Raw genomic sequence first — 57671 nt, 5'->3', positions numbered from 1 at the left:
CAGTACAGCAAATTAATAGGTTTTTTGAATTAGGAAATCAACTACTTCACCAATATATTTATACCCACCTACAAACCGCAGGACTTCACCCAGATTATGGTATTTTACACAAAGATACTGACCACGAACTGCCTTTAGCATGGGACTTGAGTGCAGAATTTCACGCAGCTATTGTAGATGATTTGGTGTTGCATTTTGTTCGCAATCTGACTAAAAATAGTAACGGTAATTGCAAAAGAAACGGGAAGAAATATCATAACCACTTGAAACAGTTTCTACAATCTTGGGAAGGAAAGTTAAAATCTTTGGTACTACATCCTTACATTGGAGAAGTTTCTTACCGTCAGTGTATCGACTTCCAGGTTAAAGAATATATTGCGTCGTTACTTGGTAATGTTGATTATTACCGTCCCCTAGCGCTGAAACTTATTCGCGATCGCAACAATTTTAGCAATACAGTTGAAAGTCAAAAACCAGCATTAACCTTAGTGAAGTAGTGATGTTTTATCTTGTTTGCTATGACATTGTTAGCGATACTCGTCGTAATAAAGTGTCAAAATTGCTGGAAAGTTATGGGTTACGAGTCCAAAAGTCAGTTTTTGAATGCGTCTTAGATGAGCAACAATACAAAAGTATTTCAAAACTCTTAATGCGACTGGTGAATAAGCGGGAAGACCAAGTTCGATTCTATCCCATGTCTGCACACCACCGCTGTAAAGTCGCAGTAGTCGGAACCCAACCCGAACTCAACATCGATGATGCTGCGTTTATAGTTTAACCGCAGTGTGGCAATCTCTCTAAATATTTTTCAACTCAAGTGAAGTGAATATTATGAAAAAAGCACGCGCTCCACCGTAGCTTATAGAAGTAAAAAATTAAAAGTAAAAAGTAAAAAGAGAATTTCTACAACTAATTTACAGGCTGTTATTGATTGGGAGGATAAATATTACATCAATTCTTTCTTTTACTTTTTAACTTTTTACTTTTGACTTAAAAATGGTCAAGTTTTATTTGATTTTTACGAACAAAGTCCAAAAACAACTTGATGCATTACCAAGAAAAGACCGGAAGCAATATGATAAAGCTTTTGAAATCTTAGCGGAATCAGGACCAGGCTACCGCAGTTTAAGAACTCATAGATATTATACGAAAGAAAATGATATCTGGAGTTCTTCTGCATCAATGGCTAAACGATTTTATTGGCGTTACGGGGAGGAAGAAATTATTGAAATCATATATATAGATTCACATTAGTTAATTGACATACTCCCACGGTTGCACAACATTCGCACTGTGGGATTGTGGATTCAAGGTTGCAGGTATATACAGCGCGTATCTTTGATTAATAAATTCGTGATTCGCACCAGATATATTGATTTATTTATCATTCACTGTTATGGAAAATAATCTTAAAAAAAATTGCTACAAACTGAAAAATAACTAAAGTTTATTCTTGACATTTTCGCAAAACCAAATTACTATTAATTTAACGAGACAAGCTCAAAGAAAATCAAGTTTAAAAAGAAAAGTAAACCTTTAGTATCATTGATGTTTTGTTTGAGTAGTTAAGAGTTTGATTTGAAATTAAATAGTTGGTTGACATAAATTAAGACTAGAAAGCTATCTCCTTATTTTTCAACTTTCGGCAAGTTAGGCGGGCTAATAACTATGTTTGATGAGTAAATTATAATAAAATTGTAGTAATTAAACGATTGTTTTGGCTATCCTTTAGGACTTTCTTTATACTTTCATCACAATTTCTTAAATACTTTATGCCAGAAACTCAGAAATGTTTTGCTCGCGCTCTTTACGTTCCAATTAGCGATGCAATTGATAGAGTTTTGATATTTGTGCAAAAATTCAGCAGATTAGCTTAGGAGTTAGGCAACTGACATAGTTTACTTGTAGGGTGCTGTGACACTTTGCTTGATTTATAACGCAATAATAAGGCTTTAGGTGTCACGCACCACCCGATTTTTGTGACAATTGCGTAAGTCCTGTAGGTAATGACGAGGTAAGCGTCTTCGGGAGCTAGAAAGTAATCTCCTCAGAACTTAGAATGAACTGCACCTGACAGTAATTTTTTTACTGACGCATTTTCCTAACCCTGTGCGTCTTCTCATACGATACATCGCAGATATACAAAAAGGAGTTTTAACTATGACTAATAAATCCAAAAATGAAGCGAAAAATAAGTCTTATGAGCTTGTAAACCAAGGAAAAGACCGGAGTTTTGGATTTGTGAGGGATATAAAAGATTCTATTTTGGGCAATTCAAAGGACTATTACGGCGAATATTATGCTACTGAAGAGGTGAAAAAATCTGCTCGGATTACCTGTGGTACAGTTATTATATCCAACGTAATTGATGGTACTAGTGTCTTCCCATTATTATCTATTAGTTTTGGCGGTAACGTACCTTTAGCTCTAATTACTTCCGTAGGTCTTACGATAGTTTCTAACTATCTTGGTGCAGCGGCTACAAGCAAAAAAAAAGGTAATGAAAGTTGGTCTTTTTACAGCCTAATGAGCTTGATAGCCATTAATACTATCATGTCTGCAACTGCCTTAGTTGCACCTGAGCTAACACTCAACAAATCAGGAATAGCAGAAGTGCGAGCTGATGAGTTGATAGAGATTCAACAAAAAAGGGTAGATAGTATTGTTCCTGCTAAAGCACTGCAAGAAAAATTAAATATAGCGAAATCTAAATGCAAGGAATTAGAGGAAGAACTCAAAAAGTATCCTAAAGGCAGCGTGCAAAGAGACGATGCTTATGTTAAGGCTCATGGTAAGTGGGGGCAACGCGATTTGAACAAAATCCCTGAAGAAATACAGCCTTGGTGTATTAGAGTTAACACTATACAGGAGGAAGCAGATGAAATACGCGAACAAGCTCAAACTGAATGGAATGAGAAAAAAGCAAGAATCGCTGCTGCTGCTAGTCCCCTTACAGGAATAAAAATTGTCTTACCGGAATTATACTCCCAGAATTTCGACGAATCCGGTGAGGTTCGCTCTGGTACTGAAACTGCAAGAATTGCAATTGAAATAACCTATTCTAAACTCATGAAAGGAGAATTGATGCAGTTAGGATTTAGTTTATTTATTTTCAGTATCTCTGTCCTTACTTCTGCTGCTTCCGTTTTAATGGTTGTAAGCCACAATAAAAGAGAGGATGTACAAATGTCCTTTGACGAACAATTATCGATACTAGAAGAAGAGTATCAGCGGGGAAACATTGAGGATTAAAACTTTGGAATAAATCTTTCACAGTCATAATTTCGATAAATCTTAATTAGGTATTTACCATGCTTGAAAACAAATTGGATCGTAATGTTATTGATTTCTCTCCTTCTTCAAATACCTCTGAAATTTCTACACCAGAAAAAGAAAATGTTAATCAATTTGAAAACCCTGCCAGAAAAGAAAGATGCTTACTATATGCAAAGGGAAAAAATTTAATTCATGAAAAACTCGCACGTCAATATATATTAAAAATTTTAATAATCATAGAAGAAAATAAAGATATTGCCAGAGATATGCATGAAAGAATCAATGGGATAGAATCTTATCTTCAAGAAAAAGACGTGTCTAAATCAGAAATTCTTGAACAAGATAGGAGAATAAAAGATGATATTGATAAGCTGAATCAGGATATTAGTTTTGTAAAAAATATTATCCAAAAGTATAAAATTTCTCCCAAAGATGAGTTAGGCGAAGATGTTTTATATCGCTTGTCTTATATTTTACGTTATCTAGCTATGAATCTAAGGCTTGATTATATCATATCTGAAAATAGTGAGTTTCTGTCAGAGCATTTATTAAGAATTACATACTACATACATGAACTAATGGTTTCATCTCGAAAACTTTGCGAAATAGTAATAGCTGAAATTAACAGCCGTGTTCCGGGACGTGGAGGTGATAATTTATCATTAGATAGACATAGAGATAAAAATAAGTATTAGTTGAATTAATTAAAACATAAATAATCAATATAAAATCAAAAAACATATTTAAAAACTATTATTTAATAAGGACAATAAAATGGATTGGTTAACCAAATTATTCTCTCAAGAAAATCAACAAAAAAACGAGACACCAAAACCAGCTGCGCCGATAAAAAGTTTAACTCATAAAGAATTTAAAAATAAATATGATAATGGAGAAAGACAATTCAAAAATTATATACTAGATAATATTAATTTAAAAAAAATTAACCTTTACGGGGTGAGTTTTGAGAACTGCACTTTTCAACTAATAGATTTGCGGGATGTTTCTTTAAGAGATGCTAATTTGAAACAAGCCAATTTTGACGGAATGAAACTGAAAGGTATTGATCTTAGTAATGCTGCTTTACATCAAGCTAGTTTTGTGGCTACAGACTTACGCGCTAGTAATTTCACTGGTGCGACGTTAACTAAAGTTGATTTTCACTATACTAATCTATATTATGCTTGCTTAAGAGGGAGTAATCTGTCAGAAGCTAATTTACAAAATGCTGAATTAACTCACGCTAATTTTAAAGAAGCAAATCTCAGTAATGCAAACTTAAATAATAGTAATTTAGCTTGGGCTGATTTTACCAGGAGCAACCTATGTGGGGCTAACTTATTAAATACAAATTCCTTTGATGCCGATTTCTACAATGCTGAAATGCGTAACTGTCTGATGAATAAAATGTCCTATACACATAAGAACTTTTCTAAAAGTTGAACACAAATCAAAAGTATAGAGAATTATAGCAATCCTAAATGATTTGTAATAAATTGATAAATCAACTGGCGGTTAAAACCGCTACTACACAAACTAAGTCCCTTCGGGTTCGCTAGTTTTGGGGACGGAAACGGACACCCCAAACTAGACTCACCACCTGCGTGGACTTAATAAAATAACCCGCGCAGGCGGGTTTTGCCTGTATAGCCGCGACTTATAGTCGCCAGGTATGAATAAAAATTTACTTACTATTTCAATCCTACATCTATGTGTTTCTCACATTCAAATTCGGATTGCTATAGCATCTGTCAATTTATTCTAGCATTAAGCTAGCTTGGGTTTCATCTCATACCTTACTCCGCAGTAAAGTATGAGATTTTTTCACGAGAAATGGAAGATTTAATTCTCAGATTTTGACTTTTGCAAACCATCTTCAATTAACTGACTTACTACCCAGTTACGAACAAAAGAATATATATAATGATTTGCTTCTTTTCCGACAAAGGTATTTACATTTTCATTGCCTAAGTTAATCAGGTTGTTTTTCAGAATATTAGCCATTAAAGGTAAAATTTCATCCGGTTTACAGGGTTGAACATCCCCAGGTTCAGGAGAATAGTTATTATATAATTCCTGCATTAACTCCCATGAAAGCCCCTTTGCAGAATGAATTAAATCATTGCGTTTATCTATCCAGAAATCTAGTTGCTGTAGAATTAAGGATAATTGATTCCAAGCTTGAATTTCCTGCTTCTGATTGCGGTATTTAACTATAGATTCAGCAAAATTACGTTTGTTATAGCGATTTCCTAGTTTATAAAATCCTATATATCTATCTCCAAAATTTTGTGTATACTCATTTTGTCTTTGTAAAGTGACAAAATTATTCCAAAGTTCTAACTTTTTCTCCTTTAGTGCAGGCACATTTAATTCAAATTTAGCCGATTCAGGTTTTTCTTGCCAATAGTTAGCATTTCCATCCCATTTTAAAATTAATCCATGTAAAACTTCCTCACAAAATGAAGATAGCAGCGTGAGAAATAGAGCATTCTGTTCAAGTTGTCTGTAAATTCTATTCAGCGTATACAAATTTAGTAGACGATATTTAAAGTCCCTATAATAAGCATCTGTAAAATTCTTGAATGTTGAAAAGTCTTTTTGGATGTTATCTGAATAATCTACTGCTAAATCTACTGCTAATTTTATTCCATCCTGGGCTATATTTGTTGCTGTTTTAAAATCAAGGTTAGAACAAGAACGAGAAAATTTTAATGCCGAAGAGATGAGATTACTAAACTCTCGGCTTTGTTCTACATTCTTTTGGTCAATGATTCCTTGAGTCTTCAAATAATCGAGATAATCTTGCCAATCCTTGAAAACCTGAATTGCTCCATCAAAGTCCCAACGTTCTAAAAGTAATCTTACTGTTTGATATTTCTGAGTACGCATATAGCGCCAATAAGATTCTAATTGACATTCTGAAGATAATCCTAACAATACATTTTTAATTGACAACTGTGGGTTAACAAATAGTAGCCTATTAATAGCAGAAACAGATATTCCCTGAAGCTGTAGTGCAGTTTTCATTTGATTAGTTCCTCCTTTGATACTAATCAACATTATTTCCTCCTGTATTTTTAAATTCTCGGATGACATAACATCGTTAATACGTTGAAAAACATCTTGAGAATTCGTTATCATTTCTCCCGGATTTGCTTCGAGTTCTTTTGTTGAAAATTTAAGCTTCTTACCATTACGTTTGATGAGTTTAGCCCATAGCCAATCGCTTTTTTTAAATATGCTTTTTAATTGATCAGGAAATATATCATTTTGCGATACATTGCTAATATTTATAAAACCTTGTAATCCAGTTTGAGTTTCTACACGTACACCATCATCTGAGTTTGAACCTAATTGTAAATCAGTTACTTGACATAAAACATTATCATTGACTTTAAGATAGCGCTCTTGACGCTTTTCTATTTCTTTTTTGGCATGAATATGATTAAAAAAACCAGAGTAATAATCGAATAATAAATCAGAATTATTTAAAGGAATATTAGCAGGTATATATTCACAAATTAAATCAAAATCTATTTCGACTTTATCAATATATAACTTAAGAATATCGTATAAAAATACTGTATCTTTGGGATGTCCAGGATTTTCATTAGAAAGAACCTCAGAAACTTGATTGCTGACAAAGATATATCCTTGATTAATATTCATTTCGATAGCTTTTTTGATTACACCTAAAATACGTGGTAAGCAAATACGATAATGCCAATCATCTGGCTTATTTTTATATGCTTGAAGAAGATTTTCTGTTAACTCTCTACTTGTAGGTTTAGCATCATCCGTAAATCCTAATTCTGCATATAAACCGCTACTTTTGAAATAAGTTTGGGGATTTTGATAAATCTCTTCTTCTTCTGAACTTAAAGCTGTTTTATCTTGATTGGGTTCCCATAATGTATCAATGGGGAGATAATATTTTTGTCCATGAATGCTAAATTCGGGATTATTAATGTTAATTTGAATTGCTAAATCTGATGTTCCAATGTTGGTGATGAGGATAGACATATTATTTAATTACCTATGTATGGGATGAATTACAATAATGTTACACAATCGAGATAGTAAGTTATCTTGGTTTTATGCGAATGAGGAAATTGTTATGGGATGCTGTTATACAATAAATTTCAATTCACCACTCAGGATTCAAAAGGAAAAATCTGAGCATATTGTTCTTGGGAAGTACCAGAACTTAACTTTTCAATGTACTGCTGACGTTTGTTTTGATTCGCTCCAAAAACTGTGACAACCTGATAATCTCCTAAATCTGCGATTATTACAGGAGATGGCTTTTCAGATTTACCACATAATATTTCGTCGTAAACTGTTTGATTATTTCTATTGATTTTGAATTCCTGACTATGTAATACTGTTAATGCATAGGGTTTATTAAAATCTTTTTTTCCAGTACATACAATAATTTGACAATTTCTATCTACTGCTTCTTTCAAATCAACATCACGAGGTTTTTCATGATTAATAGTATTTCCCGTGAGTTCTTGTAATGCGGTATAAAATGCTTGTAATCTTTTGCGAAATAATTGCTTAAATTCTTTTACTTCTGATGGAATTTGCCAAAAATCATCTTTACTTTTCGGAATTAATGTAGAACCACGCCATTTTGGGGGTTTTGCTTCAGGGTTACGTCCTTGCCGAGAATAACATGGTCTTCTCGCACCTTGTCCAACTCCTCCTAAATGAAACATCATCCAGGTTAAGTTAGTAAATAATTTATTAATCGCGTTTAAATGTTCTTGAGGTGCTTCTGAAGAGTAATTTAAAATTAGAATTCCTGATTGTTCACCCGGATCGTTTTTTTCAGTTTTTGCCTCCGCTTGTACTAGTTTTCCGTCTGTAACTTGGAACTGTACCCATCCTCTTGCTTGGGGTGTAATGGAACCAAAAAGAATAGCTTCTAATGCTTTAACTTCAGCAGGAGGTCTAGTATTTCTTCCTTCAACAAATTCTTTTAAATAAGTTTCTGTTGTTTTACCAATAGGTAATACACCTAATGATAATACACGGAACCAGTATCGCAGCATTGATTTGAATGCAATAGTTTTAACTTCTGTATCGCTTGATGTGTTTGGTTTAAGGTTATTATTTCTATCTCTTACTAAGTTATTTCTATCTTCTTTGTAAGGTTGATGGAGATTTACGAATTTCTGTTTACCGTGAATGAGTTGACCTTGAATGGTAAATGGAACTTGAAAAAAATGTTGATACTCTGTACTATTCGGCGAAATTAATCTTCCATAACCAGTATTTACTTGAGAACCTATACCGGATTGTAATCCAGCAATTAACCATTTTTTTACTTTTTCTAAAATTTCAGAACTGCAACTACTTGTAGGACGAATTCCAATTACAAAAGTAGATTGTTTAAGCGATAAAAATGTTTGTGGGTTGGGTTTATAATTCAGATTATTATTTTCCCAACTCCAAATATTATTCGCGATATCAACAGATAAACCACCCGATTTATTAACTGAAACTGGTTTAGGATATGCATCTAAGAAAATAACTTTACCCATGCTATCTTCTTTCTTCTCTGTATCTAATCCACCAAAGTATCTCATTACTTCAGTTTCAGCTTGTTGCTGAGTCATTCCTTCTGCAATAAACTGCTGTATTGCTTGATTTCTTGCTACTCCCCGCAAAGTACTAGAAAGAATACAGGGCATTCCCAAAGCATCAAATGCAGGTAGTAAAATACTTTCAGGTCCCCTGTGTCCCCCAACGCGAATTCTCCAAGGACAAGTTACCTCAAAACAATTACTCTCACCCGCAATTAGTTCGGTACGTTTATTGAGTTCGGATAAACGTTGCTTGTAGTCAGCATTTTCCTCTACTAACTGGAGTATTTGTAGTTTTGCAGTGTCCTTATAATCTTCATAATTATATTCTGGGTCATCTTTGTAATCATCGTGCGATCGCATCCACCTTAGATACTCTACAAACCCAGCATTAGCATCTGGATTCGGTGTAGAATTCGGTTCTAGAGGATGCTTTAACCAAATTGGAGGCAATTTTTCAGCATTTTGATTATGTTGGTTATTGTTATTTGGCTTATTATTAGGATGAAAACGTCGAGTTGCTGGATTTGAAGAATTTGATGGTTGAGGTTTATTTGGATTCTTTGGTCGTTCAAATACCATTAGTTTGCTCCTGTGATATCGTGATAAACTGCTTCTGCCCAAAAACTGAATTCTTGTGCTAGAGATAAACCCAAACCTGTTAAACCAAGATATTCTTCAGAATTAAGAGATTTAAGTTTACTTAAACCTTTATCTCCTGCTAAATCTCGAATGTTTGAGAGTTCGTCTAAAGCCAAACATTCAAAAAATTTAATCACAACTTCTTTTTTCCCTTCTTTCTTGAGTGCTTTCTCTTCTGCTTTTAGTCGCATTAATCCCCAGGTTGCAAGATAAGTATATAATTCCACAGCTTGATTTTTTTGTTCTTTCAAGCGGTCTTTATTTGTTTCATTTTTAGTTCTCAACTCGTTCAAAGCGTTATGCACTGGAATTGACATTGCACGGGGTTCAAAGACTTGCATAGATTCTCCTTAATTTCAGGTAAATTTACTTTTAAATTTTAAATATTTACTTTTTACTTATTCAGTCCAAGTTTGTACAAACCCTCTTCCCAAACCTTCTTGTCCGCCAATTTGCATTAGAGAATTTGCTTTTATTAAAGCTTGAAAGTCTTCAGTAGAACTGTTAGTACGACCATTTGTTTGAGATGTGATTCCCCAAGGAAAGTACATAACTGTATCGGGAGGAATCGCTTCTTCATAACGAAATCCACCATCAACTGTTTTATGAATATCTAGTTTTATTTTTACTTGTCGCCATAAACTCATCTGAATTAAAGTTATACAGTACGGGTCGGGTAAAATTAAAATTTTATGGATACTATTGGTTTGTTGTGATTGCGGTACAAATTTCTTCCATTCATCTTTGTTATTCCATTTTTTTAAGTAATTAGCGCTAATCACTGCGTCTTTTAAATACACGGGTTTCCCAACATCTAAATTGGTTTTATATTCTAGATTATTCAATTCCTCAGCAGAAATATGATTATTCATATTGCGAAATCTTGCCCATCTTTCTAGAAGTATTGGACAGCTAATCCAAATAACACCATGACTTAAAGAAGGTACTGGCAACCATAATATAGAAGCATCACCAATCCAGATATCACCTTGTTCGAGTTGGGTTAACTTCTTTCCCGTTGCTTGTTCGTATTCTTGGACAAACTCCGAGTTTTTAATATCTTCTAACTGAGGTCCAAAAAGCTTGACTCGCTTAACATTGTTTGTTTCAGAAACTCTCAATTTACCTCTATTTGTGCTAGAAGGTGCGTATGGTAAATTTGTGTGGGATTCCCGTGCAATACCTAATAAATTTCCTTCTTGAGTTGTACCACCCGTGTGTAAAGGTGCTATTAAATACAAATAAACAAGATTACAAGTCATATTATTTCTCACTCCAAAGTAAAAGTCCGTAATTCAAACTCGATAGCGTTTCCAACCATTTCAACTCACGATTCAGGTTGGGCAAATTTTTCCCCCATTCTTCTATCTCCGATTGAAAATAATGATTCGGTAAAACCCGACGACTATCATTAACTTCCTGCTTAAAGATATACACGCTTCCTGGCGCTACAAATGCTCGTTGTGGTAACATCGGTTTCTCGGAAAATACTGATTTACCACCCCACAAAACAGCGCGATCGCTAACGCAACTTTTCAAGCAATCAGCCCAAGCATGGGGATAAACACCGTAAATATAATCTTGTGGGTGACTTTGAGCCAGTCCAGGAGTCAAAAGGTATGCTTTAGTACTTCCGTTTTCTGCTGGCTTAGTAAATTTATCAAGATTATCCCAATCGGGTAAACTATCTAGAGGAGAAATCAAAGCTCGATGTCCTTCCCCACCCAAACGGACGACTGACTGCTCAATTTCTACGTCAGATTCAACAACTAAAGACCAATTCGGACGCAAGCGTATGGAAACTTCGGTAAAATAACCATCCTCATCCTTTACTTGACGCTTATCTGCTTGCATTTGAATATGCGGTAAAATCTGGACTTCCCAAGGATCATCATGAAAAAAATCCTCTGGTTTATTTGATTGTTTTTCTTGAGATGTTGATTTATTACGGGGATTTAAGGGATTCTTTAAACTTTCTCCCTTTAAATAGCGAACTAATGCTGAAGCTTTAATCCAGGGTTTAGGAGAACCACTAACACGTTGTTTTTTACCTTTCGGCGGTGGATTATCGCACAAATCTTCATCTGGAGAAGGGGGAACCATCGGTAATAACTGATTATTGGTAAAGCTACCACAACCGTGAGTTATATATTCCCATTCCGGAATATTTTCTCCTAATGGTTGCAAGCATGTCAAACACAACCAATCATTAGAATCTTCAGATTTATCAGAGTCTTGTTCATTGTCGGAGTTCTCATTACATTCTTTTACGCAAAGCAAATCTTTAGGAGTTGGTAGCCACAAAACTTGTCCCGCAGATGTATCTTGTAATAAAAATGGACCCTTGAATTTTAGTTTAACATTATATTTACTCTGTGTATCTGACTCATTTTGATTATTATCTATAGGGCAAATAATCGCAGAACGAAATGCTTGAAAAATAGTAATTGGCATCGGAGGGAATATACTCTTAGCCCAAGCACCTTCTCCCGGCGAAAATGGTTTAGATTCCCGGAATAATAAAACATCGAGTGGTTCAACTTTGTACCATTTCATAGATTAAATAAAAAGTGAAAATTCCAAAATACATCTCGTAAGATCCCCCTTATGAAGGGGGACTTTAAATCAAATCCTCCCCTTTTTAAGGGGGGTTAGGGGGGATCTAAACGCTGTGAAACAAATCTACAAAACCTGTGTATACACCGTAGCCATATTAGAGAGACTGAGAGTGAGGTTTTATATTTAATTTGACCCACTTACTTATTCCCGGCATTTTTGATAATCATGCAAGATGTGAATCTTAACGGTAATCCCCGACGGTTAAAAAAAATTCAAATAATTGCATTGATTTAGAACTTAGGACTTATAACTTTGAACTTTTAATTTTTAACTCACCACTTATTCTGTGATACCCAAAAAGCAGTAAATTTTAACAAAATTGCCATATCTTCCGGTCTTGCTCCTAATGCTTGTACCTTATCTTTTTTATCTGGGTCTATTTCTCTACGTCGAGCTTCATTCATAGCAGCCCAAGCCCATTTTTCCCAGTCATTTAACCATTCTAAAAGTGAATTTCGGACTGGTTCGGGAAGTTCTATATTTCTACTATCTAAAACTACGTCAGCAACTGTTTTAAATAATCCATCACTTTCGGTAACTTCAGCATGACGGGGTAGTTCTTCGGCTAAACGATATAGTACTGGACTTAAATCGAAGTTTTCACATTCTTGACTTTCTTTAATAAAATTCCACCATCCCTCTAATAAATGACCTTTCATAAATGCTTCTAAGGTGTTACCAGAACCGTAAATTACTCGGAAGCATAAACCATCTTTATCTGGTATCGATTTATCATCAGAAGTTTTTCCACCAATTAATTTTTTTGCACCATTTTTTTCTGCATCCCAGATTTTTTCTAACACAGTTGGTAAGGGAACGCTTTTGTGTGCGATGACAATTCCCAAACTCATTGTTGCTTCTTCACCCATTGTGAATAATGGACGCAGTGGAATATCATTTGGACGAGGTGTTTGATTGGTGTTTTCAGTATTCCATTGCCAATAACCACCATTACTATTAAACTCACCTTCAGGATCTATTCCTCCACACCATGCAGAACGTAATGAAATCAGATATTTTGGTAAATCGGCTAAAGATAATGCAGCCATTACATCGTCACCTCCGCTATAAATTACTTTTCCACAACAGCGTTGTTCGGTGATGTAATTAACTATGCGATTAGAAAAATCAAGTAATGCGCGATTGAGTCCGACGTGAGTTGCTGGTCCCATACGCTTCTTAGTTTTTTCTAATAATAAACGCCATGTTTCTTCATCAATTCCTTCTTTATTAACTAACTCTTCTATGATGTAATGTTGATAAGTCTTTAGCTTGCGTCCGTTTACGTAATTCCCCATACCGTCACCGTCACCGAGTACCAATACCCACCAGTCAGCAGGATTGTTATCCCCAAAATGTTTTTTCTGCGTTTTGTCGATAACAGCGCGTAATAAAGCTTTTTCCGATTGATTTTTCAAGTTCATGTCATCAGCAAGCCATTTACTCGAAAGCATCACACCGTTATAACCTTTACCGTAATTTGTACTTGCTTTCAAAGCAGTATCAGCACGTTTTACATGAAAGGGACGACGGGTACGAGAAGAAAATATGTCATGGCTTTTGGAATCAAATTCGTTTTCGATTTCCCTATCTAAATCATTCCAATATTCTTGAATTTTTTTAGGATTATGAGTTGCACAATGTGCAGCAGCGATAGAACAAAGATTTGGGAAACGAATTAATCCTTCATAGTCATCATCATCTGAGTTTAATGTAATTCCTAGAGATATTACATTTTCATTTTCTTGATTTCCGTCTTGTTGGAATGCAATTCCCCCAGATTTCCAAGCCATACGCTTAGTTAATTCAATTGCGTTTAACTTTTCCGAACCATTAAACAATCCTGGAAATGCTACTCCCATTACCTGCCAAAATAAACGTAATGATTCCGATGGAACTCCTAAACCATTTTGAAATTTCTGATAGGCAAATTGGGGATATACTGCACTATAATAACCGGATAAAGTGGAGCGTTCCCCTGGTGCTACAGGAATTTGCCAACCACGAGTATTTTTAATTGCTTGAATAGCACTACCAAGATGCCCTTGTAAGCTTCCCCACCAAGTCCCAACATTTAAGTTTGTGTAAGCTTCTCGTTCCGCATTAGTTGGTAGTTCTTTAATTGCTCTTACTATTTTATTTTGCTGATCTATCCATTCATGTTGATTTTTCTCTAAATTTGTAATATCAATTTCTAAAGATTCTTTAGGATGTCCGAATGGAACACCGACGAAATAAGTTTCCCATGTACTGTGAATCTGAGCTTCCCATAATTCATTCCATTCCCAGCATCCTCTCTCACCAAATTGCTTCAGTTCTTTTCTCAAGTCTTCCCTTGGATAATTAGGAAAGTCTTTCGATATCTCTTCTAATATTTGAGATTGCTTTTCTTCATTCTTAAGTAAATCTCTGACTTTCTCTTTAATAGCCTGTCGTACTTTTTTACTACTTTCTAACCAGCGTTCTTTAATAATCTTATCAAGATGCTTACCTAATTCTGTGGCTTTTTCTTGACTGGGAACCAAAACAGTAATTACGTTAGGAAAACCTGCCGTAGTTAGTGCTGTATTGAAAGTTTGGTTTTGAGGATTATTGTTAAAGTTATGCGCGGGATTATTATATTGTGATTTTAATGCTGAAATTATTAACTCTTCATCTTGGAATATAAATGCATCAATTATTTCTTGGTTCCATAATGAAGGAGTAATAATTGCGTCGGGACCGTAAATTTTTGCAGTTTCAAAACAAAGTAATGCACTGTAATAATGCAACAAATAAGAACCAGCCCAAAAATCGAGAAACTTCCGCGAAGCTTTGATAAATTCCTGTACCGGGGAGAAAGTAAATAAAAATAAATAAGGACTTGAAGATTTATCGGAAACTTCACCTTGTCGGTGAGGTTCTGCGGAATCATGAAAAATTGCCCCAGTTAAAGCAGAAACAGTACTTTGATAACCATATAGCGGACAATCCGGTAAAATTCTATGGGTAGGAATCAAAAAAGCATTATGTGGGTCTTGCTTTGCTAATTTTTCGGGAAAATAGCGCCAAAACCACCAAAATACTTTCGTTTCATCTTCCTCTGCTGCTATTTCGGAAATATCTATTGGTTGATTAAATACTGAAACAGTAATATTTCGCTGCTGTCCGCTAATAGGATGACGAATCGCAATGTCATTTATTTGTTCTAGCGGTGCAGTGGAACTAAGGTTAATTCTGTCAGAAGAACTGCCAATACTAGCAACTAACTTACCTCCGCCATTTTCCCACCAGTCGCCTAATTCTTGTAAATGAGGCTGCAAACACTTTAATTCATTGTAAATATAAGATAAATCGACATCGAGCCAATCTATACATTCAACCGAGCGCAAAAATGCGTACAGTTTGCGGTGATACACGTTCATTCTGAATACCAGTGACCTAATTGCAATTTATAACACTGGTTTGTTGCTTGTGTCTTTTTTTATGCGAATGAGGAATAAATATATATTACTCTATCGATAAATGGTTTTTTAGTTATATATTATGTGGATAGTAAAAATAGTTTGATTTTTTGTCAATATTTGAGATTCGTAGAAGCGGAATTAAAGTAGCAAGTCTTTTTTTAATTATTTAACTATATTTTGATAAAAAAATGGGCTTTTTGTTAATTACTCGACGCATAAATAATATTTTCATGAGTCAAAGTCCGGTTTATTTGAGTGATGTTTATAATTCGATTCGACTTACAAAAAGTCAAAGAAAAGATTTACCAGAATCTGCTAAAAAAGCAATCATATTTCCATTTTAATTCTACTTACAAAAAGTCAAAGAAGGTACCAGAAGGCACAAAACCTAATCCTTCAAGTTTCCATCTTAATCTGACCGGAATGCACCAGTTGCGATAACCGCCTTGGAATAAATTCCCAGTTAAAATGTCAAAAGCACAAATGAAGTCCATTGAACCAGTTGCGATAACCGCCTTGGAATAAATTCCCAGGCTTATAAGCGAAGTCGTCTAAAGACGACTGAATAAAGCTTTAAGTACGTTTTCAACGTACTTCGTATATTAGCCTTGAAATTCATTTCGAGGCGGGTTTGGGGCTTAACGACAATGGTGCAAGATGTCAGTTTTAATTCGACTTACAAAAAGTCAAATATCTGGGAGTTTTTCTCCCGAGGAGAACGAATTCTCACGTTTCCATTTTAATTCGACTTACAAAAAGTCAAAGAACAAATTGATATTGTTTTTTGGGAAGCATTTCAAAGTTTCCATTTTAATTCGACTTACAAAAAGTCAAAGAAAGATTTGAGGCATTGAGAAATGCCACTAGACAAGTTTCCATTTTAATTCGACTTACAAAAAGTCAAAGAAGCAACGGAGATGGCCGTAGACATGACCTCTTGGTGTTTCCATTTTAATTCGACTTACAAAAAGTCAAAGAAGTTCCTCAAATGCCTGTTGAAACCCCAGTCGTTGTTTCCATTTTAATTCGACTTACAAAAAGTCAAAGAAATAACAATCTTAGTTGTGTTTAGAGAATTCAGGGTGTTTCGTTTCCATTTTAATTCGACTTACAAAAAGTCAAAGACTAGGCTCATAGAACCCTTTCCCTGAACCAATTCTACACCCCTAATTCTGAGGGGGTCAATATTTACTACAAATATTTGATACTTCTTATTACTAAACAACATTTCTAACACCTTAAAACCCTTATCCAACAATATATCCCAGGGGGTTAACGAAATAATCGGGATTCTAGCTGATATCATACCCCCTCAGATGCTTATTAAAGAATCATAAATCAATAAGTTTTGATAATCAATCGCCACTAAATTCTTTTTGACTTTCAACTTAATTTACTTCTTACTTTCATAATTCCCCACAATTCCCTCACCGATTACCTTAACTTTTTCTATTAATTCTTGTGGTGTAACTACTTTCACACCTCCACCAAAACTAACAATCCATTTCCATAAATCAAAATCATTTAATGTCCACTTAGGGAATGTAGCTTGGAAACGATGGGGAAAATTAGCATCCCCAGTTTTAGCTAAAGAAAATAACGATTTAGGAAGATTACTTGTTGTCTTCTTGATTGGAGGGGACATTTTCATTTTTGCGAATCGTTTTGTCCCTTCTGTAATAAAGGAGTAAATTTTATCGTTAAACCAAAGCTCTACCATTACACATACTTGTGTTTTTTCCTGTTGATTAGAACTGAGAAATAGTTTTTGGTCGCTACTGCTATTTCCTAGATGTATCCCTGCTCCAGCTTTCTGCAATTTTTGTAAATTGTCTAACTTTTTTTCTTGTTCTTTTCGACTGCGTTGTTGAGTTTGGGTTTTTCCTAGAAACAATCTATCGAGACGCTCAAATTTTAGCAAACCAGAGGTTTCACCAGTTACAGATTCATATCCTAGGTACCAAGCAAAGTTAAAGAAAATTATTTGTAATGGATAAATCTTGAAAAAGTCTTTCTCATCTCCGATATATCTACCCGCTCCATCAAACAGCTTGACTTCCAACAGTCTCGCTTCCACAATCGCAGTTTCCAGTTGAGCAATATTATTTCCCACCGCACTACTGTGAAGATACTTGGGATTTACTATCGTATTATTGGCGATCGCTCTGACTGGGTAAATAGTATCTGATTTTTGTAAGATATTGGTTTGTGACAAACGCTGCTGAAATACTTGGTAAATTTCTAAAGCTTGAGGGTCATCTAAAATCTTAACTTGAGATTGAATTATAGCAAACAACTTGATTAATTCGGGTTTAGAAAAGATTCCCGTACCTGCAAAGTAACCGCTACGCATAGAAAAATCTGGTAATATTTTGTATGGTTTTAAAGCTATTTCAATATCCTTACGAATTATGTCCCGCTCCTTATCCGAGCTATCAATAATTCCAGCTTGAGCAAGTGCTTCAGTCAATGTTTTTAAGCAACCTCCACCCGTATTCACTAAGAAAGGATAGCGGAGAATATAGCCAATTGTGCCAATCAAACGCTGAAAAGACTCTTTATCGGAATAGGAATGTCTTGAATTGAAGCTATTAGAAATATTTTGCTCGTTAGCTACCATTAAACAGCTAGAATTTCCTAATTCTAATTGATGGTTAATAATTCCTTCATTTGCTAACCATTCTAAATCAGCAGCAATAGCATCTTCCTTAGCATAAATTACACCTCGCAATTTCGCCATCATGGCAGTAATTTCTTGTATAGAGGTTGTATCTTGAACGGAACCAAGAATATTTTCTAATAATTTAGGATTTGTTGAGTGAAGTTCACCAATACCGGGAAACTCGATAATTAAAGATATTAAATGCATCAAGCGCTCAAAGTCTAGAAGATTGCTGTAACGATGAGGAGTTATATTTGCATAACGATTTTGGGAATTAATAACTTGACGTGGGATTGTTTCGATTAGCTCTGTAACTTGAAGTTGACATTGACTCGAAGTCACATCAATTTTGTTCACTACTGCAAAACCTTCCCCAGGTATTGGAGAGAAATTTTGCAGTGATTTAAACATATTTTCGATAACTCCTTCGTCAACTTGACGCTGACGCTGTTGATTCCATTCCTTACAAGTTTCTAGAGGAGTTGTTAAATACCACCCAATCCATTTGAATTGAGATAACTCAGAGTCAGCAAATCGAGCTTCAACCTTTCCTAAAAAGTCCATCCGAAAGGGACGTTTGACATTAGTCGCATCATAAATAATACTTTTACCTAGCTTTAATGCAGTAAAAATACGGTCAATAGCAGTAGATTCAATTGTGAACCATTCACCTTGATTTTTTGCGTCACCATATAGTTCTTCACGGATGTTATCGGTAGAAGTAATTTCGCAATCTGCTATCTGTGACAGGATTTGAGCGAAACTTGATTTCCCGCTTCCTGGGGGACCTATGAGAAAATGAGCGAGAGGTTGAGAGTTGGTTTTTGCTGCTGGTTTATTCTCAGGCTTGATTGCGGTCATATTAGGCGTTTTTTATACTTTAATTTGTTATACCCAATTTTAATCGCATATCTTCTTTGCTCCTGCAATGCTCGTGCGAATGACGATTTAGGTAAAGCGGGAGAAGCTCCACAATTACTTGAAACTGCCAAAAATATTTTTCTTGGATAGGTGCAAGTTGGTCATTCGCATCAGAACCGATGAACATTCTCGAACTCTTTGCCAACATATAAATTAGGGCTTTTACAACCTGCTACAGAAGCGCTGAAAAATCTTTGTTCAAAAAGACTGCTAATGTCGTATCGAATGAATCGAAATAGCCGATGCTAAATTTCCTGTTCTCCGTGGTAATCCAAATCATCGCTTGGACTTTTCAAATCGTATTCATGTTGCTGCAAAACCTTGTACCCTGGTTTTTTTGTCATGCTTTTTACTTCAGTGGTGGTTTGTTATTTGCCGTTTTAGCGCCTATGCTTCAACTCCATATTGACACTTTAGTGGCTTTTGGCATTGGAGTACTAGTTGCAGGGGTAATTGACCGATTTTTAATAAATTTGGATTTACTTTATCGACAAATTTTATTTGGAATTATTGGCTTTGCAGCTGGTTGGTTTTTAAATATGGGGCTTTTTCCACCTCTAGCTTTGGCTGGTTTATCGGTTTGGCAATCACAACACTCTTCATACTAAATACTCGTTTTTGAAAAGATGATATGGCTCAACCTCAGTATTCAAATGCTTTACGCAATCAAATTATTCCTAGTGCGCTCTGTGGAGGTTTGTTAGGTTGGGCTATCGGGTTTTATACTTCAACTCGTGATTTATCACCTTTTCTCTTAGCTGGAAGCGGAACCACTACGGCACTAACGGTTTTGGTGAATCGGCGTAAACAACAGCCAAATGAAATCGATGGTCGAACAAAGGTTACTCCTCAGAAACTTAATAAAGTCCTACAAAAACAACAAAGCCAATGTCGGGGATTGGTAAATCAACCACGGTTGCAGTTGGGTGATATTAAATTAACTACAGAACAAGAGTCCCTGAGCTTTTTTATTATAGGTCGTCCTGGCTCCGGGAAGACCCAATCAATACTTCAATTACTAGATACTTTGCGACAGCGTTCTGATTTTCGAGTTGTGATTTTAGATCGTGCTGGGGAAATGCTGCCATATTTTTACCGCAAAGACGATTTAATTTTTAATCCTTTAGACAAGCGCTCGGTTGCTTGGAGCCATACCCAAGAAATGCAACATCTTCAAGCAGAAGAAATTGTTAATTCATTTATGCCAGTTCCCGAAGATGTTAGAGAACCAATTTGGCATCGGCAAGCGCAGTTGATGCTAGCGAATATGTGGAAAAGAACAGCTAATAACAAGGAAGTTTGGCAAGTTCTCAATAGTAGCTCCCAGGATATTAAGTCTTTGTTAGCAGGAACACCCGCAATACGGTGTTTTGATGACCCTAGATTAGCAGCAAGCGTCAGGTTTACTTTAGGAGATGCCACTAAGTGTTACGAGTATTTGAACGACTTAGGAGAAAAATTTAGTTTTTATGAATACGGACGCAGTAACGACCCTCGTTGGCTATTTTTACCCTTATTTGAAGGACAAACAGAGACTTTAAAAACGCCATTGAGTGCAGCTATCGATTTAGTGATTCGCGGTATTCTTAGCAAAGATCAATATCCGCAAACGAAGACGGCGATTGTGATTGATGAACTGGGAGCATTACAGAAATTGCCTACTTTAGAAAGATTTTTATCCCAAGGACGTAAATTTGGCGGTACTAGTATTATTGGTACTCAAACAGATGCTCAGGTGATTAAAACCTATGGTGAGGAGTCAACGCGGATTCTGTTACAAAACACATTTACAAAATTAATACTTAATTGTCCCGATGCAAAAACTAGCGAGCGGATGGCGGATTTGATTGGTAAGCGTCGTTATTGGGAAACTCATGTGGCAACTAATCATAGTTTTGCAAAGCGAGAATGGAGAGAAGATATTCGTCAGGAAAAGCAAGAGGAATACACCGTTCAACCTACGGAACTTCAGATGTTGTCAAACCTGGAAGGTTATTTAGCGATTGGTGGGGATAATCCAGTTGCTAAAATTCGGGTTCCAATTTACAACCAAACACCAATTGTAAAAGCTTTTATCCCCCGCTTTTAATATAGTTGCGTTTACTTTAATAGATATCTAGAGGAAAACATGAACAATTCTCACGATAATTTGATTTCATCAAGCCAAGGTAATCGCAAAGATTGCGTACATCGTCACACTTATGATGCTCAATATGGGCAAGAAATGAGCGAGTTTTACAATCGGCAAGAAACAAGCCAAGATAAAAGATTTATTTCTCAGACAATGGGTGAGTCGATGGGAGATAAATATGTTACCGAGAAACTAGGTTATCAAGTAGTGTTTCACGGTGACGAGAAATCAATTCGTCAAGGTATTGATGGCTTGTATCGCGATTCCAGAACCGATGAATTAGTAATTGTGGAGTTCAAAGGGCAGAACTCTTCTGAAAGCAAATTACAAAAGCGCCATGATTGGAGTATTGAAACCTGTAAAAAAATAGCTCATTCCCATCCCCCGTATCCTTACAGCCAAGTTTCTGAATACGAACAAAGTATAGCTAGAGAGATACTGATAGATTATGATGCTGGGAACCGCATCAGGTACGAAGTAATACGGACAGAAATTGACTTTAATACAAATGAGTTAACGTCCCAATTGGAAAAGCAAACCTACTTGGAGCAAGGATTAGAACAGCCTTATCCGGTACAAGATATTTCTCATGAAGAGCTAACTCTGGATATGGATTGGGGTATGAGTCTTTGAATTTGCGGGAAATCGGATACTTAATTTTAAATGGTAGCGTTATTTCCGCCGATCTGTAGCCTTTGATCTGGATGAATGGCGATCGCTCATTCATAGTGGCATAATGTAATATTTTCCATGAAGTCCCATGATTAATATTTCCAATCTACAAGGGGTTCATTTTCCTCTGGTTGCTGGTTTTACAGTGTTCGGATCTAAAGAAGCCTTGCTAAAACTACCAGAAGAGCAAAGGAAACAAATTTTATTTCTTAATGGCTCATCAACTCAAGCGGTTTACGATGCTTTTAACCATAAGGATATACTGTGCGGAGATGATGGATGGGGCAATACACCATTTAGCGCAGGTTGCTTCGAGTCAGTGGAAAAGTTTTGTATTCAAGAATATTCTGATTTAAACGCTTGGTTGCTTCAACATAATGTTTCTTTGTTAGCTAAGGTGTTCTTGCTTCCAGTTTTTGCATCCATTGATGAGCCTGCCGTGCTTACAGTATGGCAGATAGTAGTAGAGTTTGCCTCGGAACTGTTCTCCGGCGATAATATTGTAGTGGCAGATGTAAACGCACATTGGTGTTTGCACTATCACCATGATGGAATAATTACATTCGCCCATACTCCAGCTTTAGCAACTAGTTAATCGCAATTATGTTGATAGGGATAGATTAATCAAATATTTTCGAGCAATCTGTTGAAAACGACATTCTACCCGATAGGAAATTTTTTCCGTTCGGTAATCTAAACGTCGAATCCTAAAAAATATTACAACTGTTGGTATCTCGTGCTTACTGTGTTCTCGTTTTACGGCTCACGCCGATTAAGAAGTGAAGTCTGTAAAATCAAAGATTTTAAAACATGAAAACTTCACGAGAAATAACCAGCGAGCTAAACCAATTTTATGGTTCAAGTACTCTTTATAAACACTGGCTCGGCTTGAAATATACGGAAGGGATACAGTTTCTAGCGCAAGAAGCTAATTGTTATTGGTTGTTGGATGCAATAGCTTCACATCAAACGAAAAAATTGCGTTCAAATCCAAAACTAAGAGAATTTCAAATCTGGCATCTACGAGTTCAAGAGAATTCCGGCATTTTGATATGTGAGTGGGACAAAAATCAAGAAGTATTGCGGCAAGAAATCGAATATACCGATTTCCCATTGAGCCATATCAAGCTGTATTTAGTTGAAAAAGTCTTAATGCTTCCAAACGAATATTAACGCGCATCACATACTTTTAGCTATCAGGAGAAAATCATGATTCAAGCGATTGGCTCAGAACAGGTATTTGTCACAAACTTAGAACAATTCATCAGTAAAGCTGACCAATTTATCAAAATTTACTACTCAGGTGTCAGCGACGAAAATCATGTACGAGAAATGATGCAAGAACTTAAAAATTTAGTATTAGACACAGACTTGCAGCAACTAGAAATTGATTATCAGCACAACTGTGAAATTAACGATTTAATGGCAGATTACCATGATTCATCTTGGTGGTAATTCTATTGTAATTCTATTACTTAACGTACTGAAATACTCCAACAGAAAGTGGGCTTACGCCCAATAGAGCAATGAAAATTTAGGAGATATCTATCTTATGGCTACACGTAAATCCCCTACATCCAACTTTCAAGCAATTGATGATTCCGTTCTCGGCGAGTATTCTGTTAGTAATTATTCAGAACGCTTGTACTCCAAAGTATACTACTCTATTCGTTCTTTGTGTGGAATCCTTGCCAAACGTAGTTTTCAAGATTTCAATTGGGATGTATTCAAAGAACGTTTCGCCTCGGACTTTGGAAAAGCTGAAGAACAGCGTTACTCCCTAGAGCAATTGCTTGAATTTGCTAATCGTAAATTTAGTAAAACCTTGGAAGATTTAGTAGTGCTAAATCAATTATCCTGGCAGCGCAGAAGAGAATATGCAGAACGTGTAAATGCGAGCGTTAGTCCTCAAGTAGAAGCTGAGAATTAATCCTGGCATTTCAAACAATATAAAAGTGGGAATAAAGAAGATTTTATTCCCCTTTTTGTTGTCAAAAATTATTTGGGTGATATCTATGGCAGAAGTTTTAAGTGAACCGCAATTCCAAATATTTATTCATCCGAAAACTGGAGTTAAAACCGGAAGAATTTATTTCCCAGCGCTATTCTTAGCTGATTATCACGAAAGCATTACTCAATGGCTGCAAAGACAAGAGATTATCTTCTGCGAAACGGACTTAAAGCAATACGATGATGGCTCGTTTCGACTATATTTCAGGACGACGAATTCTTTAGAAATTGAATATTTACAGCTAATAAAGCCCCTCACGGGGAGTAAACAGTAGTAACTTTCAGTAATAGCGGTGAAACAACTTATGAAATCAAAATATCGAAACTTTCTAGCTGATGCGAGCAATCAAGATTTAGCTATTCCTCATTCCCAAATGATAATATCCCAATTTCCGGAACCAGAAAAAATTAAGCATACTCTGACTGGCTCCAGTAAAGCGGTAATAGCGACAATTCAGATTTTACATCAACTTGGTTATGCCAATATACGCGATTGGACTCCGTTGTTACCAACTTCTAATCCCGGAGAGGTAATGAGTATTTTGATTCGTACAATTACCGTGCAGTAGTGTTTGCTGCAAATAGCGTTTCCCCTGTTGGGGAATTTTTTCTTGCTCCCCTCAAACCTCTGGATTATCGCATTTACCAAAAAAAGCCCACCACAAGGTAGGCTTCGCTTTGATATGTACTATATTTCTACCTACACAACCTGAAAACTAGCTTTGACTATCACGTCATTAAAGTCATTATCGCCACCACCTGCTAAGTCTTCAAAACCCCATGTGTTATCCCCAAGTAAGCGGATGTGGTCTACTTTATCCGAGTTACCCGCAATATAGGAAGTATAAACCTTACTAAAATCACCGTTGATATTACCGGGATTTGCATCAGCGATGATGAAAGTTGCAAACAATGAACCACCTTCCAACGTATCTTGGATAGTCACCGATTGATTGTTTCCTACAGTCAAATCAACTCCTGGTATGCGTTGTTTGACTACCAATTCGTTGTAACCATCCTCACCGGGTTTTAATGTCTTCCCGGTTAACTCATCGGTAATGGTTCCTTGAGCGTCATCAACTTTGTAGAAACCAACGAAGTTGTTATAATCTGCTTCTCGTTGTAGGGTAAAGGTGGCTTTAACTTCTCTCCCCGTAAAGGATTCAAGGTTGATTAATTCTCCTTCTTGTTTTCCTTGATAATTAGCGATGAGGTTTTGTGTAGTTAGAGGTGTACTTTCTAACCCAAAGTTCATTACCAAGTCGTTGAAGGAATTATCGTTTCCTTGCTCCCAGTTTAAAGTGTAGATACCGTTGCTTTCTTTAACTTGTAAGTAATCTTTACTGTTAGCATTCGCTTCGTTGATGGAGAAGGTAACGTTACCAAAGTTATTTTTATTTAACGCACCATCCGCAGTACCGTTAGAAACATTGTAAAACGCTAATCTTTCTCCTGCACCTACTTGCAGTTTGCGAGTTAAATCAACACCTTTTAACAAATCGTCGGTTAAAGCGCTGAAAATCACTGAACCTTGTTGCAGTGCTGCTTGAGCAAAACCAGCTTCACCTGCTGCAATACCGTTAACTCGGTTATCTGCATCAACTTTAAATACTCCAACTTCGTTGACGCGATCGCTATTTTTGCCAGTCAAGGAGAATTTTGCAACAGAGACACCTGCATCACCTTCTATATTCCAAATGTCTTGATTAGTAGATTTACTCAAGCTTAAAGAAGTATTAGTTACTCCAGGTGCGCCTGGGTCAACTATAATGCCGTTGGCTGTTAAGTCAGCATCACCTCGTTTTCCGTCCACAAAGTTCAGTGTTATTTGGTCAGCTTTTCCATCATCGTTGGTATCAAAGAATTGAGCGCCCGTTTCACCATCGTAGAGGAATTCATACCAACCGTCTTGCTTGTTGTCCGGGGTTTGACCGTATTTCCAGAAAGTGTTGTAATTTTGGTCTTGGGGAAGTAATAAGTTGACGGTGGTAGCTGAACCGGGGGTTAAACCTTCTAATTTGAAGTCAATCACACCGACGGGGAAAGTTATACCTTGGTTCTCTGTTTCGCCGTTTGTAGTGATTGTGACATCACGCAGATTAGTGTCAGGAGCAGAAAAGATGGTAATTCTTTCGCCCGAAGCTACGTTAGCTTGTTGGCTATCAGCAATACCGTCTTTATTAGCGTCTCCTTTTATCGCTTCGATATTGTCGGGGATGCCGTCTTTATCTGTATCTTTAAGGACTTCTGACTCAACGGTAAATTCAAATTTTTCGCTGACGTTTGCACCTGCTTTGTCGGTAGCTGTGACAGTGACGTTATTTGTACCAAGTGCATTTTGACTGACTGTACCGCTAATGATTCCGGTTTGACTATCGATATTTAATCCGTCGGGTAAATCTGTAGCAGCGAAGGTGAGGATGTCGTCTACATCGATATCGCTGAATTTGCTGCTGATATCTAAGCTGAAAGGTTGGTTTGCTTTAGCGGTTTGGTTTTCAATCTCGGTTGCGGTAGGTGCGTCGTTAGTATTTTCTATCGTTAAGGTAAAGGTGTCGCTAACTTTTGCACCTTGTTTATCGGTTGCTACAACTTTGATATTGAGTGTACCAACGTTTTCGTTAATAGGAGTTCCGCTGATTGTGCGAGTTTCTGGATTGAAGCTTAACCAAGTAGGTAAGTTACTACCCGAATCCAAGGTGACAGAGTAAGTTAACTCGTCTCCCGTATCTACATCTTTGAATGTATTTTCTGGGATAGTAAAAGTAAATGCTGCGTCTTCCGTTGCGATCGCATCTAAAATTTCTTGATTGAGGGTAGGGGAATTATTGGTAGATGTATCGTCAATTTTTTCTACCTCCAGGGTAAATACATCGCTAACTGTTGTAAGTGCTTTATCTGTGACAATAACTTTGATATTGAGATTACCAACATCTGAGTTACTGGGTGTACCGCTAAAGCTGCGAGTTGAAGCATCAAAGCTTAACCAGCTTGGTAATGCGTTACCGTCTTCCAAGGTTACGGAATAAGTTAACTCATCGAGAGCATCCACATCGTTGAATGTGTTATCGGGGATGATAAAGTTGAAAACGCTATCTTCAGTTGCTTTTTGATTTGCGATCGCGCTTTCTAAAGTTGGTACATCATTAGTATTTTCGACTTCCAGCGTAAAGCTATCGCTGATGGTTTCTCCAAAGCTATCGGTTACGACAACTTTAACCTTGACTGTACCAACGTCTGAGTTAATAGGAGTACCGCTAAAGCTGCGAGTTGAAGCATCAAAAGTTAACCAGCTTGGTAATTCGCTACCATCTTCTAGAGTTACAGAGTAAGTTAACTCATCGAGAGCATCCACATCGTTGAATGTGTTTTCTGGGATCGTAAAAGTAAATGCTGCGTCTTGCGTTGCGATCGCATCTAAAATTTCTTGATTGAGTGTAGGAGGATTATTGGTAGATGTATCGTCAATTTTTTCTACCTCTAGGGTAAATACATCGCTAACTGTTGTAAGTGCTTTATCTGTGACAACAACTTTGATATTGAGATTACCAACATCTTCATTACTGGGTGTACCGCTAAAGCTGCGAGTTGAAGCATCAAAAGTTAACCAGATTGGTAATGCACTATCGTCTTCCAAGGTTACAGAGTATATTAACTCATCTCCCGCATCCACATCGTTAAATGTGTTTTCTGGGATAATAAAGTTGAAAGCGCTATCTTCAGTTGCTGTTTGATTAGCGATCGCACTTTCTAAAGTTGGTGCATCGTTAACTGGGTTAACGGTAATCTGGAAGTCAATGCTGTCAATATTACCATCTTCGCCATCTGTTACTTTGAAACTAAAGCTATCATTGTTAGTTTCACTACCGTTATGTACGTACTCCAGTCGTTCGTTATCGATATCATCCTGGGTTAAAGTATCATCGACTGCTAATTGAGTACCGTTGAGTCGAAGAATTCCGTTTTCGGGTAGATTAGTCAGTGTATATGTAATCTCAATCGCCGTATTATCTACATCGGTAACTTGCAATTCTTGATTGCTAATAACTGCTGTACCTTCTTCGTTGAGAGTTAAACCTTTGTTAACAGCTATCTCTGGTGTTTGGTTAACTTGTTGGTTGCCGAAGTTGATACCAGTGACGGTTTCACCGGAATTAACAGTAACTGTATGTACAAACCCTGAGACGTTATTGGGAATAAATAATGGTGTGTCATCTGAGTTAGTATCTGGTTGAACGCTATCTGGGTTTGAAATTGTGCTGTTGAGGTTGAGTATTCCTTCGGCAAGTGCCAGCATATCAACCCTGGAAAAGTCAAGTCCAGTATTGATAACGTTATCGTTTTCGTCATCCCCGTCGTTGATGGTAACGCTGGTGGTTTCCAGGAGATAGCGGAATTCACCGATAGTAAGTTTGCGACCAAGTTCTTGGGTAGCTATTTGCTGCGCTAGGACTGCAATTCCGGCAATATAAGGCGCGGCTTGGGATGTTCCTCCTTTAGTTGTGACACCACCATTGGCGTTTGCGGCTTCGATGGGAATCCCCGGAGCAAAAATATCGCTCATGGTTTCATCGCGTTGGGAGAAGTCTGCAATTTGGTCTGTGTCTTCCCTAACTGCACCAACTGCTATGACATTGGGGTCGGCTGCGGGGTAAGCTAGTCCTTGTTGACTATCAAATTTGGCAAAGTTATTACCGGCTGCGGAAGTGACAATTATACCCATTCCTGCTAAGGCTGCGAGTTCGTCACCAATTCCGTAATGAGAAGCGCTTGTATTCCAGTTTTGTTCGTCACCCAAGGAGAGGTTAATGCTGGCAATGTTATACGTGTTGGCGTTGTCAATTACCCATTGGAGAGATTCTTCTAAATCTAGGAAGTAGCCAGAACCACTATCTTTAAAAACTTTGAGGGCGATAATATCGGCTTTGGGAGCAACACCAGTGTAGGTATTGTCGCTAGAAGCAATTATACTCGCTACGTGGGAACCGTGACCGTTAATATCGCTAGCATCGGCATCGTTATCAGCGAAGTCGTATTGGTAAATAATGCGATCGGCAATACCGTTACCGTCGCTATCTGCACCAAAGAAGGGATGGTTAATGTCAATGCCAGTATCAATAATTACTGATACAAAGCCACTACCATCGATATTTGTAAAGCGAGAGTCATTACGGAAGTCATCAAGGTTAATTAAAGAACTTGCGGTTGTGGTTAAAGCTGTGTTGGTAGTTGTAATGGAGGTGCTGGGTGTATAGATGGGAGCATTTGAAGCGCTTGTAGTGATTGATTCTGGCGAGACGCTGCTGTTACCTGGGAAAGTTTGTTGCCAACCCGATTGGATAACTTCGGCAACGGTGTAGGTTCCGGGAACTAGGTTATTGAAGCTATAATTACCGTCAGCATTGGTTTGAGTGGAAGTTTCACCATTATCTAACTCACCGTTTTGGTTGGTGTCTAGGTAAATTGTCCAATCTGGTAAACCTGGTTCGTTGGTATCTTTGACTTTGTTACCATTAATATCATTCCAAACGGTTCCGCTAATTTCGACATCGTTATCTTGTATGACAACGTTAATATTGGGCAAAGTTAAACTATCGTAATTGCTGTCACTGCTGCTAATCGTATGGGTAATTATACTACTGCGATCGCCTTCGGGGATGGTGTCGTTAACTGCACTAATGGTGACTGTTTGAGGAATATTCCAGTTAGTAGCGGTAAAGATAAGACTAGTTTTATCAGTTATAATCTGGTCGTCAATACTTAAGTTAACGGTAACATCTTTAGTCGGTTGGGTTCTGAGAGCAAGGGTGTAGGTATCAATATTGCCAGCTTCACTTACCACTGTACTACCGTTAGTTTGTGTAAATATGATGCCGGGGGTTGGCGGTGCAGAAATAGTGAAGGAAATTGTTTTGGCAATATCGCCGCTATTCCCTGCATTATCTTGAATAGTGGTTGCGTCCACCTTGAGTTGATAATTACCAGGAGTTGCAGTTAACTCGTTTAAGCCATTAATGCGATAGGTGCTACCGGAAAGATATTCGATAGTGACCGTATCGGGGAGGGTTAAAATTGTACCATCACGAGTAAGGGAGATGTCGTTTCGATCAAAGGTGTTCGGATTAATGGTTTCAGAAAAACGAACATCCAGAGAATTTATTGGATCTAAAGTACTACTGGGAACATTGAGGAATTCAGTAATAGTGGGTTTAATAGTATCGGCAAATAGATTTAACTGAGTACTAGTAGTGTTTCCAGCAGGATCTTGGACTCGAATTTCTATTTCACGCGCCCCAGGAGAAGAAAATTGAACTATTCCGCTAAAAGTGGTACCAGTAACAGTCGCTTGTCCCAGATTTTGATTAGTGGTTTTGTCGTAAAAGAAAACTTTTAAGTTAGCTTCCCCTAAGTCTCCACTGATTGTAGGAGTAGTGGTGTTAATCCGAGTTTGTCCACTAATAGCTTGTCCCGATATAACAATATTTGTAGGTGCAATTGGTGCATTGGTATCCATAATCCAAGTTTCGGACTGAGTACCTGTGCCTGTATTACCCGCTAAGTCTTGAATACCGCTTCCATTAACAGTAAGACTGTAGTTTCCTTCTGCGGTAGTTAAACCAGCTAAACCGTTAATTCGGTAAGAATTATTGTTGACAAAAGAAACTGTTACCCCACTGGTAATTATGTTAGAACTACCGTCACGAATCAGGGTAATATCTTCAAAACTAAATGTACTTAGGTCAATGGCTTCGGAAAAAGTAACATCAAGTGAAGAGACAGGTGTGCTGCGCGGATTTACTTGGAGGTCAATAATATTAATCACGTTCGGTGGCGTATTATCTTGGTCGCCAGTAGCGATTTTTAGCCAAGTTTCCGTCAGTGAACCCGTACCAATGTTTCCGTCTAAGTTTTCTATTCCAGTAGTATTAACAGTTAGTTCATAGTTGCCATCACTACCAGTGAGATTTGCTAATCCTGTAATTTGATAGTTAGTAGCAGATAAAGGAGTAACTGTAACTCCAGCAGTAATTAGATTAGAACTACTATCACGAGTTAAGATAAGGTCGTTGTAGTCGAAAGTATTTGCTTTAATTGCTTCGGAAAATTCAACGGTAATAGCGTTAACAGAAGTAGAACGAGGATCTGGGGTGACATCAACGATATCGGTAACAAAAAGACCGCCGGAAGTATAAATAATCGTGTAGTCTGTGTTTTCTGCCGATTCGTGGTAATCGAGTAAGTGGAGTATATTTTCGTAAATAGGACGACCTGTTGCGGGGAAGGTACGGTCAGTTGTCCAAATATTTTCGAGATTGATTTCTGTGCCATCACCTCGTAATACACGTTCAATCTCGAATTGTCCATCACCGGGATCTGTTAAGCGAATATAATTCCAACCGCTATCAACGCTGGTACTAACTTGAACTTCTAAATCAAGATTGTTGGCATTTCCGTCAGCAGTCACATTGGGAATAGTCGTAACGGGTGCAGTACCACCACTGCTGAAGTAAAGGGTATCTGGGTATAAATTTGCATCAAATTCATCGTTAACAAGGAAGTCTGGGAGGTCGTCGGGGTTGGAATGAGTGACTTTTACCTTGCGGGTGAGTTCGTGAATATTGACTTCTTTGATTAAGGAAAGTTCTTGATTACCCAGACTATTAATATGTTCAAAGGTAGCTTTATATTCAGTAAATTTACCTTGCAAAGAAGATTTGAGCAACCAATCGGCAACGGCTGTTTCTCCAGCTTCGATATTGCCAAAGTTGACGCTTAGAGATGGGGTAACGTCTTGATTATTTACCTGGGAACCAATGATGTTGAAATCAATTAATAACCCTTTCTCATTCTCAACAATCTTAGGTTGACCGGAAGTGATACGGAGGTCTTTGGCAATTCCTTTTCCTTCGTTACGAACTAAAACAGCGAGGGAATAGGGAACAGAAGTTTCTATTTTGTCGGTAAAAGGGTCATCCCCAAAGACATCCCGTTGATGAAAATAGTCGAGGTAAAGTTCTGCTTGGGGATAGACAGTGACAGGAGTGGAAAGCAGAGGAACATTAATAACTTGACCATTTTCGGTATAGGAAAGTGTACCGCCGATGCTGTATATAGTTGGAACTTCAGGTGCAGCGAGATTTGTGGGAATGAATGTCCATTGGGCGCTACCTATGCCTTCATCTTCGGGTGTATTGGGGTTATCTCCAGTTAATATACCTGTTCCATCTACAGCAGTGATATTTTTTAAGGTGGGGTTAGTAACGCCAAATAGGTCATTAACAACATTACCGTTTGCGTCTTTAACTTGGAGCGTGACGGAAAGATTTTCAAGCTTAGTAGAATTGCCATTGTCGATTTCTAACTCGCCAAGAAAAGCAGAACGGGTCATTACAGCTTCTTGGTCAATTTTGATTTTGACTTTGGCACAGACACCACCATCGTTACTCAATGCGTCTTCTAGTTCTTCTGCTTTTTGAGTGATAGCATCAATAATATCGATATAACCTTCTGCTTGAGTCTCTTCAACTGCTTTATCTAAAGCATTTTGAATCGGTTCGATGCGGTCAAGTGCTAAAAAGTCTTGACTTTGACCTGTTGGTACATCGCTTGAATTTATTATTCCCGAACTCCAATAATCAATAGTTCGATTCCATCGGTCAATAAATTTATTGACATCACTACCAGTGATGGGGGTAGGTAGAGGAAGATTTAATAGTTCATCTCTTTCTACATCGGAGATTTTTACGGGATCTGTTTCACCAAATTGGGTATTAGCCAGAAAAGTAGCAAACCATTCAGTAAATTCAGGAGATGTTATCGCACTCATCCAAGCTTCATCACCAAAAAATGCTTGCCAAGAGTCATAAAGTTTTGATAGACGTTCTATGGATAATTGTAGATTTTCAACCCCTTGGTTGATTGGTGAGACAGTAGCACTGACAGAAAACTCACTTTGAGTAGAAGGAGTGGAAAGAGCGTCTTTATAGTTGTTGTATGTGTCGAGTACATCAATAAAAATCCCTAAACCCTTAACAACATTACCAGCTGCTTTAGTAAATTTAGTTTTGGTTGTACTTTTTTCACCATTGATGCCATCAACTCCTTCTTGTAAACCTGTTTTTATTAAGTCATCAGGCTTGCCATTGGCTGTTTTTGCTACGGCAATAAAAACCGATGAGACTTTAAATGCCCACCCAATTGGTCCAGGAATATAACTACCAGCAGTGAGTAAAAGATTAGCAGTAGCTTGCTTAAGTTTCTCAGTGCGAGGATCGCAGTTTTCTGGTGATGTAAGATTAACCTCAGTTGGGAAAAGTATGCTTTTTCTACCACTGTTGCCTCCGCCACCACCATTGTCCCCAGCGCCACTACCACCTCCACTACCACTACCTGTAAATGGGAAAATAAGTCCATGAGGTAAAACTTCTAACTGACCGCAGTTCCCATCAACATTAAAAATAGGTACGGGTACTGCCCTTTCAATTTTCACTCCATTACATTCGTAGTCATAACTAATTCCCGTAGGTAAAAAACATGGAATATCTATTGTTGTAGAGGATATTCTTAGTTCACCATTATTAGGCGTTAAAGTATCAAAATCAGCAATCCGAGTGATTTTTAGCGGGATAGTAATTGAACTTTTTGCTGCTAGTTCATCAACGCTATCAACTAATGATTCAACTTGATAAAATGGATGAGTGCCGATACTCAAGGCTAGATCGTGGGCAGAAATTAACCCCTGATTAGTCACTTTAAGAGCGACTTGCATTACTTGCCCAACAGTTTTTAGCTCGGCAAAGTCTAGAGAGCTTGGTTCTATTACAACTGTGGGTACAGGTACATCTGTTTCAAATTTAGTTTCGACTGAAATATTGTATTCATCTTGAATTTCTGTTGGTGTAACCGTCCAAATATAAGAAACTGTTTGACGCGAAATAAATGCATCGATATTTTCTGTTTGACCAGCGCTAATGAAAATATTACGTTCGTAGAGGTCATGTTTATCGGCGCTAATCTTAAGTTTATAATAACCTTCCGGTAAATCAGTTTTCGTTAGAGAACCATCCGCGTCAGTCTCCGAAAACACCTCTGTACCAGTAAATGCATCTTCTAATGTAATCTTGGCATTTTGCACCTTGGGTGAGCCTTCCGTAAAGAAAAACAACTCATCCACAACATTAATATTGATTCCACCTACTGCATCACTTACAGCCCGGAAATTAAACGGTAAAGATAAATCACCATCATTTCCCTCTGCATCCAAGAAAAGATTACCTTGATATTCAGTTAATGGTAAATTTGCATCTGGGGCTAACCGTAGGGTTACTTTCGTAGATTCACCAGGAGTCAAAGCAGAAATTGTTGCAGGAGAAGCTAAAGATAACCAAGGTGCATTAGGAAGCACAACCTGAATATTCTTAGCTGTTTCTCCTCCGTCATTGATTACTTCAAACTCTACGAATTTTTGATTTCCTCGTAACATTCCACTGGTAAGAGTATTAACAGAAGTTACCAAATTCGGAATAGTTCGTTTCAAATTAACGTTAACTGGTAAAGTCGCCGTTACTCCTTCTGTAGTAGTGAGTTTAAGATTAAATGTATCTTGAGTAACATCGGAATCATTAGGTGCAGTTATGGTATAACTGATGGTATTTTCACCCAAACTCGCCAAAGTTGTAGGGGTATTAACTTGAATATTCCAATTACTCGGCGCATCTTCAACAGTATAAGTAAGCCCATTTAAAGCAACATCTGTCAAGTTCTTTAAATTCGCTTGTGCAGTAAATGTCTTATCTGCAAATACTTTATGAGACGCGCTATTATTACCAAAACGCATTCCTAAGAGTTGAAAACTATCTTCTGCTGCTGTATCTTCATTCGGATTATTGGGGAAATAGGCATTAATTTGATAAGTTCCCCCCTCTCCAGGTAAAGGATTAAACACCTTAGCAAAATTACCATCAGCATCTGTAAAGGCGCTTAATTCTCTTAAAATCCCATTATTTTTAACTGCAATGGTGACAAATTCAAAAGAAATTGGTGAATTATCTATATTACTTAACGCTTGTCCGCGCAGAGCCACTGGTTGTCCGGCAATTCCTAATTCTGTATCAGTAGAGACAACAGCACGATAAGCTGGTAAAACATCAATCTTGTTAATAACTGTGTTGTTATTTTCGCCAAAACTACCTCCTTCAGGAATAATATTGGTAGCATCAGTATTTCCGATTAGATAATAAGTTCCAACATTTTTAGGGGTAAAGAAAGTTACATTTCGTTCGTAGAACTGCCCAATGGGAATATTAGCAGTAATATTAAATTCCCCTAGTAACTGATCCTGACTATCTAACTGAGTATCTTTTGATAAGTAAATTCTGTTTACTAAGGGATTTTCTGGAGTAGTAATAGCTGTTGCTATACCTTTGTTTTCAACTTTATAAACAAAACTTGCTTGTTTTGAGGTTAATAACGGTGTTGTCGCAGCAAGGTTAGAAATTACTAAATCCGGTACATCAATATCCGTTACCGCAATTGTACGAAAACTATTACTGAAGCCTGTAGCTGATGCCGTAATATCAACAGTTTGCGTTCCATCAGGTACTCCATCATCAATCGTATCAATATTAAAAGTGGCAGAAGCTTGATTAGCTAAGATAGTGACTTGAGCAGGTACGCTTGCTTCAGTTGTGTCGCTAGAAGTTAATGTGACAATTAAATCTTCATCAGTAACGATGTTACGGGTAACAGTACCTACTGCGGCGTTATTACCAGCATTTTCGGCTAAAGTATCTTTATTAGTTGATAGGAGTAAAGTGGGAGTTTGACCGTTATCAACAATGGTCAAGGTTGCAGTACTCTGAGTACCTATTGTTGCTCCACCCGTTGGGTTGGTTAAGTTTAGCTTAACGGTTTCATCTGGTTCTACAAGAATATCGTTATTAACCTGAATTTCAACTGTCTTGCTAGTTTCTCCCTCAGCGAAGGTGATAGAAATTGGAATGTTATTGTAATCACTTGGCGCAGTAGCTGTTTCATCGGTAAGCGTAATAGTAGCGCCCACTTCCCCTATCAACCTTCCATTACGGGTTACAGTAACAGCCGCTATAACCTGCCTATTTTCTTTAATGCTATAATTAACTGCACTAAAAGCTAGTTCTACATCATCATCCAAAATTGTAATTACCGCAGTACCTTGATTACCAATGGTTGCGCCAGCAGTGGGGTTGGTAAGACTAATGGAGAATGTTTCATCTCCTTCAATTTTGGAATCATTACGAATGCGGATAGCGTTGCTTCCCCCTAAACTTGCTAATTCAACGGGGATAATCTTACTTGCTTCACCGTCTGCTAAAGTTACGGTAAATGAACCATTATAAAAGTCATTATTAACCGAACTTGCCGCACAAGCACAACCTTTCGCTGTGTCATCGGTGAAGTTAATCGTAGCACTTACTTCTCCTGTTAACTTTCCTGCGCGAGTGACGATAATGTTAGCAATCGCAGTTCCATCTTCACGGACAGTATAGTTGCCTGTACTAAAGTTTAGTTCAATGTCATTATCGGCGATCGCCACAACCGCAGCATTTTGATTCCCAATAGTCGCACCACCTGTTGGATTTGTAAGGGTAAGATTAATTGTCTCTGTCCCTTCAGCAAAAGTATCGTCAGTAACAGGAATGTTAATTATTTTAGATGTAGCGTCTCCATTGGCAAAGGTGACAATAATTGGATCGTTATTATAATCACTAGGCGCGGTTGCACTAATATCCCTTAAGAAAATCGTCGCGCTAACTTCCCCATAACTTCCCTGAGTGCGTGTTACAGTAACAGCAGCAATCGGAGTACCATCTTCATTAACGCTGAATTCGCTAGCACTGAAGGATAAAATACCAGGTGAGTTTATTGATATTTGCTTTGCTAAAACATTATTAGTTTCATCAGTTTCATCTTGATAGTTATTATTATCTGTAACGAAAAACAAATAATAATTATCTTGTGTAGCTGTACTAGGCAGTGTGACATCTTGGGTAATAGTGTAGCTAGTTTCTCCTTTTAATGGGGTTTGTGTGTCAATGTAATGGCTTGCAAGAACCGTATCCAAGCTGTCCAAGGTTGCATCGCTCGAAAGGTAGACATAATCATACCAATCTGCTGAAGCTGTAAAAATGTTTTGGTTCCTGACAGTCCAAGAAACTTCAATGGTTGAACCCTCATTCGCTGTATCAGGTACAATCGCGCTATTAACAACCAAATCCGAATTCCCTAGTTGAATCTCTACCGCTCGGACATTGTTGCTTTCATCCGCTTCATTTTGAGACTTAGAACCGTCCGTAATAAACAACAAATAACGATTACCTGGTGTCGTCTCACCAGGAATGACTGCGTTTTGAGTAACTGTATAACTACCACCTGCTGCCAAAGGTGTATCATTTTCTGCCCAATAACTGGTAACGAAAGTATTGCTAAGTTCGGAATCACCTTCATTAAATACTTGGTCATCGGAAAGGTAAACGTAGTCAAAATAATCAGCAACAGCAGCACCATTACCCTGGTTAGTTACAGTCCAAGACAACTCTATAGTTTCACCTAAAGCAGCAGATGTTGGACTTGTTGCAGCAATGATTTCTAAATCAGGTGCGGATATATTAATTGCTACTGCTTGGACATTGTTACTTTCGTCGGTTTCATCTTGAGACTTAGAACTATCTGCAACAAATAATAAATAGCGATCGCCAGTTCCCAGAGAACTATTAATATTGATATTCTGTGTAGCGGTATAGCTATCTCCAGGAGCAAGGGGAGTATTAGAACCTGTCCAGTAAGAAGTTACGGTTGTATCCGTATCATCAAGAATCTCATCATCGGAAATGTATACGTAATCATACCAATCAGCAGGTGCAACCGAATCACCTGTATTCTCTACCGTCCAGGAAATTTCTACTGTCTCGCCCCATGATACCTGTTCCGGTGAAGTTATAGTAGATACTACTAAATCTGGTAAACCCAAGGTGATAGCTGCTGCGTACACGTTATTATTTTCGTTGGTTTCACCTTGAAACTTAGAACCATCTGCAACAAATAATAAAAAGCGATTACCTGTTGCCGTCTGCGTAGGGATTGTAACGTTTCGAGTAGCTGTGTAACTAGTGCCTGCTGCTAATGGGGTGCTTTCTCGCGCTCCATAACTGTTAAGAAGTGTATCGTTGTTGTCAAGAATTTGGTCATCAGAGAGGTAAATGTAATCATTCCAGTTAGTAGGTGCTTCAGAAATTCCTTGATTAGTTACAGTCCAAGATACGGAAACGGTTTGTCCAAGCGCGACATTAGAACTTGTTACGCTTGCGTCAGAAACTACCAAATCCGGCGCACCAATTGAAATTTGTTTTGCTAAAGTATTATTGGTTTCGTCAGTTTCACCTTGGTTGCCGTAGGTATCGTTATAGTAAAAACCTCGATCTGTTGCAAAAATCAGGTAGTAATTCCCCGTATTAAAATTCTTAGAAATAGTGATATCTTGGGTAACTGTGTAGTCAGTATTTGAGGCTAGTGGAGTATTTTCACCTGCCCAAAAACTACTAATGGCAGTATCGTTTACATCAAGAATATCATCCGTAGAAAGGTAAACATAATCATACCAATCGCTAGGCGCAGTAACGCTACCTTGGTTTTTCACAGTCCAGGATACGTTGATACTTTCACCTAAAATCGCAGATTCAGGAGCAGTAGCATTCTCTACTACTAAATCCGGCGCACTGATTGAAATTTGCTTTGCTAAAGTATTATTAGTTTCGTCCGTTTCAGCTTGATTATCATCATTATCGGTGACAAATAACAGATAGCGTCCATCACCTATCTCAGTATTTATTGGGATAGATATATTCTGCGTAATCGAGTAACTTTTACCAGATTCTAAGGCAATTTGTTGTGTAGTAGAAAAACTGCTGACAAAAGTGTCTGTATTATCAAAAACAGTGTCATTAGAAATATAAATATAATCAAACCATTCACTAAAAGTAGTTCCGTTACCTTGATTCGTCACATCCCAAGTGACTTCAATTGTCTCACCTAAAATAGCAGTTTGTGGAACTATAGCATTTGTTACTACCAAATCTGGAGTTACTGATGCCCTCAAAGTGTAATTACCAGTCGCGCTACTAGCAAAGCTAGTAACTCTAACTATATAATTAACGTTTTCTTCTGGAGTAAAAGTTAGCTGAGAATTAAGTCCAGAGCCTCCATCATCATTATCAGAAATTAGCTGCTGAGTGTCGGCATTGATTAGCTGTAAGTAGGTATCAAAATCTGAAGAATTCAAATTGAGTACGACAAGTTCTCCAACTGTAAAATCCGTAAGGGTATAATCGTCGCTAAAGTGACCAATACGAATGGGATTATTACTATCTTCTTGACTTAATGCACCTGTAATAACACTATTTTTAGTAGAAATAGTTCCTACTATATTGGCATTAGGTCTACTCAGATTAATAGGAAGCGCGTAAACATTATCAGCTTCATTGGTTTCAACTTGTTCATCATCTTCATCAGTAACAAACAACAGGTAACGATTGCCAATACCAATATTATCAGAGAAATAAAACGATTGGGTAGTAGTGTAGCTTTCTCCACCTGCTAAGGGAGCGAAGGGAATATTATCTCCAGTATCTTCAGAGGTAATATCAATATCAGAACCATCAATAAATTCATCTTCAGAAAGATAAACTGCATCGTACCACTCATTTGCTGTAGTGGTTTCCGTTCCCTGGTTTTCAACAGTCCAGGAAATTTGGATGGTTTCACCCAAAGTAATAACATCAGATGCTAAAGCATCTGTAACTTTTAAGTTAATGTTTGGTGTTTTCTTACTAGTAGCACTTAAAGTATAGTTCCCTAGACCCTCATCTTCATCACTGGAAACCTCTACTATATAGTCAATATTATCCTGAGCGATGAAACTTAATTGAGAATCCGTTCCTCCACCAAAGTCATCATATATTTTAATCTCTTGCAGCGTATTTCTATCAAATAGAAACAAGTCAGTATAAAATTCAGGAGAAGTCAGATTAAGAGTAACAAAATCCCCTGGCTTAAAATCAGTTATCCGATAAAGTTCATAATAGTAATTCTCAAATTCTATATCTTCGCTATTTAAAACACCATTGATACTACCATTATTTGCAGAAATATTACCAGCAATATTTGGAAAGTTAATTGGAAATTTAACTTCTATAGCATGAGAGTAAAAATTATTTGTTTCATCTGCTTCTGTCTCGTCATCATCATTATCTGTGACAAACAGTAAGTAGTAATTTCCTGGTGTTGCAGCTGGGATATAAATATTTGTATTTACCTCATAAATCCCTTGAGATTCTAAAGCTGTTGAATTATCTTTATAAAAATCATTAATAAATATATCATCTTCATCAAGATTTTCATCAGTAGAAAGGAAAATCTCATCAAACCAATAAGAACTTGTAGTAGTTTGTTCTCCTTGATTTTCCACAGTCCAAGAAACTGGTATTTCTTCCCCAATAAAAGCAGAATCTGAAGCGATAACATCCGAAACAACCAAATCTGATAATTTCATGACTAGTTTCCAATGAATTTTGATGATGTATTTAGAAAATGCAATGATAAATTTTTAAATAGCCGTCGAAATAAAAACTAATGCAGCAAGCTCAAATTAACGAGATAAAGCAATTTCTCTGTAGTTAATATTAAGTATTGATAAATCTATTTTCTAACATGATTAATAAACTCGGTTTATCAAATAAATCGAGTTTATTGAAGCTGATTTTACTAACTTAACAAAGCTAGATTCTTCTGCTCAATTTCTTGTTGCAGAAACTTCTTATCAATAACTCTTCTAAAAGTTTCTAAGTTACTTTGCCAATTCTCAACAAGTTGATTCAAATCTTGCAAGCGCTCTGACTGTAAATTACCAGAAATGTCATAATTAAAATTTCCAGAAAATAATACTATAGGTATTGATTTATCTTCCGGTAAGTTCAGCATTCCCTGATTAACAGTTAAATTAAATTGACCTCTTTCTAAACTGTAAGCGAGTTGCAGTGATGCGTTCATTTTTGCATTACCAACATTTTGCCATTCCCCAGAATTTAGTAAGGTTTGATGAAAATAGCTGTATGCTTCATCATTTGAATCATAAGTAACATAACCTCTAGGATTAATTCCTACCGCTTGATAATCAAGTTTAGGAAGCTTTTCTATACACTTGCGCGTAATTAGTGGTATTTCAATTTCATCCAAATTTTTGGTATTAAGTGCTTCTACAAAAACCATCCGATTTGGTTGAGCGATAATACCTACACCATTTTTAAAAATCAGTTGTACAGCAGTTTTTGTATATACAGGAGAACGAGCTAATTCCCAATCTTCAGGGATTAAATCACCGTATCTCAAAAAATCTGGGTTCAAAATAGTCGGATTAAAATTTTTCGCCGCGATAGTAATTGCTATTTCTTGTATTTGTACTTTTTTATCCATGATGTTTTCTAACATTGTGAGTAATTAGACGAGAATGAATTTGATAATAATGTAACAATTGCAACTTTTATGTTGAGTAAATAACTTAATGGGTAAATTTTTCATAAAGACAGCGTTACTTTATTTGCATTTACCTATTGAAAATATTCAGCCAATAATTTCTATACAAATTATGATTTTTATTGATTGGAATAAACAATAAATACTCATATTTTTTGCACTATTTTTTTAGATCGATAATTTCATTATTTACATTCTGCACCTTGGAATGTCAGACAGCATAATCACTTAAGTAGCAAAGCTTATTAAGAAATCGTTGCTTTACAAATCAAGCCGACTTCAAATCAGAGATACCCCGATCAATTGCTTCCAAACTCATACTCCAATAGCCTGGAGTTTCTTCTCAGTGGCGAATGTGATGCAAAGCGTCCTGATAAATACGGTATCTACACCGGATTTATCTTATACCTACTTTTGTTTAACCGCAATACACAAACCGATAAAAAAACACCTCACAATTGTGAGCTAGTATTTTTACTGAATCTTAGTTAAATTAGCGCAAAATCTTTGATTTCAATGCTTGTAGTCACTAAAGTTACCTAAGTAACAGGTATTTTTCATATTTCTTCACAATTTTAGTTACTGATTTTACTATTCATTAAGTGTAAGTACGTATAGGATTAAATTTGGCAAAATATCTGTAACGCAAAATAGCCGTATTTACCGTGATACAGATTAAATGCTGACTCAAAAGTTATTCAAGATACTTATTTTAACTACCTTAACTAACTTTATTCAAAATGAATCAAACTGAATTTACAACAACTTATAACAAGCTTGGTGACAAATGCCGTCAAGTTGTACAACTCAAACTTACAAATAAACCTAACAAAGACATTGCTCAATATTTGGGGATTAAAACTGAAGCAACTGTCAGAAAGCATTTAGAAACAGCTTATAAAAAATTTAGCGTCACGAGTCAAGATAAACGCGGTAATTGGGCTGAGTTACAAATGCTATTTATGCAATTCATGCCAGAATTAATTCCTCAAATTACTGTTGAATCACAACCAAAATGGGTTGGACGTACTGCTGATATTACCAAATTACTTTCTTGGAATACCCAAGATTATCGGATTTTGATGATAGTTGGAGAAGGTGGAGTTGGTAAAACCACTTTAGCAGAAAAATTTTTGAGTCAATGCGATTTTGACAAGCGGTTGGATATTAAAATTGCTCTGGAACTACAAAACTTAGAAAGTGCGGAAAAAGTTGTCCAGTCTTGGTTACAACAGGATTTCGGGGAAGATATACCCCGTGATTTTAATCTAGCTTTAAAGTTACTTAGTGAAAAATTACGTCAATCCAAAGTTGTAGTTTTTGTTGATAACTTGGAAACAGCGTTACATAATGGTTTATTTTTAGATAACTACCGCGACTATGTAGAACTGTTGCGAGTTTTAACCGATTCAAGAAATCGAGGTTTTACATTAATTACCAGTAGAGAAAGATTAAAAGAACCAAATATCAGAGATATTCAAACTCAAGTTTTATCAGGTTTAACTTTATCAGATTGGCAGCTATATTTTGGTCAATCGCAACAAGAAGATACAACAGCTTTGCAAAAAATGCACGAACTGTATAACGGTAATGCTTATGCAATGAAACTGCTGTACAGCGAAATTCAAAATCAATATGATGGAAATATTCAGGAATTTTGGCAACAAAATAGTCAGGAATTAAAGAATATCGAACCCTTTCGCTTTCTTGTCGATAATCAGCTAAACCGATTAAACGCTCATTCAAAAAAAGCCTACGACTTACTTTGTCGTTTAGCAGCTTGTCGCTACCAGCAAATTGAATGGCTACCCGATAGTTGCGTTAAATCTTTACTCTGGGATGTTCCAACCGAACAACAGCAGGCAATCACCAGAAGATTGTATGACTGTTCTTTGGTGCAATTTGCTCGTGGCAAGTATCAAATGCATCCAGGAATCCGCACTGCTGCACTAACTCGCTTAAAAAATAGTCCTCAATGGCAGCAAACTCATCGAGCGATCGCACAATACTGGTTTAACAGTAACGAACAAATTCAAACTTCCCAACAAGGATTACAGGTATTAGAAGCATACCACCACTTTATAAGCATTCAAGATTATGATTCTGCTTGGGATGTGTTGCGTCGTAGAGCAATATCAGCTTTACCAGAAGAACTATTTCTCTACTTTTTATCGTGGGGATTCATTCGGGAAGTAAAGCAGCTAGCGCAAACGCTTTTAAGTAAAGTTTCGTCAGATAGAGAAGCTAGCTTGTATCGCTGCTTGGGTGATTGTCACGCTTACCTGTTAGAAGATGGGATTGAAACCGCTATATCTTATCACCACCAAGCGCAAACATCGGCAAAACAATCGGGAGATATTTGGACGGAATTTAACTCCTACAGCGATATGGGATTATGTTACTACATCGGTGGTGAATACGAACTTGGGTTAAAGACTTATCAAACTAAACTCGAATTAGCGCAATTGCAAAAATCCTCGATAATTCAAGCCAGAGAAAATAGTTCTTGGTGTGAAGTCGCTTTGTTACATTCAAGTTTGGGACAAGTAGAAGAAACAGTAAATGCAATTAAATCTACGGGTAATTATTTGCAACATCCCCAAGATTTTGTTCCACCTTGGCAAGCCTGCTGGGATTTGAATATGACGGCTTTAGCGTTAAGAAATACTGGTAATTATACGCAAGCTGTAGAAACATTAGAATCAGTAATTAGCCTTGCTCAAACATTTAATTTTACCCAAGACCGCGCTCGTTGCTGGTCTACCTTGGGGGATATTTATCGTCAAATGCAGCAACAGGAAAAATCGTTTTACTATCAAAATTTAGCAATCGAATTTTTTACCAAAGTAGGGGCAAAGTATGAATTAGGAGAAAGTTATTACTATTTAGGACAGTTGTACAGTGATAAGAAGGAATTAAACAAAGCCAAAGAACATTATCAGCAAGCTGTGGCGATTTTTGAGCAGATGAAAACACCGCTTCAGGTGAATAAAGTATTGGCTTGCATGGGTAATTAAATAGTTTGAGTTTTGAAATTCATACTACAGATAAGAGCTTAATTATTATTAATCGTGGTGTAGCTCAAAAATAGCTCTAGATAATTTACAAAGATTATCAATGCTCCTAACTATCTACCATTTTTAAAAAACTTCCTCCTCTTCTTCCGTAACTAATTCAGACTTGACCCCGACATTTTCCCAATCAATAGAATTTAAGTATTCTTCATTTTCTTCTTGCCATTCCCGCTCTAAACGCTCGTATTCTTCATTAGTCGCCTGAGCAACACCTTGTAAAGATAAATCATCGCTATCTAACACCCCTTCAGCAACTAAATCTCCCAAATTATCGGTATCCCACACAGAAGGTTGTAATACTACTTTTTTCGCACCATCCATAACCTTATCTCCTCAAAAAATGCTAGTTACTTAATCCTTATAATAAACAAATATCAAGTAGATATGAACAAAAATACTACTTTAGTGATAGAAAGATTCTTTACTAAAGAACTACTATGCATCAATGCACAAACAACTAATTTTAAAGGAGAAATGATTAATTAAAATATATTAGTTATGGCAATTACCCTCTCTCACTTCTGCACAAAAACGGGTAAACCAATTATCGCTGACAACGAACCAATCGCAGAAACAATCGAACACTGTTTGGCAGAATATTTTGCACCAAATGCCACCTTCAAATTGGGAGTAGTATATCAGGGATTAACAACAGAAGAAGACCTCAAGCAATTTACTCCAGAAGGTTTAACTCTGCAATTTGCAGCTGATAATCGCTTCTATTTTATGGATGAAGAATTGCGAGAAAAGGTTTTTGACCAGCCCCACTTCGGTGCAGCATACGGCTCAAATATGTTCACACCCTGTCAAAGCTTTTCGGAACGGGAAAACTTGCGAGTATTAGTAGTGGATGCTCAAACCGGAGAAAACGGTGGAGTAATGCCAAATGCAGAAGCAATCAAATTAGTTAGAGATGGTGATGGAAAGATAGATGCAGTGCTACACCAGTCTTTAGGTAACGAGCAAGCAACACCGTTTCAAACCCGTTTTGGTATTAAAGAAAGACGTACTGAGCTTGATATAAATAATGACATTCATAAAACTTGGCAGTTAGGAAAAGGTACATTTGCACCACGGGATTTGAGTCAGGTAGGGAATGGGTATGATTTGGTGATTTCAACCGAACAGCTTAAGGGAAGAACCGGGGAGGAGTGGGGGAGTGGGAGAGGGGGGGAGAAAGAGGGAGGGAGTGAGAGAGGGAGAGAGAGAGGGAAAGAGCGAGATTATGCAGGAGTTATAGAAGCAAAGAATAATTTAGTAAAGCAATCCCTCACTCCCATTTCCCTCGCTCCCTCACTCGATTCATCCCCCCACTCTCCCACTCCCCCACTCTCCCCCTCCTCTAATTCCCCCACTCCCCCCATCACCCCCTCCCCCGCTCCTCTTAAACCTGGGGAGTATTTAATGAAAATGGGAATTGGGAATAAAACTAATGCTTATTACGGTATCACCTCTACGGGCGCTCAATTTTGGAATTCTTTTCCTAGAGGAGTTGAAGGTGATGTGCTTCCACGATTGCAAAGACGTTTGGAAGAACTTAAAGACATAGCGGATGACCCCAGAAAAATAGCTCAAGATTATATTAATTCAATCGATGCTAAGTGTTTAGCACAAATACAAGCCCAAACCGAGTCGGAAGATTTGATTGATTTTGAAAGCTTAGACTTGGGAGATATTGAAAATCTAATCGATGATATGTTTTTGTCAAATGATTGCGAACAAAACTTGATATATCGCATTCTCAAAGCGGATTTGAAAGAACACTGTCAAATATTAGAACATCCCAAAATCATAGATAAACTTCAAGAACATCTGCGCCAACAGTATATGGATTGCGCTACGGGAAGATTTATCAAATTTGACTCAGCAATGGCGCAAACTTGTCATGATTTAGAAAAGAATGAAGTTTGTTATCCTAAATTTCCAGACGGTGCAGAATTAATTATTTATCGCGGTCCTACAGCTAATTCTAATACGGTAGATGTTTATATCAATCGTCATTTACCCAACGAACCCTACGACATTGGCACAATTAAAATGTCACCTCAAGGATTGAAGCATTCGCTATCCGATTGTGACGGAGATAGAATGGCGATCGCACTTTCATCTGACTTTCCTCACACAGCAGCGGAGATTAAACAAAAGCAACTAAAAGAAAACTGCTATTCTAAAATTATCAAACCAGAAAAGAAATCATATACAGGTTCTTTTGAGCAAATAGCATTAGATGCGATGGAAAATAAAATTGGTGTGGTTGCCAATTTATGCATGAAAGGAATTGCTCTTGAGAATGAATGTATCTCAATTCCACCTAAAGAAGCTAGTAAATTCATTCAAGATATTTCCTGCGCTGCGGTAGAAATGTTAAAACGGCAAAATCAATATCCAGAAAATCTCAGAACGCAAATAGTTGAATTAGCACAGCTATGTCAACCGGAAATGCAAAACCAAACTAAGAAAAATTTATCTTCAATCCCCGAATCAAAAATTGAAAACCTTTTAGAAAAAATTGGTAAGTTTTATCACGATGTTGTAGGAACTTTAGGAGGGCAATTACAAATTGAAGTTGACAGAGGTAAAAGTGCCAATCGTTCCGACCATAATATAGTTAATTCCTGTAATACTATTCTTAAAAGCTTCGATATTGCTCCGTGGGTTGAAGAAAGAAAGTCGAGTGAAGTTTATACCAAAAAAACGATGAATATCAAAGGTCACGGTGCTATTGACAAGATGGCAACAATGACCAATCAAGCATTCGCACAAAACGCAATCGTACCGCGCTCAACTCAACAATTCCAAACGTTCTTCAAAGGAGTTGAATTTACACCCGCACAAAAACAAAAAGCAGTAAGTATTAAGAAAATATATGATTCATTGATTCGTCGAGCAATTCATATTAGCCGAGAAGTGAAACAAGCACCAGGTTTAAAAATTGTTGCAGCCAATCCTCAAGGTAGTCAAATAGAAATTGTTGGTTTAGCTCAGAAAAAACATCCGAATATTTTTGATAACCGCAAACTCAATATTGCACTTGTAGAAAACAAAACAGAATTTAATAAAACTGTCAATAAATGGATTGCGATCGCACCTGTATTTGATGAACGCGGAAATCCAGTTTTGAGAAGCAATGGTAAACAGCAGCGCAAACACCTGGGGTATATTTCAGAAGTTTCTTTAGAAAAATTCCAAGGTCGTATTAAACCATTTACCGAATTCAATAATTTAACCAAAAAAATTGAACCGGGATTAACACCCAGTCAAGTTAGAGCAGCTTTTAAACAAGTCAAAGAGTTTGCAACTACGACTCGTGAAACTATTTCCGACTCCGAAAAAGAAGCAGTAGCAGCTGCAATGTGGCAAATATCAACAGCGAGTAAAGATGATGCACAATACGGCTTTAAGAAAACATCAGCTGCTTTCGCTATTTTTGGAGAAGAATTAATTGGAAGATTAGAACAACTGCAATTTACCGAATTTGCAATCGTAGGAACCCATAAACCCTGTAACGAACATTTAGGACGTAAATGGGTAGGAGAAAAAGTTGAGTGTAATATAGAACAAGCCCCCGACCCTGCAAATCCTACACAGAATAAACGTTGGCTGATAGCTGAAGATAAGAAGTTAGGGGTATTTCGCAGCGAATCAGCACAGTTACCTATTGGTACTTCCTTTACGGCAGAAATCACATCTCCAGCGAGCGCATCGGTAATTGTCACGAGTACCAAAGGTAATCAATTGAAAGTGGGACAGTTGAAAAAGTATGAAGCAGCAGATAGAGAATGGAAGGGTGAAGAAGGGATAATAAAAATTAAACTTTACAATGTAGGGAAGGCAATTAAACCAATAGCTTTAATTGACGATAAACCTTTGGGCGAAATTGATAAAGAATCATTCAAAATATTAAGCGAAAAATTGAATGCAAGAGGTATTAAAGTCGAAGGTTTTAAGTTTGAAGGTAAACTAGAATCATTGCCCGCAACGATTGCTCATATAAAAGTTGACTCGCAAACAGTTCGATATCCGTACATTTGGACTAAGGAAGAAGTTTTAGTTAAAGACAAGAAAGTAAGTTTATTAGATGAATTAAAACCCATTCTCAATGAAATTTATCAGGAGAAGAGTAATCAAGGTTTACTGCATGATGACGAAGCATCTTTAGGTATATTACCTATTAAAAATGAATATTTTGAATCTTTTTTACAAGAAAAGAATATAGACGCAGAAATTTTTAAACAGTTATCTGATGAAATTGATAAAAAATTTGGTGTCGAGAGCTTGATTGGTATTGCGAATAAAGACAATATTGAAGAACTTTACTTTTGTGTCACCGTACCTACAGAGGTTTCAGAGCAGAAAACAGCAGCTAGAATAAACGATAATTTAAACTTTCCGCTACAGTACGACCAGTTACAAGATGGACAAAGAATTAAATTTATGGCAATTGAATTGAATGAATTACGACAGTTGATTAATCAAACTGAAAGTCAAACAAAACAGTTAACCACGCAACTAACTGAAGTTAAAGCGATTAATGAAAAAGTAAGCGATGTTAAAAATCACATCGAAAAAGATATTAGCGCAGCAGTTCCTCGGGATGCTGCTCTGAAGGTAAAACGCGAAGAATGGGAAAAACAGATGCTAAAACTTGCTCTTGCGAGTTTAAAAGAAAATCCCGCGAATACTGGTGAGGAAATACAAACAGCAACTTTCAGTGATGATAAATATCGAGTTATTCATCATGTACCCTCAGAAATGCTGCGGATTGTTGATGATGAGGAAAGTCATCGCGGAACTTTGTATAAGGTTCAAAAAGGAAAACCCGTACAAGTATGCAAGTTTACAGAGAATGAGAAGAAAAGTTTTGAGCATGATGCTAAGCAGCAACATCTCAAGAATTTACAACAGGAATAGATTGAAATTCTTCTTGTCTTTATAAATATTTATTAACTACTATCTAAATTATAAAGTAAGTATATTTTGTCACTAGATAAAAACAAACATCCGGAAAATTCTCATATGCTGTTGATGAACTTAAACATCACGTCAGTATTTATCCTTGTATCTATAAGATGATAAACACTCAGTTAGATACGACACTTGAACGTTATCAAGCAGCAATTAAGAGTTTAGATAGCTCAAATATTGAAGTTGAGCAGATTTTGGGTGTTTTCCATGCACGGGATGCTGTGCAATTAGCTTTAAAGGAACCAAAACACATTCCTAGTAGCAGCTTAAACAAATTGATTTTATCAGATGCTGAACTAAGGAAAAAGGCAGAAGCAATTACCAAAGTTATTCAAGCTGAAACATGGGAAAATTGGCGTGAGAGCATTCATCCTGCTGCTGAAGCTTGGTGGTGGAGGTTGGAAAGTATTGCACCTCATCCTTGGGATAATTGGGATTGGTTGTGGAAGATTCTCTCGCTTGCTAGTTGGGCTACAAATATCAGTTTTCTAGTAAACATTGCTACTCGTTTTTTGAGTGGTGGGGGAGTGGGGTTTATCGGTGTTGCGGCTGTAGCTGTACCGAGTATCCTAACTTTACTACAGGCAAGTAGCGAAACCACCAAATTTGGAGAGGAAGGGTTTACCAAATTATTCGATAAGAAAATTCCGATACTGGGTAAGAAGATTCCCAAGCAATACCACCAAGAGACGAAGCTGGGTTTAAATCTTCTAACGTCAGGATTTCTGATCAGCTTTTGGTTTTGTTTACCGGAAATTTCTCATCTTTATAACCGCAATGGTTTAGATAATTTTGATAAGGGAAATTTTGGTTCGGCAGAACAGGATTATCAGCGAGCAATTTCTCTAAATGCAGATAATACTGACGCTCATTATAACCTTGGTAATCTTTATGAAGAATGGCAGCAAATTGACAAAGCCAAGCAAGAATATCAAATTGCGATTGGTGGGGATTCAGCAGAACCTTATAATAATTTGGGGCGCTTATATATCAAAGACAAAAAATATCCGGAAGCTGCTGCTTTATTAACTCAAGGTTTGAATTTTACCAAGAATCCGGATTTTAAAAAGCCAGAAATTAAATATAGCTTGTTTAAAAATCTCGGCTGGGTGAGACTTCAACAAGCTAGATATGACGAGGCAATTTTACATCTTAAAACAGCTATTGATATTAGTGAAAAGCCGGAAAATAGCAAGTATATTCCTAACTCTGGTGTAGCACATTGTTTGATGGCACAGGTATTAGAGAAGCAGAAAGCACCAAGCACACAGGCTTTGTCAAGTTGGAAAAAATGTGTTGATTTGGGTTCTATAACTAATCCAGATGAGGATGGGTGGTTGTATCTTGCTCATCAAAAATTACATAAGAAATAAAATGAAGAAAAATATTGTCGCTATAACCACACTTATTACTTTTGCTTTAACCGTACTAGCAACACCAGCTTTGAGTGATACAAATGGTTTAAATTTTATATTTGCTACAAGTGGAAAAGTTGAAATAAAGCGTCCTCGTTGGACTGGATATAAACCTGTAAATGTGGGTACATTAGTTAATTCATCAGATAAATTACGATTAACAAAAGGTGCATCCGCAAAGGTATTTTGTACTAATTTATCTATTTGGAATGTACGTTCTCCTGGAGAATCTTCTGTTTCCCAAGGTTGTCGCTCTAATAGAACCATTCTCAGAAGAATAGATAGTTCTACCAGTTTTACCCGTGCAGGAAATGATCCGACAATTCCTTACTTAATTAGTCCGCGTAGTAGTAATATTTTGACAAGCCAGCCAAAACTGCGTTGGAATGCAGTAACAGGTGCAACTAAATATCAAGTGCGGCTATTTGGAAGGGGTGTAGATTGGCAAACTGAGGTAAATCAACCACAGGTAGTTTATTCGGGTAAAGAACCCCTTAAACCTAGCTATACTTATTGGCTAACTGTGACTGCTGATAATGGTGTAACTACGGAAAATAAAGATAATGCAAGTTTCACTGTGATGAGTGAAGCAGATAGTAAACGGGTAAAAGCGGAAATAGCTCAGTTGCAGCAGCAAGATTTAAAGAGTGAGGGGAATGTTTTAGCTTTAGCGCATTTGTACCGCAGTAATAAATTGAATGCGGATGCTATTGATTTGTTGGAAGAATTAGTTAAAAAAGGTAGTCGCAGCAGTGCGGTTTATCAACTTTTGGGTAGTATTTACCAGCAAGTAGAGTTAAATTTGTTGGCACGGGAACGGTATTTGACTGCGCTGAAGTTGGCGCAGACTGAGAAAAATTTGGAAGCACAAGCAATAATTCAAGCGAGTTTGGGGGGAGTAGATTTTTCTCTCGACAAGTTGCAGGATGCTTTGCGGTGGTATCAAGCAGCGCAGATTGGTTATCGGGGGTTGGGTGATACAGCGAAGGTGCAAGAGTTGCAGGAGAAAGTTGATGATCTCAAGAGGAGGGTTTAGAGATGAGAAAGTTCAAAAGCTAATATGCTCAGTTTGTCTTTTTTAGATTTCGTCCAAAATTTTTAGAGGAGATTATTGCAATGATTACGAAGAAATATTTGCTTGGAGTTTTAGCCTTTTTTACCTCTACTATTTCGCTCCAACTTTTATCCTTGCCTAAATCAATAGCTCAAGAGTTAGATCCTGATACTGTAATTCAATCTATGTACACTGGTGTTGCTTATATTCATCGTGGTAGAGCTGTACCCAGAGTCTATAGACCAATTAGACCAGGTGTGAGAACTGGTTGTGGTCCCATGCCATCGGGAAATGCATTTTATTGCAAGAGAGACCACTCTATTTACATTAGTACTGATATGGTTCAAAAGGCATATCGTGACGGTGGTGATGCTGCACTAGCTTATATCATCGGACATGAATATGCTCATGCAATGCAAAATGCTCTCAACTTTAACAATGCTAATGGTGTAGTAACAGAACTGCAAGCTGATTGTTTAGCAGGGCTATATATGAATGCAGTTCCAAATATTGTGTTTGATAAAAAAGATATAAGAGAAATTGGTGCATTAGTCTATCAATTGGGAGATTCTTTACCTGTATGGGATCGGAATCATCATGGCTCATCAAGACAGAGGATAGCAGCAGTCGCTATTGGATTGAGTGCAACTAATTGGAGAGCTTGTGATATTGGTAGACGTTGACCTAAAAAATTAATGATGCGTAGCTCTAGCTACAATTCTTCACAGCAAAGAATTTATTACGATTTGGTCGCTACCGTAATATTTAAGCAGACGAAAACTTACTCAACCTTCTATCTATAAAACTAGAGCAAACGTATTTTAGCTTTGAAGACGTTTATTCAGAAAATATTTCATTATTTAATTTGTGTAATTATATTAATTGCAAAATGAAATTCTTTTTCCTAAATAGTCTTATCTATATGCGTTTGTTCTAAGTCTGTGACTATGGCAATATTTGGGCTTTAATAAGGATTTGATAATGTCTAAACTTGGAATTAAGAAAGCAATTATTTTTATTGGTATTTTGTTTGGTACTTGTTTTTCTTGGGCTGTGATACAAAAAATAGCTATTGCGGAAGTAAATTCTTTTACCTCAAAAACTCAATCAGAAGAATTAGCAGAGGCGGAAAAACTGAATCAACGGGTAGTCCAGCTTTATCAAGAAGGTAAATACAATGAAGCTATTCCTCTTGCAGAAAGGGCTTTAGCTATTGCTCAAAAAATCTTAGGCGAACATCCAGACGTAGCAACTAGCTTGAATAATTTAGCTGGACTTTACAAAGTTCAAGGACGCTATTCAGAAGCCGAACTCTTCTATAAAAAAGCCCTGGAGATTAGAAAACGCATCTTGGGCAATGAACATCCCTATGTCACAGATAGCTTGAATGGTTTGGCTACACTGTACCACTATCAAGGACGATATCCAGAAGTCGAACCTCTTTATAAACAAATCCTGGAGATGAGAAAGCGCATCTTGGGTAATGAACATCCAGACGTAGCAACTAGCTTGAATAATTTGGCAGAACTTTATCGAAATCAAGGACGTTATTCAGAAGCCGAACTCTTCTATAAACAAGCCCTGGAGATGAGAAAACGAATCTTTGGCAAGGAACATCCCTATGTCACAGATAGCTTGAATGGTTTGGCTATACTGTACCACTATCAAGGACGATATTCAGAAGTCGAACCTCTTTATAAACAAGTCTTGGAGATGAGAAAGCGCATCTTGGGTAATGAACATCCCGATGTGGCAGCTAGTTTAAATAATTTGGCAGGACTTTATGTAAATCAAGGACGTTATTCAGAAGCCGAACTTTTCTATAAACAAGCCCTGGAGATGAGAAAACGCATCTTGGGTAATGAACATCCAGACGTAGCAACTAGCTTGAATGGTCTGGCTATACTGTACCACTATCAAGGACGATATTCAGAAGTCGAACCTCTTTATAAACAAATCCTGGAGATGAGAAAGCGCATCTTGGGTAATGAACATCCCGATGTGGCAGCTAGTTTAAATAATTTAGCATTACTGTACTTGAATCAAGGACGTTACTTAGAAGCCGAACTTTTCTATAAACAAGCCCTGGAGATGAGAAAACGTATCCTGGGGAAAGAACATCCGGATGTGGCAGCTAGTTTAAATGATTTGGCTGGACTTTATGAAAAACAAGGACGTTATTCAGAAGCCAAACCGTTTTATAAACAAGCTCTGGAGATGAGAAAACGTATCCTGGGTAATGAACATCTCGATGTGGCAAATAGCTTGAATAATTTGGCATTACTGGACTTGAGTCAAGGACGTTATTCAGAAGTCGAATCCCTTTTTAAGCAAGCTCTAGAGATGAGAAAACGTCTGCTGGGTAACGAACATGCCGATGTGGCAACTATCTTGAATAATTTGGCGGGACTTTATGTAAATCAAGGACGTTACTCAGAAGCTGAACCCTTTTATAAACAAGTTCTAGAGATGATAAAACACGTCCTGGGCAACAAACATCCCTATGTAGCAGCTAGCTTGAATAATTTGGCGGGACTTTATGTAAATCAAGGACGTTACTCAGAAGCTGAATCCTTTTATAAACAAGCTCTGGAAATGAGAAAACATATCCTGGGTAATGAACATCCCGATGTGGCAGCTAGTTTAAATGATTTGGCTGTACTTTATCAAAAACAAGGAAACATTACCAACGCCCTAGAGTTCCTAAAACAGGGGTTAGAAGTAGAAGAAGAAAACCTGGCTATAAACCTATCCGGAGGGTTCGAGCGTCAAAAACGCGATTACATGGCAACTATCTCTGGAACTACAAACGCAACTATTTCCTTACACCTAAACTCTGCACCCAAGAACCCCAAACTTGCAAACTTAGCCCTCACAACCATCTTCCAACGCAAAGGACGGATTTTAGATGTCTTGACAAATAACTTGCAAATTCTTCGCCAGCATACAAATGATAAAGATAGTCTGAAATTAATAGATGAACTCTCCGATATCTATAACCAACTTGCAAGCCTCATTTACAACCGTCCAGAGAAATTTCCCCCAGAGGAATATCGTCAACAAGTTGCTGACTTGGAAGAAAAAGTAAAACGTAAAGAAGACGACTTAAGTCGTCGCAGCGCTGAATTCGCTAATTCATCTAAACCAGTTAATTTAGAAAATATTCAAAAATTAATCCCTGCTGATGCAGCTTTAGTGGAAATAGTACGCTATCAACCATTTAACCCCAAAGCAAAGCAAAATCAACGTTTTGGCAAACCCCGTTACGCAGCTTATATCCTCACATCCACTGATAAACAACCGAACGCCATCGACTTAGGTGAAGCAAAGGAAATAGAAAAACCTTTAGAATTATTCCGCAAGTCTTTACAAGGTACAAAAAATGCAGAACCAAGCACTTCCATACCTGAATTAAAAGAATCTGCGCGTGACCTTGATAAACTTGTCATGCAACCCATCCGCAAACTTCTGGGGAACAAACGTAAAATCTTAATTTCTCCTGACGCTTCACTCAACCTCATTCCCTTTGAAGCCTTAGTTGATGAAAACAACCGCTACCTTGTAGAAAATTATTCCTTCACCTACCTCACCTCTGGACGCGATTTACTACGATTACAAAACCAATATCCCAGCAAACAGCCACCAGTGATTATGGCTGATCCATTCTTCGATAAACAAGGAGAAGTTGTTGCAATTAAACCCAAGAACACCCGTTCAATTGATTTATCAAAGATAAAATTTCCTCCTTTAAATGGTACACGCAAAGAAGCAGAGGCAATCTCTCAAATTTTAGGAGTTAAACCATTATTAGGTACTCAAGCCAGTGAAGCTGTAATTAAGCAACTAAAAAGTCCAGAACTCCTCTTAATTGCCACCCATGGCTTCTTTGAAAATGCCCCAAAAACAGAAAACGAAAATAATAAAAACCAAAATGCCATTCCCACCAATACTTTTGAAGATAATCCTCTTCTACTTTCTGGTTTAGTTCTGGCTGGTTACAAAAATAATCAAGGTGGTGGTAATCAAGATGGTATTCTTACTGCTTTAGAAACCACATCATTAAACCTTCTCGGTACAAAATTAGTGGTACTGTCAGCTTGTGATACAGGCTTAGGTAAAGACACTACTGGCGAAGGTATCTATGGTTTGCGTCGCGCTTTAGTCATTGCGGGTTCGGAAAGTCAGGTAATTAGCTTATGGAAAGTCGCAGATGATGCAACTAAAGACTTGATGGTTGCTTATTTCAAGAAGGTATTAGGTAAAGGAGAGAAAAAACAAGGACGTAGCGAAGCATTGCGTCAAGTGCAATTAGAGATGCTGCAAGGAGATAAATATCAGCATCCTTACTATTGGGCTGCATTTATTCCTTCAGGAGATTGGCGAGAGATGCCTTAAAATCTGAAAGATACTCCTGTTCGTATTTTGGTAAAAGTATCAATACTCTTAGTTGCGATCGCATAATAGAAATCGAAATTCCGATATCTAACGAAAGTCTATCTCAGCAAGCGTTTGTGAAATAGCGAATAAGAATAATGTGCCACGAGATCGCATCTTCGTAGCCCTCCGTGGAAGCAAGCTACCGCTTTGCAGTGGCATCGCAATATCGGGAATTCCAAGTCTCAACTTAACTTAAAACTCAGGTTTGCGGCATCAACTCCTTATCTCACAAGCTTTATCGCGAATTTCGATGGCTTTAGGTTCGCACTGTTAAAAGTCATGAATGAAACGTCTCTAGCAAAGCAGTTCAGTTGTGATGGCAGGGACAGCCGCGCATCCGATGATAAAGCACTGTCAATGGTAACTCCAGAACTTAGAGATATGCTTTTTCTCTTTTTCTGACGTATCAATCAGCACTCTAATCAATCGCGCTTAACACTGATGGGAACCACCGTAATTGCTGAATAGTTTTATTGCTTCCTTTTGCTTCTTGCAAGACAACTTGTCCATACTGCTTACCCAACTCAGTCGGTAAATATAAAGGTTGACCATTCTTTTTAGCATCAAGGTTCGGATTTCTAATTTGCATCCCCCGACTTATCAAAATATCGTTCATCACTTTTGCATTACCTTGGTTGGTATTATTTGAACTTAATCTATTCCCACCGCGTTTCATATACAACTTGGCAAGGTTAGTAACAGTTATTAACTCATCTTCAACAGGCATTGGCAGCAGTTGTTTCACCGCTTCCATCTGATTTTTCAACTGGGGATAAGCTTTACCAATTTCGTTAGCAATCAAACCTTGAACGAGATTTGGCTCAACTGTTCCCATGCAAAATACAGATGATATGGCTTCGGAAATATCTTTTACACTGGGCTGTGACGACTTTACGTATTCTGTTGATTCTTGCCAACCCTTAATTTGCTGCATCCAAGTACGAATTCCCACAGCAGCAAAGGCTTTATATGCTAATTTCGCCTGTTCTTTACTATACCGACCTGCATCAAATGCATAATATTCAAGCACAGTTGACACAGCTAAATCGGGAATTCCAAAATGCGACCAGGAGTTTTGTTCCGCAGCATTAAACCCATGCTCTATAAGCTTTGTAGCTAATGGAGAAGGCAACTGTTCCGCACTTATAAAAGCGGCTCTCAGGGATTTATCATCGACCCCAGCTAGCC

The 57671-nt window shown here is 37.3% G+C and carries 31 protein-coding genes and 1 pseudogene (1 of these 32 running past the window's edge); 21 read left to right on the top strand and 11 right to left on the bottom strand.

The genetic code is table 11. From position 1 onward, the window contains the following. The 6 genes from cas1 to VB797_RS10365 all read left to right on the top strand — a co-directional run. On the top strand, positions 1-497 hold the 3' end of the coding sequence (cas1, locus tag VB797_RS10390) for a CRISPR-associated endonuclease Cas1 (protein WP_323237596.1). The gene continues 547 nt to the left of window position 1, outside the view; 497 of the gene's 1044 nt are visible here — the last part of the coding sequence; the start codon falls outside the window, past its left edge; its stop codon occupies positions 495-497. 2 nt (positions 498-499) lie between these two features. Beyond that, positions 500-778 (top strand): CRISPR-associated endonuclease Cas2, encoded by a 279-nt coding sequence (gene cas2 / locus VB797_RS10385; protein ID WP_323237595.1) that lies wholly within the window; start codon positions 500-502, stop codon positions 776-778. Between the two features lie 218 nt (positions 779-996). Next, on the top strand, positions 997-1254 hold the full coding sequence (locus tag VB797_RS10380) for a hypothetical protein (RefSeq protein WP_323237594.1): 258 nt from the start codon (positions 997-999) through the stop codon (positions 1252-1254). Positions 1255-2160: 906 nt separating this feature from the next. Next, positions 2161-3252, top strand: coding sequence for a hypothetical protein (locus tag VB797_RS10375; protein ID WP_323237593.1), 1092 nt, complete (start codon positions 2161-2163; stop codon positions 3250-3252). A 59-nt stretch (positions 3253-3311) separates the two neighbouring features. Further along, a complete protein-coding gene (locus VB797_RS10370) occupies positions 3312-3971 on the top strand; it encodes a hypothetical protein (protein WP_323237592.1) in 660 nt (219 codons plus the stop codon). Positions 3972-4050: 79 nt separating this feature from the next. Continuing rightward, positions 4051-4719 carry a pentapeptide repeat-containing protein gene (locus tag VB797_RS10365; RefSeq protein ID WP_323237591.1) on the top strand — a complete coding sequence of 223 codons (669 nt, stop codon included), beginning with the start codon at positions 4051-4053 and terminating at the stop codon, positions 4717-4719. Positions 4720-5118: 399 nt separating this feature from the next. On the opposite strand, the gene VB797_RS10360 is transcribed toward VB797_RS10365, so the two are convergent. The 7 genes from VB797_RS10360 to VB797_RS10330 all read right to left on the bottom strand — a co-directional run bounded on the left by VB797_RS10360 (position 5119) and on the right by VB797_RS10330 (position 19100). Continuing rightward, positions 5119-7302 (bottom strand): hypothetical protein, encoded by a 2184-nt coding sequence (locus VB797_RS10360; protein ID WP_323237590.1) that lies wholly within the window; start codon positions 7300-7302, stop codon positions 5119-5121. 131 nt (positions 7303-7433) lie between these two features. Then, on the bottom strand, positions 7434-9452 hold the full coding sequence (locus VB797_RS10355) for an RAMP superfamily CRISPR-associated protein (protein ID WP_323237589.1): 2019 nt from the start codon (positions 9450-9452) through the stop codon (positions 7434-7436). Continuing rightward, complete coding sequence (locus VB797_RS10350; protein WP_323237588.1) at positions 9452-9853, bottom strand: hypothetical protein; 402 nt, start codon at positions 9851-9853, stop codon at positions 9452-9454. Before VB797_RS10350 ends, VB797_RS10355 begins: the two co-directional genes overlap by 1 nt. A 57-nt stretch (positions 9854-9910) precedes the next feature. Further along, positions 9911-10774, bottom strand: coding sequence for a type III-B CRISPR module RAMP protein Cmr4 (gene cmr4 / locus VB797_RS10345; protein ID WP_323237587.1), 864 nt, complete (start codon positions 10772-10774; stop codon positions 9911-9913). A 1-nt stretch (position 10775) separates the two neighbouring features. Continuing rightward, entirely contained in the window at positions 10776-12068 is a 1293-nt protein-coding gene (locus VB797_RS10340) for a type III-B CRISPR module-associated Cmr3 family protein (protein WP_323237586.1), read from the bottom strand. A 335-nt stretch (positions 12069-12403) separates the two neighbouring features. Beyond that, the gene (cas10, locus tag VB797_RS10335) at positions 12404-15535 is read right to left on the bottom strand and encodes a type III-B CRISPR-associated protein Cas10/Cmr2 (protein ID WP_323237585.1); all 3132 of its coding nucleotides are present in this window, start codon (positions 15533-15535) and stop codon (positions 12404-12406) included. Positions 15536-16970: 1435 nt separating this feature from the next. Continuing rightward, positions 16971-19100, bottom strand: a complete 2130-nt coding sequence (locus tag VB797_RS10330; RefSeq protein ID WP_323237584.1) for an ATP-binding protein — start codon at positions 19098-19100, stop codon at positions 16971-16973. A gap of 302 nt (positions 19101-19402) precedes the next feature. Here VB797_RS10330 and VB797_RS10325 point away from each other — a divergent pair, with 302 nt between their 5' ends. From VB797_RS10325 to VB797_RS10285, 9 genes are all read left to right on the top strand, one after another. Continuing rightward, the gene (locus VB797_RS10325; protein ID WP_323237583.1) at positions 19403-19768 is read left to right on the top strand and encodes a hypothetical protein; all 366 of its coding nucleotides are present in this window, start codon (positions 19403-19405) and stop codon (positions 19766-19768) included. A 23-nt stretch (positions 19769-19791) separates the two neighbouring features. Continuing rightward, positions 19792-21249: a type IV secretion system DNA-binding domain-containing protein gene (locus VB797_RS10320; RefSeq protein WP_323237582.1), complete on the top strand. Its 1458-nt coding sequence runs from the start codon at positions 19792-19794 to the stop codon at positions 21247-21249. 39 nt (positions 21250-21288) lie between these two features. Then, positions 21289-21924: a hypothetical protein gene (locus tag VB797_RS10315; protein WP_323237581.1), complete on the top strand. Its 636-nt coding sequence runs from the start codon at positions 21289-21291 to the stop codon at positions 21922-21924. A 184-nt stretch (positions 21925-22108) separates the two neighbouring features. Continuing rightward, on the top strand, positions 22109-22558 hold the full coding sequence (locus VB797_RS10310) for a hypothetical protein (protein ID WP_323237580.1): 450 nt from the start codon (positions 22109-22111) through the stop codon (positions 22556-22558). A gap of 215 nt (positions 22559-22773) precedes the next feature. Beyond that, complete coding sequence (locus tag VB797_RS10305; RefSeq protein WP_323237579.1) at positions 22774-23136, top strand: DUF6876 family protein; 363 nt, start codon at positions 22774-22776, stop codon at positions 23134-23136. 36 nt (positions 23137-23172) lie between these two features. Next, on the top strand, positions 23173-23418 hold the full coding sequence (locus tag VB797_RS10300; protein ID WP_323237578.1) for a Pb-reticulocyte-binding protein: 246 nt from the start codon (positions 23173-23175) through the stop codon (positions 23416-23418). A 97-nt stretch (positions 23419-23515) separates the two neighbouring features. Then, entirely contained in the window at positions 23516-23893 is a 378-nt protein-coding gene (locus VB797_RS10295; RefSeq protein ID WP_323237577.1) for a hypothetical protein, read from the top strand. An 85-nt stretch (positions 23894-23978) separates the two neighbouring features. After that, positions 23979-24248 carry a hypothetical protein gene (locus VB797_RS10290; RefSeq protein ID WP_323237576.1) on the top strand — a complete coding sequence of 90 codons (270 nt, stop codon included), beginning with the start codon at positions 23979-23981 and terminating at the stop codon, positions 24246-24248. Between the two features lie 30 nt (positions 24249-24278). Then, a complete protein-coding gene (locus VB797_RS10285) occupies positions 24279-24542 on the top strand; it encodes a hypothetical protein (RefSeq protein ID WP_323237575.1) in 264 nt (87 codons plus the stop codon). A gap of 131 nt (positions 24543-24673) precedes the next feature. Here the strand turns inward: VB797_RS10285 and VB797_RS10280 are convergent, their stop codons facing one another. Together VB797_RS10280 and VB797_RS10275 are read right to left on the bottom strand one after the other, a co-directional pair. Then, entirely contained in the window at positions 24674-40558 is a 15885-nt protein-coding gene (locus VB797_RS10280) for a putative Ig domain-containing protein (RefSeq protein ID WP_323237574.1), read from the bottom strand. Positions 40559-40770: 212 nt separating this feature from the next. Next, entirely contained in the window at positions 40771-41478 is a 708-nt protein-coding gene (locus VB797_RS10275) for a hypothetical protein (protein WP_323237573.1), read from the bottom strand. Between the two features lie 800 nt (positions 41479-42278). Here VB797_RS10275 and VB797_RS10270 point away from each other — a divergent pair. Beyond that, complete coding sequence (locus tag VB797_RS10270) at positions 42279-44555, top strand: tetratricopeptide repeat protein (protein ID WP_323237572.1); 2277 nt, start codon at positions 42279-42281, stop codon at positions 44553-44555. Positions 44556-44678: 123 nt separating this feature from the next. Here VB797_RS10270 and VB797_RS10265 read toward each other — a convergent pair whose 3' ends face one another. Continuing rightward, positions 44679-44933, bottom strand: a complete 255-nt coding sequence (locus VB797_RS10265; RefSeq protein ID WP_323237571.1) for a hypothetical protein — start codon at positions 44931-44933, stop codon at positions 44679-44681. Between the two features lie 177 nt (positions 44934-45110). Between VB797_RS10265 and VB797_RS10260 the strand changes: the two genes are divergently transcribed. The 5 genes from VB797_RS10260 to VB797_RS10240 all read left to right on the top strand — a co-directional run bounded on the left by VB797_RS10260 (position 45111) and on the right by VB797_RS10240 (position 56441). Beyond that, on the top strand, positions 45111-49523 hold the full coding sequence (locus VB797_RS10260) for a hypothetical protein (protein ID WP_323237570.1): 4413 nt from the start codon (positions 45111-45113) through the stop codon (positions 49521-49523). 158 nt (positions 49524-49681) lie between these two features. Beyond that, positions 49682-50950 (top strand): tetratricopeptide repeat protein, encoded by a 1269-nt coding sequence (locus tag VB797_RS10255; protein WP_323237569.1) that lies wholly within the window; start codon positions 49682-49684, stop codon positions 50948-50950. A gap of 1 nt (position 50951) precedes the next feature. Further along, positions 50952-52028: a tetratricopeptide repeat protein gene (locus VB797_RS10250; protein ID WP_323237568.1), complete on the top strand. Its 1077-nt coding sequence runs from the start codon at positions 50952-50954 to the stop codon at positions 52026-52028. Positions 52029-52108: 80 nt separating this feature from the next. After that, positions 52109-52729: a neutral zinc metallopeptidase gene (locus tag VB797_RS10245; protein WP_323237567.1), complete on the top strand. Its 621-nt coding sequence runs from the start codon at positions 52109-52111 to the stop codon at positions 52727-52729. 298 nt (positions 52730-53027) lie between these two features. Continuing rightward, positions 53028-56441 (top strand): CHAT domain-containing tetratricopeptide repeat protein, encoded by a 3414-nt coding sequence (locus VB797_RS10240; RefSeq protein ID WP_323237566.1) that lies wholly within the window; start codon positions 53028-53030, stop codon positions 56439-56441. Positions 56442-56901: 460 nt separating this feature from the next. Here the strand turns inward: VB797_RS10240 and VB797_RS10235 are convergent. Further along, a pseudogene (locus VB797_RS10235) lies at positions 56902-57671 on the bottom strand (hypothetical protein); the annotation flags it as partial.

It is taken from the genome of Rivularia sp. UHCC 0363 (assembly GCF_034931125.1).
Lineage (GTDB): Bacteria > Cyanobacteriota > Cyanobacteriia > Cyanobacteriales > Nostocaceae > Rivularia.
Note: the sequence above shows the minus strand (reverse complement) of the source record. Positions and strands in the feature narration are given on the sequence as shown.

Coding starts and splice junctions, on each gene's coding strand:
- VB797_RS10320 (WP_323237582.1), top strand. CDS start 19,792: ATGGCTCAACCTCAGTATTCAAATGCTTTACGCAATCAAATTATTCCT.
- VB797_RS10355 (WP_323237589.1), bottom strand. CDS start 9,452: ATGGTATTTGAACGACCAAAGAATCCAAATAAACCTCAACCATCAAAT.
- VB797_RS10360 (WP_323237590.1), bottom strand. CDS start 7,302: ATGTCTATCCTCATCACCAACATTGGAACATCAGATTTAGCAATTCAA.
- cmr4 (WP_323237587.1), bottom strand. CDS start 10,774: ATGACTTGTAATCTTGTTTATTTGTATTTAATAGCACCTTTACACACG.
- cas10 (WP_323237585.1), bottom strand. CDS start 15,535: ATGAACGTGTATCACCGCAAACTGTACGCATTTTTGCGCTCGGTTGAA.
- VB797_RS10380 (WP_323237594.1), top strand. CDS start 997: ATGGTCAAGTTTTATTTGATTTTTACGAACAAAGTCCAAAAACAACTT.
- VB797_RS10290 (WP_323237576.1), top strand. CDS start 23,979: ATGGCAGAAGTTTTAAGTGAACCGCAATTCCAAATATTTATTCATCCG.
- VB797_RS10245 (WP_323237567.1), top strand. CDS start 52,109: ATGATTACGAAGAAATATTTGCTTGGAGTTTTAGCCTTTTTTACCTCT.
- VB797_RS10300 (WP_323237578.1), top strand. CDS start 23,173: ATGATTCAAGCGATTGGCTCAGAACAGGTATTTGTCACAAACTTAGAA.
- VB797_RS10275 (WP_323237573.1), bottom strand. CDS start 41,478: ATGGATAAAAAAGTACAAATACAAGAAATAGCAATTACTATCGCGGCG.
- cas2 (WP_323237595.1), top strand. CDS start 500: ATGTTTTATCTTGTTTGCTATGACATTGTTAGCGATACTCGTCGTAAT.
- VB797_RS10370 (WP_323237592.1), top strand. CDS start 3,312: ATGCTTGAAAACAAATTGGATCGTAATGTTATTGATTTCTCTCCTTCT.
- VB797_RS10240 (WP_323237566.1), top strand. CDS start 53,028: ATGTCTAAACTTGGAATTAAGAAAGCAATTATTTTTATTGGTATTTTG.
- VB797_RS10325 (WP_323237583.1), top strand. CDS start 19,403: ATGCTAAATTTCCTGTTCTCCGTGGTAATCCAAATCATCGCTTGGACT.
- VB797_RS10375 (WP_323237593.1), top strand. CDS start 2,161: ATGACTAATAAATCCAAAAATGAAGCGAAAAATAAGTCTTATGAGCTT.
- VB797_RS10340 (WP_323237586.1), bottom strand. CDS start 12,068: ATGAAATGGTACAAAGTTGAACCACTCGATGTTTTATTATTCCGGGAA.
- VB797_RS10315 (WP_323237581.1), top strand. CDS start 21,289: ATGAACAATTCTCACGATAATTTGATTTCATCAAGCCAAGGTAATCGC.
- VB797_RS10295 (WP_323237577.1), top strand. CDS start 23,516: ATGGCTACACGTAAATCCCCTACATCCAACTTTCAAGCAATTGATGAT.
- VB797_RS10305 (WP_323237579.1), top strand. CDS start 22,774: ATGAAAACTTCACGAGAAATAACCAGCGAGCTAAACCAATTTTATGGT.
- VB797_RS10255 (WP_323237569.1), top strand. CDS start 49,682: ATGATAAACACTCAGTTAGATACGACACTTGAACGTTATCAAGCAGCA.
- VB797_RS10350 (WP_323237588.1), bottom strand. CDS start 9,853: ATGCAAGTCTTTGAACCCCGTGCAATGTCAATTCCAGTGCATAACGCT.
- VB797_RS10270 (WP_323237572.1), top strand. CDS start 42,279: ATGAATCAAACTGAATTTACAACAACTTATAACAAGCTTGGTGACAAA.
- VB797_RS10265 (WP_323237571.1), bottom strand. CDS start 44,933: ATGGATGGTGCGAAAAAAGTAGTATTACAACCTTCTGTGTGGGATACC.
- VB797_RS10280 (WP_323237574.1), bottom strand. CDS start 40,558: ATGAAATTATCAGATTTGGTTGTTTCGGATGTTATCGCTTCAGATTCT.
- VB797_RS10285 (WP_323237575.1), top strand. CDS start 24,279: ATGAAATCAAAATATCGAAACTTTCTAGCTGATGCGAGCAATCAAGAT.
- VB797_RS10250 (WP_323237568.1), top strand. CDS start 50,952: ATGAAGAAAAATATTGTCGCTATAACCACACTTATTACTTTTGCTTTA.
- VB797_RS10330 (WP_323237584.1), bottom strand. CDS start 19,100: ATGACCGCAATCAAGCCTGAGAATAAACCAGCAGCAAAAACCAACTCT.
- VB797_RS10365 (WP_323237591.1), top strand. CDS start 4,051: ATGGATTGGTTAACCAAATTATTCTCTCAAGAAAATCAACAAAAAAAC.
- VB797_RS10260 (WP_323237570.1), top strand. CDS start 45,111: ATGGCAATTACCCTCTCTCACTTCTGCACAAAAACGGGTAAACCAATT.